Source organism: Bradyrhizobium sp. C9 (assembly GCF_002532045.1).
Lineage (GTDB): Bacteria > Pseudomonadota > Alphaproteobacteria > Rhizobiales > Xanthobacteraceae > Bradyrhizobium.
Genome location: NZ_NWTG01000003.1, coordinates 510,570 through 567,300, shown reverse-complemented (window position 1 = coordinate 567,300; position 56,731 = coordinate 510,570). Strand labels below are relative to the sequence as shown.

General features: G+C 65.2%; 53 protein-coding genes, 1 tRNA gene and 1 riboswitch (2 of these 55 only partly in view). Of the genes, 30 read left to right on the top strand and 24 right to left on the bottom strand.

The window, feature by feature from the left end:
• Positions 1 to 364 carry the 3' portion of an alpha/beta hydrolase gene (locus CO675_RS10340; protein ID WP_097671789.1) on the top strand. Its footprint begins 584 nt before the window's first position, so the window shows 364 of its 948 coding nt (coding positions 585-948); the start codon falls outside the window, past its left edge; it ends in the stop codon at positions 362 to 364.
• Between the two features lie 27 nt (positions 365 to 391).
• On the opposite strand, the gene CO675_RS10335 is transcribed toward CO675_RS10340, so the two are convergent.
• Both CO675_RS10335 and CO675_RS10330 read right to left on the bottom strand, forming a co-directional pair.
• Positions 392 to 1,051 (bottom strand): hypothetical protein, encoded by a 660-nt coding sequence (locus CO675_RS10335; RefSeq protein ID WP_097671788.1) that lies wholly within the window; start codon positions 1,049 to 1,051, stop codon positions 392 to 394.
• A 60-nt stretch (positions 1,052 to 1,111) separates the two neighbouring features.
• Positions 1,112 to 2,911, bottom strand: a complete 1,800-nt coding sequence (locus tag CO675_RS10330) for an adenylate/guanylate cyclase domain-containing protein (RefSeq protein ID WP_198964556.1) — start codon at positions 2,909 to 2,911, stop codon at positions 1,112 to 1,114.
• 240 nt (positions 2,912 to 3,151) lie between these two features.
• On the opposite strand from CO675_RS10330, the gene CO675_RS10325 reads away from it, so the two are divergent.
• Entirely contained in the window at positions 3,152 to 3,787 is a 636-nt protein-coding gene (locus CO675_RS10325; RefSeq protein ID WP_097671848.1) for a LysE family translocator, read from the top strand.
• A 70-nt stretch (positions 3,788 to 3,857) separates the two neighbouring features.
• Here the strand turns inward: CO675_RS10325 and CO675_RS10320 are convergent, their stop codons facing one another.
• Positions 3,858 to 4,610 (bottom strand): sulfite exporter TauE/SafE family protein, encoded by a 753-nt coding sequence (locus CO675_RS10320; RefSeq protein ID WP_097671786.1) that lies wholly within the window; start codon positions 4,608 to 4,610, stop codon positions 3,858 to 3,860.
• Positions 4,611 to 4,702: 92 nt separating this feature from the next.
• Between CO675_RS10320 and CO675_RS10315 the strand changes: the two genes are divergently transcribed.
• Both CO675_RS10315 and CO675_RS10310 read left to right on the top strand, forming a co-directional pair.
• Entirely contained in the window at positions 4,703 to 5,596 is an 894-nt protein-coding gene (locus CO675_RS10315) for a LysR family transcriptional regulator (RefSeq protein WP_097671785.1), read from the top strand.
• A 19-nt stretch (positions 5,597 to 5,615) separates the two neighbouring features.
• On the top strand, positions 5,616 to 6,224 hold the full coding sequence (locus tag CO675_RS10310; protein ID WP_245452701.1) for a glutathione S-transferase family protein: 609 nt from the start codon (positions 5,616 to 5,618) through the stop codon (positions 6,222 to 6,224).
• A gap of 40 nt (positions 6,225 to 6,264) precedes the next feature.
• On the opposite strand, the gene CO675_RS10305 is transcribed toward CO675_RS10310, so the two are convergent.
• The 3 genes from CO675_RS10305 to CO675_RS10295 all read right to left on the bottom strand — a co-directional run bounded on the left by CO675_RS10305 (position 6,265) and on the right by CO675_RS10295 (position 9,654).
• Positions 6,265 to 7,233, bottom strand: coding sequence for a tripartite tricarboxylate transporter substrate binding protein (locus tag CO675_RS10305; protein WP_097671784.1), 969 nt, complete (start codon positions 7,231 to 7,233; stop codon positions 6,265 to 6,267).
• A gap of 87 nt (positions 7,234 to 7,320) precedes the next feature.
• Entirely contained in the window at positions 7,321 to 8,100 is a 780-nt protein-coding gene (gene hisN / locus CO675_RS10300) for a histidinol-phosphatase (protein ID WP_097671783.1), read from the bottom strand.
• 666 nt (positions 8,101 to 8,766) lie between these two features.
• The gene (locus tag CO675_RS10295; RefSeq protein ID WP_097671847.1) at positions 8,767 to 9,654 is read right to left on the bottom strand and encodes an N-formylglutamate amidohydrolase; all 888 of its coding nucleotides are present in this window, start codon (positions 9,652 to 9,654) and stop codon (positions 8,767 to 8,769) included.
• A 305-nt stretch (positions 9,655 to 9,959) separates the two neighbouring features.
• On the opposite strand from CO675_RS10295, the gene cpdR reads away from it, so the two are divergent.
• Together cpdR and CO675_RS10285 are read left to right on the top strand one after the other, a co-directional pair.
• On the top strand, positions 9,960 to 10,319 hold the full coding sequence (gene cpdR, locus CO675_RS10290) for a cell cycle two-component system response regulator CpdR (protein ID WP_016843340.1): 360 nt from the start codon (positions 9,960 to 9,962) through the stop codon (positions 10,317 to 10,319).
• Positions 10,320 to 10,398: 79 nt separating this feature from the next.
• Positions 10,399 to 10,473: transfer RNA gene (locus CO675_RS10285), tRNA-Val, on the top strand.
• Between the two features lie 415 nt (positions 10,474 to 10,888).
• Here the strand turns inward: CO675_RS10285 and CO675_RS10280 are convergent.
• Together CO675_RS10280 and CO675_RS10275 are read right to left on the bottom strand one after the other, a co-directional pair.
• Positions 10,889 to 11,725, bottom strand: a complete 837-nt coding sequence (locus CO675_RS10280; protein WP_097671782.1) for a hypothetical protein — start codon at positions 11,723 to 11,725, stop codon at positions 10,889 to 10,891.
• Complete coding sequence (locus CO675_RS10275; protein WP_143278936.1) at positions 11,722 to 13,353, bottom strand: putative bifunctional diguanylate cyclase/phosphodiesterase; 1,632 nt, start codon at positions 13,351 to 13,353, stop codon at positions 11,722 to 11,724. Before CO675_RS10275 ends, CO675_RS10280 begins: the two co-directional genes overlap by 4 nt.
• Before the next feature lie 304 nt (positions 13,354 to 13,657).
• Between CO675_RS10275 and CO675_RS10270 the strand changes: the two genes are divergently transcribed.
• The 5 genes from CO675_RS10270 (at position 13,658) to CO675_RS10250 (ending at position 22,769) form a co-directional block, all read left to right on the top strand.
• The gene (locus tag CO675_RS10270; protein ID WP_097671780.1) at positions 13,658 to 14,110 is read left to right on the top strand and encodes a hypothetical protein; all 453 of its coding nucleotides are present in this window, start codon (positions 13,658 to 13,660) and stop codon (positions 14,108 to 14,110) included.
• A 917-nt stretch (positions 14,111 to 15,027) separates the two neighbouring features.
• Positions 15,028 to 15,915 carry a helix-turn-helix domain-containing protein gene (locus tag CO675_RS10265; protein WP_245452700.1) on the top strand — a complete coding sequence of 296 codons (888 nt, stop codon included), beginning with the start codon at positions 15,028 to 15,030 and terminating at the stop codon, positions 15,913 to 15,915.
• Between the two features lie 335 nt (positions 15,916 to 16,250).
• Positions 16,251 to 21,437, top strand: a complete 5,187-nt coding sequence (locus tag CO675_RS10260; protein ID WP_097671778.1) for a beta strand repeat-containing protein — start codon at positions 16,251 to 16,253, stop codon at positions 21,435 to 21,437.
• A gap of 35 nt (positions 21,438 to 21,472) precedes the next feature.
• A complete protein-coding gene (locus tag CO675_RS10255) occupies positions 21,473 to 22,012 on the top strand; it encodes an invasion associated locus B family protein (RefSeq protein ID WP_097671777.1) in 540 nt (179 codons plus the stop codon).
• 79 nt (positions 22,013 to 22,091) lie between these two features.
• Positions 22,092 to 22,769, top strand: coding sequence for a hypothetical protein (locus tag CO675_RS10250; protein WP_143278934.1), 678 nt, complete (start codon positions 22,092 to 22,094; stop codon positions 22,767 to 22,769).
• A 33-nt stretch (positions 22,770 to 22,802) separates the two neighbouring features.
• Here CO675_RS10250 and CO675_RS10245 read toward each other — a convergent pair whose 3' ends face one another.
• Positions 22,803 to 23,543, bottom strand: coding sequence for an SDR family oxidoreductase (locus CO675_RS10245; RefSeq protein WP_097671775.1), 741 nt, complete (start codon positions 23,541 to 23,543; stop codon positions 22,803 to 22,805).
• Between the two features lie 51 nt (positions 23,544 to 23,594).
• Positions 23,595 to 24,161: a TetR/AcrR family transcriptional regulator gene (locus tag CO675_RS10240; protein ID WP_097671774.1), complete on the bottom strand. Its 567-nt coding sequence runs from the start codon at positions 24,159 to 24,161 to the stop codon at positions 23,595 to 23,597.
• Positions 24,162 to 24,357: 196 nt separating this feature from the next.
• Here CO675_RS10240 and CO675_RS10235 point away from each other — a divergent pair, with 196 nt between their 5' ends.
• The 10 genes from CO675_RS10235 (at position 24,358) to uca (ending at position 36,286) form a co-directional block, all read left to right on the top strand.
• Positions 24,358 to 25,230 (top strand): helix-turn-helix domain-containing protein, encoded by an 873-nt coding sequence (locus CO675_RS10235; RefSeq protein WP_097671773.1) that lies wholly within the window; start codon positions 24,358 to 24,360, stop codon positions 25,228 to 25,230.
• A gap of 120 nt (positions 25,231 to 25,350) precedes the next feature.
• Complete coding sequence (locus CO675_RS10230; protein WP_097671772.1) at positions 25,351 to 26,547, top strand: CaiB/BaiF CoA transferase family protein; 1,197 nt, start codon at positions 25,351 to 25,353, stop codon at positions 26,545 to 26,547.
• Positions 26,548 to 26,612: 65 nt separating this feature from the next.
• Positions 26,613 to 27,356, top strand: a complete 744-nt coding sequence (locus CO675_RS10225; protein ID WP_097671771.1) for an SDR family NAD(P)-dependent oxidoreductase — start codon at positions 26,613 to 26,615, stop codon at positions 27,354 to 27,356.
• 4 nt (positions 27,357 to 27,360) lie between these two features.
• Positions 27,361 to 28,005 carry a glutathione S-transferase family protein gene (locus tag CO675_RS10220; protein ID WP_097671770.1) on the top strand — a complete coding sequence of 215 codons (645 nt, stop codon included), beginning with the start codon at positions 27,361 to 27,363 and terminating at the stop codon, positions 28,003 to 28,005.
• Between the two features lie 299 nt (positions 28,006 to 28,304).
• Positions 28,305 to 28,415: riboswitch (guanidine-I (ykkC/yxkD leader) on the top strand.
• Between the two features lie 78 nt (positions 28,416 to 28,493).
• Positions 28,494 to 29,567, top strand: coding sequence for a putative urea ABC transporter substrate-binding protein (locus CO675_RS10210; protein ID WP_097671768.1), 1,074 nt, complete (start codon positions 28,494 to 28,496; stop codon positions 29,565 to 29,567).
• A gap of 47 nt (positions 29,568 to 29,614) precedes the next feature.
• Positions 29,615 to 30,433, top strand: a complete 819-nt coding sequence (locus tag CO675_RS10205) for an ABC transporter permease (RefSeq protein WP_097671767.1) — start codon at positions 29,615 to 29,617, stop codon at positions 30,431 to 30,433.
• On the top strand, positions 30,430 to 31,263 hold the full coding sequence (locus CO675_RS10200; protein ID WP_097671766.1) for an ABC transporter ATP-binding protein: 834 nt from the start codon (positions 30,430 to 30,432) through the stop codon (positions 31,261 to 31,263). Before CO675_RS10205 ends, CO675_RS10200 begins: the two co-directional genes overlap by 4 nt.
• Complete coding sequence (locus CO675_RS10195; RefSeq protein WP_097671765.1) at positions 31,260 to 32,105, top strand: urea amidolyase associated protein UAAP1; 846 nt, start codon at positions 31,260 to 31,262, stop codon at positions 32,103 to 32,105. The genes CO675_RS10200 and CO675_RS10195 overlap by 4 nt, the downstream gene beginning before the upstream one ends.
• Positions 32,102 to 32,740, top strand: a complete 639-nt coding sequence (locus tag CO675_RS10190) for an urea amidolyase associated protein UAAP2 (protein WP_097671764.1) — start codon at positions 32,102 to 32,104, stop codon at positions 32,738 to 32,740. Before CO675_RS10195 ends, CO675_RS10190 begins: the two co-directional genes overlap by 4 nt.
• Positions 32,741 to 32,743: 3 nt before the next feature.
• Positions 32,744 to 36,286: an urea carboxylase gene (gene uca / locus CO675_RS10185; protein WP_097671763.1), complete on the top strand. Its 3,543-nt coding sequence runs from the start codon at positions 32,744 to 32,746 to the stop codon at positions 36,284 to 36,286.
• Positions 36,287 to 36,346: 60 nt separating this feature from the next.
• Here the strand turns inward: uca and CO675_RS10180 are convergent, their stop codons facing one another.
• The gene (locus CO675_RS10180; RefSeq protein WP_245452699.1) at positions 36,347 to 36,937 is read right to left on the bottom strand and encodes a GNAT family N-acetyltransferase; all 591 of its coding nucleotides are present in this window, start codon (positions 36,935 to 36,937) and stop codon (positions 36,347 to 36,349) included.
• A gap of 95 nt (positions 36,938 to 37,032) precedes the next feature.
• On the opposite strand from CO675_RS10180, the gene CO675_RS10175 reads away from it, so the two are divergent.
• A complete protein-coding gene (locus CO675_RS10175; RefSeq protein WP_097671761.1) occupies positions 37,033 to 37,947 on the top strand; it encodes a LysR family transcriptional regulator in 915 nt (304 codons plus the stop codon).
• 78 nt (positions 37,948 to 38,025) lie between these two features.
• On the opposite strand, the gene CO675_RS10170 is transcribed toward CO675_RS10175, so the two are convergent.
• The 7 genes from CO675_RS10170 to CO675_RS10140 form a co-directional block, all read right to left on the bottom strand.
• Positions 38,026 to 38,721: an ABC transporter ATP-binding protein gene (locus CO675_RS10170; protein ID WP_097671760.1), complete on the bottom strand. Its 696-nt coding sequence runs from the start codon at positions 38,719 to 38,721 to the stop codon at positions 38,026 to 38,028.
• Positions 38,721 to 39,470, bottom strand: a complete 750-nt coding sequence (locus CO675_RS10165) for an ABC transporter ATP-binding protein (RefSeq protein WP_097671759.1) — start codon at positions 39,468 to 39,470, stop codon at positions 38,721 to 38,723. The genes CO675_RS10170 and CO675_RS10165 overlap by 1 nt, the downstream gene beginning before the upstream one ends.
• Positions 39,467 to 40,759 carry a branched-chain amino acid ABC transporter permease gene (locus tag CO675_RS10160; RefSeq protein ID WP_097671758.1) on the bottom strand — a complete coding sequence of 431 codons (1,293 nt, stop codon included), beginning with the start codon at positions 40,757 to 40,759 and terminating at the stop codon, positions 39,467 to 39,469. Before CO675_RS10160 ends, CO675_RS10165 begins: the two co-directional genes overlap by 4 nt.
• Complete coding sequence (locus CO675_RS10155) at positions 40,756 to 41,703, bottom strand: branched-chain amino acid ABC transporter permease (protein WP_097671757.1); 948 nt, start codon at positions 41,701 to 41,703, stop codon at positions 40,756 to 40,758. The genes CO675_RS10160 and CO675_RS10155 overlap by 4 nt, the downstream gene beginning before the upstream one ends.
• A 160-nt stretch (positions 41,704 to 41,863) precedes the next feature.
• The gene (locus tag CO675_RS10150) at positions 41,864 to 43,102 is read right to left on the bottom strand and encodes a branched-chain amino acid ABC transporter substrate-binding protein (protein WP_097671756.1); all 1,239 of its coding nucleotides are present in this window, start codon (positions 43,100 to 43,102) and stop codon (positions 41,864 to 41,866) included.
• Between the two features lie 224 nt (positions 43,103 to 43,326).
• Positions 43,327 to 44,550 carry a TetR/AcrR family transcriptional regulator gene (locus CO675_RS10145; RefSeq protein WP_158231209.1) on the bottom strand — a complete coding sequence of 408 codons (1,224 nt, stop codon included), beginning with the start codon at positions 44,548 to 44,550 and terminating at the stop codon, positions 43,327 to 43,329.
• Positions 44,551 to 44,729: 179 nt separating this feature from the next.
• Positions 44,730 to 45,782, bottom strand: a complete 1,053-nt coding sequence (locus CO675_RS10140) for an alpha/beta hydrolase family protein (RefSeq protein ID WP_245452698.1) — start codon at positions 45,780 to 45,782, stop codon at positions 44,730 to 44,732.
• 94 nt (positions 45,783 to 45,876) lie between these two features.
• Here CO675_RS10140 and CO675_RS10135 point away from each other — a divergent pair, with 94 nt between their 5' ends.
• The 3 genes from CO675_RS10135 to CO675_RS10125 all read left to right on the top strand — a co-directional run bounded on the left by CO675_RS10135 (position 45,877) and on the right by CO675_RS10125 (position 48,212).
• Complete coding sequence (locus CO675_RS10135; protein WP_158231208.1) at positions 45,877 to 46,686, top strand: LytTR family DNA-binding domain-containing protein; 810 nt, start codon at positions 45,877 to 45,879, stop codon at positions 46,684 to 46,686.
• 124 nt (positions 46,687 to 46,810) lie between these two features.
• Complete coding sequence (locus CO675_RS10130; protein WP_097671752.1) at positions 46,811 to 47,875, top strand: ketopantoate reductase family protein; 1,065 nt, start codon at positions 46,811 to 46,813, stop codon at positions 47,873 to 47,875.
• Between the two features lie 142 nt (positions 47,876 to 48,017).
• On the top strand, positions 48,018 to 48,212 hold the full coding sequence (locus CO675_RS10125; protein ID WP_097671751.1) for a hypothetical protein: 195 nt from the start codon (positions 48,018 to 48,020) through the stop codon (positions 48,210 to 48,212).
• 5 nt (positions 48,213 to 48,217) lie between these two features.
• On the opposite strand, the gene rnk is transcribed toward CO675_RS10125, so the two are convergent.
• From rnk to CO675_RS10110, 3 genes are all read right to left on the bottom strand, one after another.
• Complete coding sequence (rnk, locus tag CO675_RS10120) at positions 48,218 to 48,637, bottom strand: nucleoside diphosphate kinase regulator (RefSeq protein WP_349644019.1); 420 nt, start codon at positions 48,635 to 48,637, stop codon at positions 48,218 to 48,220.
• 296 nt (positions 48,638 to 48,933) lie between these two features.
• Positions 48,934 to 49,464, bottom strand: coding sequence for a chromate transporter (locus CO675_RS10115; protein WP_097671750.1), 531 nt, complete (start codon positions 49,462 to 49,464; stop codon positions 48,934 to 48,936).
• Positions 49,461 to 50,027 (bottom strand): chromate transporter, encoded by a 567-nt coding sequence (locus tag CO675_RS10110; protein ID WP_097671749.1) that lies wholly within the window; start codon positions 50,025 to 50,027, stop codon positions 49,461 to 49,463. Before CO675_RS10110 ends, CO675_RS10115 begins: the two co-directional genes overlap by 4 nt.
• A 116-nt stretch (positions 50,028 to 50,143) precedes the next feature.
• On the opposite strand from CO675_RS10110, the gene CO675_RS10105 reads away from it, so the two are divergent.
• Complete coding sequence (locus CO675_RS10105; RefSeq protein ID WP_502693373.1) at positions 50,144 to 51,058, top strand: LysR family transcriptional regulator; 915 nt, start codon at positions 50,144 to 50,146, stop codon at positions 51,056 to 51,058.
• 31 nt (positions 51,059 to 51,089) lie between these two features.
• Here the strand turns inward: CO675_RS10105 and CO675_RS10100 are convergent, their stop codons facing one another.
• Positions 51,090 to 52,034 (bottom strand): hypothetical protein, encoded by a 945-nt coding sequence (locus CO675_RS10100; RefSeq protein ID WP_097671747.1) that lies wholly within the window; start codon positions 52,032 to 52,034, stop codon positions 51,090 to 51,092.
• A 251-nt stretch (positions 52,035 to 52,285) separates the two neighbouring features.
• Here CO675_RS10100 and CO675_RS10095 point away from each other — a divergent pair, with 251 nt between their 5' ends.
• Positions 52,286 to 52,834 carry a carboxymuconolactone decarboxylase family protein gene (locus CO675_RS10095; RefSeq protein WP_097671746.1) on the top strand — a complete coding sequence of 183 codons (549 nt, stop codon included), beginning with the start codon at positions 52,286 to 52,288 and terminating at the stop codon, positions 52,832 to 52,834.
• Between the two features lie 236 nt (positions 52,835 to 53,070).
• On the opposite strand, the gene CO675_RS10090 is transcribed toward CO675_RS10095, so the two are convergent.
• Positions 53,071 to 54,066 (bottom strand): GlxA family transcriptional regulator, encoded by a 996-nt coding sequence (locus CO675_RS10090; protein ID WP_097671745.1) that lies wholly within the window; start codon positions 54,064 to 54,066, stop codon positions 53,071 to 53,073.
• A 75-nt stretch (positions 54,067 to 54,141) separates the two neighbouring features.
• Here CO675_RS10090 and CO675_RS10085 point away from each other — a divergent pair, with 75 nt between their 5' ends.
• Entirely contained in the window at positions 54,142 to 54,852 is a 711-nt protein-coding gene (locus CO675_RS10085) for a DJ-1/PfpI family protein (protein ID WP_097671744.1), read from the top strand.
• A 7-nt stretch (positions 54,853 to 54,859) separates the two neighbouring features.
• Here CO675_RS10085 and CO675_RS10080 read toward each other — a convergent pair whose 3' ends face one another.
• Entirely contained in the window at positions 54,860 to 55,351 is a 492-nt protein-coding gene (locus tag CO675_RS10080; protein ID WP_245452697.1) for a hypothetical protein, read from the bottom strand.
• 264 nt (positions 55,352 to 55,615) lie between these two features.
• Between CO675_RS10080 and CO675_RS10075 the strand changes: the two genes are divergently transcribed.
• Positions 55,616 to 56,677, top strand: coding sequence for an amidohydrolase family protein (locus tag CO675_RS10075; protein ID WP_097671742.1), 1,062 nt, complete (start codon positions 55,616 to 55,618; stop codon positions 56,675 to 56,677).
• A gap of 12 nt (positions 56,678 to 56,689) precedes the next feature.
• Positions 56,690 to 56,731, top strand: the 5' end (the start) of a protein-coding gene (locus CO675_RS10070; RefSeq protein WP_097671741.1) for an amidohydrolase family protein. Its footprint extends 1,071 nt past the window's final position; only the first 42 of its 1,113 coding nucleotides appear in the window; the start codon lies at positions 56,690 to 56,692; its stop codon lies off the right edge, out of view.

The window sequence follows — 56,731 nt, the reverse complement described above, 5'->3', positions numbered from 1 at the left end:
CAATCCCGTCACCAGCGACCCGGTGCGCCACGCCCGCAATGCGGCGATCCTGGAAGAAGACCCGACGCTCGGCATCGCGGCGCCGACGGTCGCCTGGGCCGACACCGCGTTCACCGCGATGCGCACCTTCCGCGGCATGTCGTATCCGACCGAAATCCGGCAGCCGATCCTGATGCTGGCGGCGAGCAATGATGAGGTGGTGTCGACGGCGGCGATCGAGGAATTCGCCTACCATCTGCGCGCCGGCTCGCATCTGGTGATCGCCGGCTCCAAGCACGAGATCCTGCAGGAGCAGGATCGCTACCGCGGGCAATTCTGGGCGGCGTTCGACGCCTTCGTGCCGGGTACGCCGCTGTTCAAGTGAACGGTCTATCGGTGTGGGGCTCGCGGCTCAGCCGTTGAGCAGCGCGACGATCCGGTCGGGAAAGCGCTTTTCCACGAACAAGGTCCTGACCTCGGCGACGCTGAGATAGCGGTCCTGGCCTTCGCCCTTGCCCATGATGTCGAGCAGCACCGGCCACTCGCCGAGCATCAGCAGCGGATAGTAGCAGTGCAGGATCGCGTAGGACGGAGGATGCTCGTCCTTGGCGCGCTGGAAGTTTGCCGCCATGAAATTCTTGATCTCGGAAGCCGACAGCCCGCGTTCGACGCTGCCGTCGGGGGCCTTGTGGTCCGTGCCGAAGGTCGCGAGCCGCGCGATCTCGTCCTCATGCACCACGGCATGCTGATCGAGGATGCGCGAGCCGGCGCCGTGCTTGTCGAGCGGGCCGTTGCGCAATTCGTCGAGGATGGCGCCCTGCAACAGGCTGCGCACCTGGCTGAACGGGCCGATGCCGTTGGCCATCTGCGCAACCATGAAGATCTTGGCGCCGGCGCTGAGCGCCGGAAGGCCGGTCTTGCCGGTGGCGCGGTCGATGGTTTCGGTCAGCTTCGGCAGCGGCACGATATGGCCTCCGACATAGTCGCCGGCGACCAGTGCACGCAGGAACGGGCACGGATTGTCAGGGGAAACCTGCGGGGCGGGTGCCGCGCTTGCAGCCGTATCGGACATCAAACCCCATCCTGAAAAGCTTCAGCTTAAAAAGCATCCGTTACTCGTGGATGAATTCGCTCAGGAATCAGCGGCGAATTTCGAGTTGGATGCAACCAGAGCGAGTTTGCCGAAGGGGAGGCCGGCTTTCAAGAGGCCATCGCGATAGAGCGCGATATCGGCCGGGTTCTTCCAGTGGAAATTGCGCAGGTGACGCTCGACCGTGAGGTCGGGATGGTTGGCGAGCAGCGCTTCGGCGGCCTGCGCGGCTTCGTCGGCGCGGCCGAGCTGGGCGAGTGCCGCGGCGCGCACCGCAAGACCCTGCAGGTGGTTCGGGTTGAGGTAGAGCGTTTCGCGCGACCATGACAGCGATGCGTCGTATTGTCCGAGCAGGTAATGGCTGAACGCGTTCAGAGCTCCCCATTGGTAGCGCGGGTCGCTGTTGCCGCGCTGGACCGCGGTCGAGAACAGATCGACCGCCTTGCGATGATCGCCGATCACCATATGGCAGATGCCGAGCACGCCGCGGGCGCCCATGTCGTAGGGGTTGAGCTCGATCGCCCGCTTGATGGCGTCCATCGCGGCTTCGTAGTGGCCCTGCATCGCATGCAGATAGGCCAGCAGCGAAAATGCGAACGAGGAGCGCGGGTCGAGCCGGACGCTGCTCTCGGCCAGGCTGACCGACGAGGCCCACAATTCGCGCGTGCTCGGAATCCAGCCGAACTGCACGCTCTGGATCTGGATCAGCGCGAGATAGGCGCGCGCGATCGAGAGCGCGGGGTCGAGCTCGATCGCCTCCTTGAACAGCGCGATCGCGGTTTCGCAATCGTCCTTGGTCTGGTGATAGTAATGCGACAGGCCCTTCAGGAAGCGGTCCCACGCGGTCAGCTCGGCATTCGGCGAGCGCGCCGGTGCCGAGGCCTCGGCACGGTAGATCTCCTGGGCCACCGCGGCGGAGAGGTTGGCGGTGATCTCGTCCTGCATCGCGAACAGGTCGCCCATGTCGCGGTCGTAGCGGCCGGTCCACAGCTGTTCGCCCTTCTCGGGCGCGATCAGCTCGGCGGAGACGCGGATCTTGTTGCCGGCGCGGCGCACCGAGCCCTGGATCAGATAGGTCGCATCGATCTCGCGCGCGATCAGGCGGGTCGAGACGTTCTTGCCCTTGTAGGCGAAGGTCGAGTTGCGGCTCAGCACGCGGTAGAAGGATTGCAGCGACAGCGCGTGGATCAGATCCTCGGTCAGGCCGTCGGAGAAATATTCGTCGGCGCCGCCGCTCAGATTGTCGAACGGCAGCACACCGACGATTGCGGTCCGGTATTGCCCCGGCAGATGCGGGCCGTCGTCGGGAACCTGCTCCTGTTTGTCGGAGCCGGCCGGCGCCCAGGTCCAGACATGGACCGGCTCGGTGATGTTCTTGAAGCGGTGCGGGCCGGCATCGACCAGGCTGACGGCAAGCCGCCGCCCTGACTCGGTGCGGGCCTTGTCCGACACCGCGATGCCGCCCGGTACGGCGACGGTCTCGAGGCGGACCGCGATGTTGACGTCGTCGCCGAACACCTCGTCCTCGTCGGCCATGACGTCGCCCATGTGGACGCCCATCCGGAAGTGCATGGCGCGGTCGGCCGGCAGATGTTCGTTGCGCTCGGCCATCAGGGTCTGCATCGCGACGGCAGCCTCGATCGCGCCGATGATGCTCGGAAATTCCAGCAGGAAGCCGTCGCCGGTGTTTTTGACGATTCGGCCGCCATGGTTGAGGATGATCGGGTAGATCGCGCTGCGGTGCGCCTTGAACGAGGCATGCGTCCCCGCCTCGTCGACACCCATCATGCGGGAATAGCCGGCGATATCAGCGCAAAGAATGGCAGCGAGCCGTCTTTCCATGTCTCCTGTGCCCTGGAATTGGCCACTTAGCCGAGGTGACCGAATCCGGTACTTACAAGACAGGCCGGGTCCGGCGGAAGCTCAGTTTACGGGCACCTATAATGCATAGTAGCAGGAATTGGCATGCGACCAACGGATCGTACAGTCCATTTCTCTACTGAATTCGTGTGTCGCTGCGATGGCGCAGGTTGGCTGACCGTCCTTTCGGGGTCGTTACTTACATAGGTTAATGTGGCCGAGATGCTGGGAATTCACGAGCTTTGGCTATTTGTCCTGTCCGGGCTGCTGCTCAACGTCACGCCGGGGCCGGATACCGCTTATATCATAGGGCGCACGATTCAGCACGGATGGCGCGGCGGAGCCGCTGCGGCGATCGGTATCAGCTGCGGCTGCCTGGTCCACGTGCTGGGCGCGGCGATCGGGCTGTCGGCGCTGCTGATGGCGTCATCGACCGCGTTCCTGGCGGTGAAGCTGATCGGCGCGGCCTATCTGGTGCTGACCGGCCTGCAGATGCTGCTGTCGCGCGCCAAGCCGATCGCTGACATCGCCGGGCAGGGCGGCGAGACCTCGATCTCGCGTGTGTTCTGGCAGGGGGCGCTGACCAACATCCTCAACCCCAAGGTGGCGCTGTTCTTCCTGGCATTCCTGCCGCAATTCGTGGCGGCGGACTCGGCCCACAAGACGCTCGCCTTCCTGGTGCTCGGGCTGATCTTCATCACCGGCGGCACGCTGTGGTGCCTTGGCCTCGCCGCCTTTGCGGCACGGGCTGCCGGCCGCATCCGGCAATCGACCGGCGTGATCGCCTGGATCAACCGCTCGCTCGGCGCGCTCTTCATCTATCTCGGCGTCCGCGTCGCCATGCTGGAGGCGCGCTAGTCGTCACTAGAGCGTTTTCGAGCGAAGTGGCTACCGGTTCGCGTGAAGAAAACGCGTCAAACAAGAATCTCTAGCCGTGGATCTTGAGCAGCGCGCTGCCGGCCAGATAGATGCCGAGCAGGATCATCGAGATCAGGAACCAGCGGCGGAAGACGTCCGGCTGCATCCGCGTGCGGACCGCCTGGCCGACGAACATGCCGATGAACGACGCCACCATCGCGACCGCGCCCGGCAGCGCGGTGGCCGCGGTCAGCAGGCCCGAGGCGGTGAGATTGAAAGCGAGCGCCACGGTCGCGGTGGTGAAGAAGACGCCGAGCGCCTGCACCAGTTCGTCCCGCTCCATGCCGATCGCCTGCATGAACGGCATCGAGGGAATGACCTGAACGCCGGTTGCCGCCGAGATCAGCCCGGTGATGACGCCGACGATGCCGCCGATCCATTTCTCGTCGCGCCGCCTGACCTTAAAGCTGAATCTGCTCAGGCCGACGATCGCATAGATCACCAGCAGCGCGCCGAGCACGACGGTGCCGTAGGCTGCGTAAGGACCGGTCAATAGCCCGGCATTGATCCAGATTCCGACCACGGTGCCGAGCATCAGCGGCCACAGCCGCTTGAGAATGTCGCGCAGATAGGGGCCGACGAAGGTCTGCCAGATATTGGTGACGATCGCCGGTACGATCACGATCGCAATTGCCTGACCCGGTGCCATCGTGGTTGCCAGCAATCCCATCGCGACCGTCGGCAGACCGAGGCCGAGCGTCCCTTTGACGAAACCGGCGAGCAGGAAGGCGAAAGCGATGAAGATCAGGAGTTGGTCGACCATGGCTGCACATTGACCGATCGCGCCGATCGGCACAATCTGGAGGTTACGGAGTTAGCCTTCGGGCGACCCGAAGGGCGGGGACGGGAAATGTCATGCGGTTCGACCTGATCGACTTGCAATTGTTCATCGCGGTTTCGGATGCACGCAGCATCACCCAGGGCGCGGCGCGCGCAAACCTTGCGCTAGCCTCGGCCAGCGAGCGGATCAAGGGCCTTGAGGAGGCGCTCGGCGTCGCGCTGCTCAAGCGCGGCCGCCGCGGCGTCGATCTGACGGCGGCGGGCGAGAGCCTGCTCGGGCACGCGCGGATTGTGATGCATAATGTCGAGGCCTTGCAGAGCGATCTCGCCGCCTATGCCAGCGGCGTCCGCGCCAACGTGCTGCTGCTTGCCAACACCTCGGGCCTGTCGGAGCATCTGCCGCGGGCGCTGGCGGCGTTCCTGCACGAGCATCCCGATATCAGCGTCGACGTCGAGGAGCGCGAGAGCACCGACATCGCGACCGCGATCGCCAGCGGCGCCGCCGATCTCGGCTTCGCCGCCGAACACGCGCTGCCCGACAGCGTCGAACGCTTCCTGTTCAGCGAGGACCGCTTGATGCTGGTGGCGTCGCGGCGCAGCGATCTCGGCGGCCGCCGCCAGATCGACTTCCAGGAGGTGGTCGGCCGCGATTTCGTCGGCCTCACGGCAACGTCGGCGCTGCAGGTCCATATTTCGCGGCACGCGGCAAAGCTCGGGGCGCGGCTGCGCTTCCGCGCCCGCTTGCGCGGCTTCGACGCCATCTGCCAGATGGTCGCCGCCGATGTCGGCATCGCGGTGATCCCGGAAACCGCGGCGCGGCGCTGCGCGGCGGCGATGCCGATCACAACGATCAGGATCCGCGACGCCTGGGCCAATCGCCGGCTGACGATCTGCGCGCGCAGCTTCAAGGCGCTGCCGCGTGCGGCCAAGCAGCTCGTGGAATATCTGCGGGCCGAAGCGCAGCGCTGACGAAGCCGAGGAGAGTGCGATGCTCAAGGTCTGGGGACGGCGCAGTTCGTTCAACGTGCAGAAGGTGATGTGGCTGATCGGCGAACTCGATCTGGCGCACGAGCACATCGATGCCGGCGGCGCGTTCGGCGGGCTCGATGCGCCCGCGTTCCTCGCGATGAACCCGCATGGCCGCGTGCCTGTCGTCAGGGATGATGACGCGACCGTCTGGGAATCCCACGCCATCCTGCGCTACCTCGCCGCGCGCCACGGCGACGGCCGCTTCTGGTCCGACGATCCTGTCATCCGGGCGCGGGTCGATGGCTGGATGGACTGGTCGCAAACCGCGCTGCAGCCGGATTTTCTCGGCGGCGTGTTCTGGGGATTTTTCCGTACACCGGAGAGCCAGCGCGACCAGCCGGCGATTCACAGGGCGCTCGCCCGTTGCGAGCAGCACTTTGCGAAACTCGAGCAGCTCCTCGAAGCCACGCCGTTCCTGCTCGGCGAGACGCTGTCGCTCGCCGACATCACCGCAGGAACTTCGCTCTATCGCTATTTCGGGCTCGAGATCGCGCGCCAGCGCTGCCGGCGGTCGAGCGTTGGTATCAGCGGCTGCAGCAGCGCCTGCCGTTTCGTAAGCACGTCATGATTCCCTTCGAGGAACTGCGCGGCCGGCTCGACTACTAATCCTACTTCGCCGTCACCACGCCGGCGTCCTCGATCACCTTCGCCCACCGCTTGATGTCGGCGGCGATGAAGTCGCGGAAATGTTCCGGCGTATCACCCGCCAGTGTCAGGCCTTGCTCGGCGAGTTTTGCTTTGACCGTCGGATCAGCCATCGCGTCGGTGGTGATCTTGTTCAGTTTGGTGACGATTGCCGGCGGCGTTCCGGCGGGCGCGACCATGCCGTACCAGTTCTCGACGATCAGGTCGGGCATGCCGGCTTCCGCCGTGGTCGGTACGTCGGGTGCGGTCGGGGCGCGCTCGCGGCCGCCGAGCACGATTGGCCGCAGCGTGCCCGCCTTGATCTGCGGCAGGATCACTGGCAGGTCGAGGAAGGTCATCTGCACCTGCTGGCCCAGGAGATCGTTCACCGCCGGCGCTGCGCCGCGATAGGGCACATGCACGATGTCGATCTTCGCCGTCAGCTTGAACAATTCGCAGGCCAGATGCGGCAGGCTGCCGGGGCCGGAGGAGGCGAAGTTGAGCTTGCCCGGCTGCGCCTTGGCGAGCGCGACCAACTCGCTCATGTTCTTTGCTGGCACGTCGGTGGCGACAACCAGCATCTCCGGCACGGTCGCGACCAGCGTCACCAGCGCAAGATCCTTCAGCGTGTCGTAGGCGACCTTCTCCATGCTCGGGCTGATCGCCAGCGCGCCGGCGCTGGCGATCGCAACCGTGTAGCCGTCAGGTGCGGCCTTCGCGACCGCATCGGTGCCGAGCACGCCGCCTTGGCCGGCGCGGTTGTCGACGACGATCGGCTGCCTCACCAGTTCCGAGATCTTCTGCCCGATCACCCGCGCGATGATGTCGTTCGGCCCGCCGGGCGGGAACGGCACGATCAGCCGGATCGGCTTGGCCGGGAACTCCTGAGCGCTGGCGGCGACGGGCGCGAGAAGCAGGAGAATGGCTGCCAGCAGCCTGCCGCAAGTCGTCATGTGCGCCGATCTCTGACTTTTCTCGTTGCCGTCAGGATGGGCGCAGATCAGTCGCCCGGCAACTCAAGAAATCAGGCGGAGCAAAGTTCAGGCGTTGAGCAGCTTCATCGCGGCTTCGTGCACGCGCGGATCGCCGGCTGCGATGATGCGGCCGCCGCCTTGCGCCGGCTTGCCGTCCCAGGTGGTGACGACGCCGCCGGCGCCGGTGACGATCGGGATCAGCCCGGCAATGTCGTAGGGTTTCAGTTCGGTCTCGACCACGAGGTCGAGATGGCCGGCCGCGAGCATGCAGTAGGAGTAGCAGTCGCCGCCGTAGCGCGACAGCCGCGCCGCATGCTCGACGCGGCCGAAGCGGGCGCGGTCATCCGGATTCATCAGCAGCGGGCTCGTGGTGAAGACGGTCGCCTCCTTCAGCGAGGCGCAGCGCCGCACCGAGAGCCGCCGCTCGCCCGACGGCCCGGCGTAGTTCGCCGAGCCGTTGTCGCCGGAGAAGCGCTCGCCGATATAGGGCTGATGCATCATGCCGAATACCGGCGTACCTTTATGCAGCAGCGCGATCAGCGTGCCCCAGATCGGAAAGCCGGCGATGAAGGACTTCGTGCCGTCGATCGGGTCGAGCACCCAGACATAATCGGCGTCTTCCCGCTCGTTGCCGAACTCCTCGCCGACGATGCCATGCTGGGGGAAGTTCGCCTTGATCAGCCGCCGCATCACGGCTTCCGCGGCCCGGTCGGCTTCCGTGACCGGATCGAAGTCGCTTGAGCTCTTGTTGTCGACCGAGAGCGAGGTGCGGAAGAAGGGCAGGATGGTTTCGCCGGATGCGGTCGCGAGGCGGCCGATGAAGGCGGTAAAGTCGATGACCGTCACGGCATGTCCCTGAAATGCGCAAACGACGCGTTAGAAACTGGATGCGTTCTTGCCTAGAGCCTTTTCCGTTCCGATGAAATCGGAACGGGGCTCTAGATTCTTAGTTTGACGCGTTTTCCTCACGCGAACCGGTATCCACTTCGCTCGAAAACGCTCTAGCTCAATCCGATGCGGCGCGCACGATTAACGGAGTGTTATCCCAGCCTATGGCGCGGTTCCGGACTTTCGATTTGGCTTCGATTCGAAAGTCTCCCTGGCTTCGGGGCGGATCACGAAGTTGCGAGTTCTGGTATACAAGCTATGCGCTGAACGCCGTCCGATCTCGATTTATCGCGTAAGATATTGATATTCAATATCTTAATTTGGCGCACTGGCCATGTTGCAGTTTCGCCAGACTTACCAACATTACCCAAGAAATGTTTCGAAAGTTCTTGCGTTTTGTGCAGCGCGGTCGCATATTGTTGCGGTGCGGTAGCGCCTCGCGCTATCGCTGCCCTCCTTGGGCGTTTCCTCCCTAGACTTGGGCCGCTTGTTCATTCAAGCGGCCCTTTTTTCTTGGAGCCGTCTTTCCGCGAATGAACTGAGAATCCAATTCGGCGCTTGTCTCACCGCCAATCTGAATTCCTGGTTCATGGCTTCATCGGCGTCACGATGCCGACGAAGGATTTACTCCGCTGCCGCCTGGAACGGGCCGAGATCCCCGAACGGAATCTTCGCGAGCGCATCAGCAAGCGTCGCGAAGTCGGCCGCCACCTGGGCGAAGCGCGGTGCGCGCTCGCGTTGGCGCTCATCCATATAGACCGCGCGGTTGAGCTCGATCTGCACGGTGTGCAGGCCGCTTGCCGGATTGCCGTAATGCTCGGTGATGAAGCCGCCGGCATACGGCTTGTTGCGGCCGACCGAATAGCCGAGCAAGCTCATGATCTCCTCGACCAGGTCGGGCAGCAGCGGCGCGCAGCTCGTGCCGTAGCGGTCGCCGATCACGACGTCGGGCCGGCGCGGCTCGTCGCGCGATACCCCGACCGACGGCATCGAATGGCAATCGACCAAAATCACGGTACCGAACGCCTGGTGCGCCTTGTTGATCAGCCGGCGCAGCGCGCGGTGATAGGGCTTGTAGAGCACCTCGATTCGCCGCAGCGCCTCGTCGACGTCGAGCCGCTCGCGGTAGATTTCCTGCCCGTCGCCGACCACGCGCGGGATGGTGCCGAGGCCGCCGGCCACCCGCATCGAGCGCGTGTTGGCGAAGCTCGGCAGCCGCCCGGTGAACATCCGCGGGTCGAGCTCGTAGGGCTCGCGGTTCACGTCGACATAGGAACGCGGGAAGTTGACCCGGATGATCGGAAAGCCGCGATCGCTCACGCCTGCGATCAACTCGTCCATGAAGGAGTCTTCGGAGCGGCGCAGCGAGGCCACGTCGATTCGCGACGCCTCGAGGAATTCGGCCGGGTACACCGAGCCCGAATGCGGGGAATTGAAGATGATCGGCGCGCGCCAGGCTTGCGGCTCAACGATCTCGAACGGGGGCGACAACTCGCCAGCAAATTCGGTCATTCCCTTGGCGCCGTCCCTTGCGTCCGCCTCGCCCCGCAAGAACTGATTCTGCCGGAAAAGCGGAGATTTATGGGCGGGCATTGTCGGTAATCGCGATCATTCTGCCAAGTGAAAAGAGTGTGCCGCCGCCTGGAACGCGTCTTAAAGGCGGAAAAGCCCGTACAAGGTTGATTCGATGCGTGGTTCGGTCCACAAGTGACTGGCGCGCATTTGCCGCTGGCTTGACGCAAATTTCACCCGAAATTTACCGTCTGTCGGGCTTACTGTTCGGACTGCTCCTCAAGCCGGATTCGACGATCCCTGCCATGCCGAAAATTCTTCTCGCCGAAGACGACACCGATATGCGCCGCTTTCTGGTCAAGGCGCTGGAAAACGCCGGTTTCAAGGTCTCGCCGCACGACAACGGCATGTCGGCCTACCAGCGGCTGCGTGAGGAGCCGTTCGAAATGCTGCTCACCGACATCGTGATGCCTGAGATGGACGGCATCGAGCTGGCACGCCGTGCCTCGGAACTCGATCCCGATATCAAGATCATGTTCATCACCGGCTTTGCCGCGGTGGCCCTCAATTCCGATTCGGAGGCGCCGAAAAACGCCAAGGTGCTGGCCAAGCCCGTGCACCTCAGGGAATTGGTTAGCGAAGTGAATAAGTTGCTGGCGGCCTGATTCGCCAAAAAACCTTCGCTTTGTATCCTTGCCTGCCCCGCCGGTGTCCGTTATAGGGACCCGATCCAAACACGGCTTTGGGTGCGTAGCTCAGCGGGAGAGCACTACCTTGACATGGTAGGGGTCACAGGTTCGATCCCTGTCGCACCCACCATCCTTCGTTCGCGCAGCGAGAGAAGGATGCGGCGCCGAGGCCCAATGGGCGCAGGCGGGCCTGTGGCCGCGAGCTGCGGCTCGGCGAGCCACGCTTCGCCGTGACGGCGGGCTTCTGATTCAACCTGCTGACGCTTGTCCGACTCCACGTCGTCGTCCTGGCGAAAGCCAAGACCCATAACCACCGCATTTAGTGATGAACCGGATCGTGGCCCCGGCGTCGCGCAACAATTGAGATGTGGGGTAATGGGTCCTGGCTTTCGCCAGGACGACACCGAGTGTGTTGCACGATCTGTGAGTCACACATCCGCGTTCTCGCGACACTCCTTGTACGAGCTTTGCATCTCGTTCCGCCCTCCCCATCAGTTGAGGGCGCAGCGAAAGCCCGATGCCGATCGCATCCTCGCGGCGATGATTCAGTGCTGCAGGTTCCTGCCGCTCCAGGGTGAGGGCCGCGCCGGGGCGGCCGCGGCGCCGACCAACGGACGCCGATTCCAGTCCAGCACGGAGTCGCTGTGCAGCTGCTCGACAACCCAGAGGAAATAGACCGAGGCGGGAATGCCGATCAGGTCGAAGACGAGCATCGACCCGCTGCCGTGCGTCGTCGCGTCAATGAGATGGATCAGCGCGCAGGAGAAGAAGACGCCCGCCAATGCGGCCCCCGACAGCGACCAGACGCCGGTCGCTAGATAGCGGCGCACCTGATGGTCAGCCAGGTACCAGCCGACCAGGCCGTAGGTCACAGTGACGAACACATTGGCGTAGAACGTGGTCGAGGCAACATCGATCCAGTTGCCCGGAGTCGCCACGCGCGCGGCAAGTTCGGCCGACGTGCAAAGGAACGGGACGTTTGCGCCGGGCTGGGCCATCGCCCAGGCCGCCAGCCAGCCTGCCGTGATGGCGAAGCCGCCGACCAGTAACACCGCGCGATGCGGCGAGAGCGCGATCAATCGCTCGCCCTGGCCACCCAATATCGTCTCGAACCGCAGGTACACAAATGTCAAACCTGCCGGCAGCCCGAGCAGGGTGACGGCGAGCATCGACCAGGACACGCTTTCGCCCTGCAGCACCTGGAAGCCGTGCACCAGATGATGCGGGCCGCAGCTTGCAGCCATCATCGAAAACCCGATCCCGAAGCGGGACCAGCCGCGGTAACGATGCAGGCTGACCGTTTCCCAGGCCGACAATAGCCCGAGGCCCGCGTAAGCCAGCCCGATCGCCAGATTGCTGAGACCGATGACGAGATACATCATCGCGAGACCGTCGCCTTGGTGCCCATGGGAGCCCCGATGTGATCAAGAAATTCGTCGATGAAATAATGATGGCCGCGCCGCACCGGTCCTTCCACGGGCTGCGCGGCGTGCAGCGCGCGTCCCGAGCTCGGATGCCAGAGTGCCCTGGTCAGCATCGGCGCGATCTGTTCGGCGGCAACCGGCCGCGAAAAGAAATAGCCCTGGGCAACGTCGCAACCCATGCGGAGAAGCATTGCGGCCTGCTCACCTCGCTCCACGCCCTCGGCGATGGTGTGCTTGCCCATCGCGTAGGCGAGGCTCAGGATCGACGATACGATCGCCGTATCGCCGGGCTCGCTGCTGAGACCGTCGATGAAGCTGCGGTCGATCTTCAACACTTCGGCCGGCATGTCGCGCAGACGCGACAGCGATGAGTGGTCGGTGCCAAAATCGTCGATCGCGACGAACACGCCGAGCTGCCGGATCTGATCGAGCACCTGGACCACCTCTTCCGGGGCGCTCATCATGACGCTTTCGGTGATTTCGAGACACAGCGCGGTCGGATCGACATTGGTGCCGGCAAGAACCTGGCAGAGCTCCTGGATGAAGGTCGGCTCCGCGATCTCGCGCGGCGACACGTTCACGGTCATGGCGAGCGGGCAGCCCGGCATCAGCCTTGCCCACTCGGCAAGCTGGCGACAGGATTCCTGCAGCACTTGCCGTCCGATCCTGACGATGAGCCCGCATTCCTCGGCGACCGGGATGAAGTCGGCGGGCGAGATGATGCCGCGCTCGGGATGCCGCCAGCGCACCAGCGCCTCGACGCCGACGACGCGTCCATCCTTCAGGCGGACCTGCGGCTGATACTCGACGAACAGCTGCGATTCCCGCAGCGCCGCCCGCAAGTCGGATTCGATTTGAACGCGCTTCTCGGCGCGGGCATGCAGCTCGTCGTTGAACTCGGCCAATCGCGCACGGCCGCGGACCTTTGCCGCATAAAGGGCGGTGTCGGCCTCGCGCAGCAATTGTTCGGCGCCCTTCGTACCGGGCTTGCAGTGCGCGAGCCCCACGCTTGCCGATACCACGACTTCCTTGCCGGAGAGCAGGATCGGTTCCGCCAGCGCCGCAAGCATCCGCTTGCCGAGGTCCGCTCCGGAGCGGTCCGAGGCACGCGGATGGAGAACCACCATCTCGTCGCCGCCGAACCGGCTCGCCGTATCTTCCGGTCCGAGACAGCCAAGGATGCGCCGGGCCATTTCGGTCAACACCTCGTCGCCGCTGCTATGGCCGAGCGAATCGTTGACGAGCTTGAAGTTGTCGAGATCGACGAACAGAACCGCGATCCGCGCGCCGTCATCGGCCTCGCGCGCCAGTTCAAGCTCCAGCCGTTCGAGCAGCAGGCTGCGCGTCGGGAGACCGGTCAGCTGGTCATGCGCGGCCGTGTGCATCAGGCGTGCAATGACGCCGCGCAGGCGCTCAACCTCCGAGCTTGTTCCGACCGATGGAACGGCGGAATCACGCTCAACGCCCGAATGCTGTTCCCTGAATGCAGTCCCGAGCCGTATTGGGATATTCGGCCGCAGCCCAGCCATTCCCGTCCCCACTATCACTATAATATCCGGTGACGGTAGGCAGTCTGGAGTTTGCAAATGGTTGCGTGAAGGCTGCCCGCGACTTTTGCGCGATAACGATTTGCAAGATGGTTACAAATCTACGACAGGCGCGCGGCCCATTTGTTGCGACTTTCGTCGAGGGCCGGATTGCCGCCGTGCCGATCACTGGCTGTTCGGCGCCGGCCGAGGGTCCTGGAATCCGCCTCGGACGGTCGACCTGCGCCGTCGGGCAAATCGGTAATCCGCATCTCGACGATCACGGCGCCCAGGGGCAATAAAGGGCGAGGAGCACAGCTCGGGGCTCCTGGCGCGATCACGGAAGGTCGAAGGAGACATCGTAGTGCTCGATCATATCCTGAAGTTCATGACGCTCGGGACCATCATCGTCGGCATCACCGCGATCTACACGGCGCTGCATACCAACAACCGGCGTCTGGGAGCCGACATCTTCCTCAGATACTCCGAGCGCATATCCGATCTGCGGCGTCGCCTGCCCACGGCAACGTTCCATGACGAGAGCGCCGGCGGCGGCATCGAGATGACGCCGGACGAGCGCCGAATTGTGCATGAAGTCATCTTCTCGATCTTTGAGCTCTACGAGCTCAAGGTGCATGGCTTCGTTCCGCCGGGAATCTGGAAGATCAGGGAGCCCGACATCGAGCGGGTACTCTCGTTGCCGGTCTTCCAGCAGGAGTTGGCGGTCGTGCAAGGCAGGTTCGCAAAGCATCCGCGCTTTGCGGCATGGCTCGACCAGATCGGGCAACACGACCAGATCGGGCAACACAAGGCATAGCCGGGCGGCGCCCGATCGAGGACCGCATGCTGCGTCGCTGGTGTTGCCGGTGCCGGCGATCGGGCGCGCGACGCCGGCTCCGCGGGCATGTTCACCGACGAATATGACGAGCCGCTATTACTTTCGTCATCTCGACGTTCATATGAAAATGCCGCAGCGTGCAACGACATGTGCGCCTCGCGCGCGCGTGTTCCGTTCCCATCGATCTCATTGACGTCGCACGTGGTGGAATGCCGCATGATTAGGCAAGCGTCTTCAGGCGCGGTCGACGCGAACCCTGTGCGCGGGATTCGTGATGTGTCATGTACCGTGCTTAAGTTGCCCCCTCGCGACGTTCATATCGTCCCGGCACGAAGATCGAGAAAATTTTCTGAAGACTCTGCGATGATGCGTTGCCCGATCGCATCGCACGAATGCAATCTCGGATTTCTTCACGGCGCGCGTTGCCGCCGCTCTGGTTCTCGCTCAGATTGTTCTCTAGATCAGTCAGACCGACTCGGTGACGGTGCTTCCGGACTGGGTCCGGCAATGACGCGACAACGATGAATGCCATGTGTGAGCACGACTGCCGCAGGACCCGTCGGCCCTATCAGGAGCGGCCGGCGTAAGCGGGTGATGTCCGCATCCAAGATGATGCTGCTTCCTTGTCCGCCAGAAATTCGCCTGCCCGTCAGCGGCCGGCGACGCAACCTTGGGAATGCGCCCCCGTTGAGACGACGTTCGTCGTTTGCGACCACGGGGGACGGAATGACATGCCAGAAGACGACAATGCGCCGGCGAGTGCCGCCAAGCTCCTCGAACAGGTTCCCCTGCCGCGCGAGCCCCGTAACATCAGGGACATAGCCCCGGCGGCACCGCGGCTCTTCACGACACGGTCCTATCCGCCGTCGGAGCAGTTCGAGGTGTGGAAGACCCGCATGGCCTCGCTGGTCGATGTGGCGCCGTCGGAAGGCCACAGCCCGGCGCAGGGATTCGAGGTGGAGTACCTGACCTGCAACATGACCGATGTCGTCTTCACGTCAGGACGCGTTGCCACTCAAACGTTCGCGCGCGCCGTCGAGCCCTCGCAGGGCGCGCCGGTCGATATCTGGTGGCTGTTCCGGGTGCGGTCCGGCGAAGCCCGCTTCGAAACGGCAGAGCGGCGGGTTCACGCCGGGCCCGGCGCGATGTTCCTGATCTCGCTCGACGACGATTTCCGCGGCAGCATTACCGACTATGACGGCCTGGTGCTGGCTTTGCCGCGCCGGTCATTCGCAGACGTGGCCGATCAGCTTAACGATGCGTGCACCATTCTCCTCTCGGGCAATCTGATCGAACTGCTGTCGGACTATCTCGACAGACTCGAAACGCGCCTGATCCTGATGTCGCCGGACGAGTTGAGGCAGGCGGGGCGAGCGACCGCGCAGATGATCGCCGCATGCATTCAGCTGTCCTCGGACCGGCTGGAGCAGGCGCGCGGCGCAATCGAATCGGTGCTGTTCGAGCGTGCACGTCTTTATATTGAAACGCATCTCGGCGACTTCGACCTGACGCCGGATCGCATTGCGCAGCAATTGCGGATCTCGCGCTCTGCCCTCTACCGTGCATTCGAGAGTGTCGGCGGCGTCGCCGGATACATCCTGCGCAAGCGGCTGCGCGCTGCACATGCCGAACTCGTCGCGTCCACCGACAGGCAGGTGCAGGAGATTGCCTATCGTCACGGCTTCAAGCTGGCGTCGGATTTCACGCGCGCGTTTCGCCGCGAGTTCGGCGTCAGTCCGCGCGAGATGCGTGAACGTGTGCGCCGCAGATCAACTGCCGGTTGAAATTCTACGAAATACGCCACGGTGCATTGAGCAAATCATTCAACTTGTGAGACGATCTGCGCGCTATTTGGACGGGCTGCTGAGTGACGTTGTCAAATATGTGTCTATCATTTTTGACATGACGACTCGGGGCACATTGATGGGGCAGTCGAGCGAGCGCTGGGTGGCAAGATGCGCTCGTTGAGTTCGACACATCGTTGGTCAGGACCGGAAGGCCGGCGCAGGTCGCGCGGTTTTCATATTTCCACATGCGTTCCCAAAGGACACGCATGTCGGCACAGTCCGCGCCATGGCACCCCCGACGTCTGGACAAGATGTCACGAAGGGGGCGCACCATGGTTGTCGCACGCAACTCATCCGAATCGCTGAAGCGTCAAGGCCGCACCGGCTTCGTCCGGAGTTGGGTCGCATCGGGCGATGCGGGGAGCCGCTCGCTGCGACGTCGGCTGTTGGCGGTGCTGCGTCAGGCGCACCGGACACTGGGTGTGAGGCGCGACCGGCTCGGGCTTGGTTCGCTGAGCGCCGGCGGGGCGGTCGGCGCGCTGCTTGTCGCCATGGGGATCATGATCCCGCAGGCGGCGTTCGCGCAGGTTGCCATCGGCAATGGTGTTGTGAGCAACCCCGCTAACTGCACCAATCCCACCGCTGCAACCGCCGGCAGCACGGCTATGGGTTGCGGCGCCCACGCTGCCGGCGCCAATGCAACCGCCATTGGCGTCAATACCAATGCGAATGGCCAGAACTCCCTGGCGATAGGCGATTCGAACAGCGCGACCGGCGATGGTTCGATCATCGTCGGCTATTCCAACTCCGTGAACGGCCTGAATGCGATCGGCATGGGTGTGTTTGCGAACGCGACCGGCACCAACGCCCTCGCCATAGGCGGGAACGCGCATTCCACCGGGGACGGATCCTCATCCTTCGGCGTCAACACCACTGCAAATGGCGTGGGTGCGTTGGCGCTGGGCTCGACGGCCAGCGCCTCCGGTGGCGCCTCGATCGCCATTGGATTGTCGTCCGCTGCCTCATCTTCTAACGGCTCGGGCACCGCCATCGGCGTCAGCGCCAAAGCAAACGCCGGAGCCGGCGGCGGGTCTCCAATCGCCATCGGCACGAATGCCAATGCCAGCGGGACCGCGCCTGCCGGCTTCACGTTCGAGGCTGTTGCGCTCGGCACCGGTTCCACCGCGACGGGGGCGTGGTCGACGAGCGTGGGTCCGAGTTCATCCGCAACGGGGACGGGGGCCAGCGCCTTCGGCACGTCCGCCGCCGCGACGGGAAACCAGTCGACAGCAGTTGGCAATGGGGCGACCGCTTCCAATGTCGGGACAGCAGCCGTGGGATACCTTGCCAACGCCTCCGGCACCAACACGCTGGCGCTGGGCGTCAACACCGTCGCGTCGGCCGGAAGCTCCATGGCCCTTGGTAACTCCGCTCAGGCGACGGGCGCATTCGGGATCGCGCAAGGCTTCTTCGCGAAGGCGCAGGGACAAAGCGCGGTTGCCATTGGCTCGACCTCCGTGGCATCGGGCGATTTCGGCGTTGCCTTGGGCAACCAGGCGCAGGCGCTGAGCACCGGCGGCTCGGTCGCAATCGGATCGGGCGCAATCGTCAACAGTGCAGCGACGGGTGGCATTGCACTCGGCAACAATGCGGCATCCGCCGGCATCAGTTCGATCGCGACCGGTGTTGGAGCCAGCGCCGCCGGCACGAGTTCGCTGGCGATCGGCACTTCCTCAAATGCGAGTGCCGCCGCCAGCACTGCGGTCGGCAACACAGCCGTTGCCAGCGGCCAAAACGCCTCCGCATTCGGGTCTGGAGCGAGCGCGGCAGGAGACAACTCTCTCGCGGCCGGCGTCAGCGCCAGCGCCAGCGGAATCACGAGTACCGCCCTCGGCATCGGCGCCAAGGCGTCGGCTACAAGCGCCATCGCGATCGGTAACAATGCGGCGGCGAGTTCTGCCAACGCGGTGGCCTTGGGCACCAACTCGGTGGCAACCGGCGGTCAGGCCGTCTCGATCGGCGCGAACAACACCGCCTTCGGCAACGGCGCCGTGGCGATCGGCGATCCCAGCTATGCCAGCGGCACCGGCGCCTTCACCGGTGGCGCCAACAACATCGCCAACAGTGACGGCACGGCGAGCGCCACCGCCGCCAACCAGGCCAACGGCGCGGTCGCGATCGGCAACAACAACAAGGCGATCGGGCAGGGATCCGTGGCGCTCGGCAATGGCTCCACCGCGGGCGCCGCCGGTCTTGCCGGCAATATCGCACTGGGCAACGGCGCCACGGCGGCAGCAAAATCCGGCGATGTCGCGCTCGGCTCCGGCAGTGTCACCGTCGCCGCGGTCGGCACGCCAAACGCGGTGATCAACGGCATCACCTATTCGGGCTTCGCCGGCACCACGCCGGGCTCGACGGTCAGCGTCGGGGCGGTCGGCGCGGAACGCACCATCACCAACGTCGCGGCCGGGCGGATCAGCACGTCGAGCACGGACGCCATCAACGGCTCGCAGCTCTACAGTGTTGCCAATACGCTCTCGAGCCAGATCACCGCCGGCGCGATCCACGACTACAGCGTCAACAGCACGACGCCGGGAACCGATACCAACTACAACAACGCCGGTGCCACCGGCGCCAACGCGCTCGCGTCCGGCGTCAGTGCGAGTGCCGCCGGCGCGAGCAGTGTTGCGGTCGGCACGGGCGCCGCGGCACGGGCATCATCCGACACGGCGCTCGGTTCGGGCGCGCTTGCCGCGTCGCTCAGCAATTCGCCGCTAACCGGGGCCGTTGCCGTCGGTGCGGGGCAGGCCACGAATGATGGTGCCATCGCGATCGGCGACGGCTTTGGCGGCGGTCCGAAGGCATCCGGTCGCGATTCGATTGCGCTCGGCACGCAGACCACTGCGTCAGGCGCCGCATCCAGCGCCGTTGGCGCTGGTGCGACAGCGTCGGGCACCAGCTCCTTTGCCGGCGGTACCTCCGCGACGGCCAGCCAGGCCAATTCGCTGGCGCTCGGCGCCAACGCGAACGCCGCCAACGCCGGCGCCGTTGCGCTCGGCGCGGGCAGCGTCACCGCTGCCGCGGTCAACACGCCGAACACGGTGATCAACGGCACCACCTACAGCTTCGCCGGGACGACAGCGGTCTCGACCGTCAGCGTCGGCGCGCTTGGCGCCGAACGCACCATCACCAACGTGGCGGCGGGGCGGATCAGCAATAGCTCGACCGATGCGATCAACGGCTCGCAGCTCTGGGCCACCAACCAGGCGGTCGACGGCCTCGCCACCACCGTCAACAACATCAACACCGGCGGCGGCATCAAGTATTTCCACGCCAACTCGACGCTGGCGGATTCGTCCGCCGTGGGCACCAATTCGGTTGCGATCGGGCCGGTGTCGACCGCGACCGGCAGCGGCTCGGTGTCGATCGGCAACGGCGCGACCGCCGCGAATGCCAACGATATCGCGCTCGGCTCCGGCAGCCAGACCACCACAGCGGTCGGCACGTCAGGCATCACCATCGGCACCACCGCCTACAGCTTCGCCGGCACGACGCCGCTCTCGACCGTCAGTGTCGGCGCCGTTGGTGCCGAGCGCACCATCACCAACGTCGCCGCGGGACGGATCAGCAACGGCTCGACCGATGCGATCAACGGTTCGCAGCTGTTTGCCGCGACGCAGGCGATCGACAGCCTGTCGACCGTCGTCAGCAACGGCCTGACGCATTATTATAGTGTCAACGACGGTGGCACCCAGCTGGCGAACTACACCAACAACGGTGCGACCGGCGCGAATTCGATGGCCGCCGGCATCGCAGCATCGGCAACCGCGGCCAATTCCACTGCGCTCGGCTTCAACACCCAGGCCTCGGTCGCCGACGGCGTCGCGATCGGCTCGGGCTCGATCTCCAACCGCGCGCTCGCGCCGGCTTCCGGCACGATCGGCGGCACCATCATTCCCTACAACACCACCGATCTCGCGCTGCTCGGCGCGGTGTCGGTCGGCAACGCGACGAGCTATCGCCAGATCACCAATGTCGCCGACGGCACCCAATCGAGCGACGCCGTCACCGTGCGACAGCTGACCGGCGCGCTGACGTCGTTCGCGACCACGACGACGAAATACTTCCACGCCAATTCGACGCTCGCCGACTCGCTCGCAGTCGGCAACAATTCCGTCGCGGTCGGACCGCAGACCGTGGTCAATGGCGACAACGGCATCGGCATGGGCTTTGGCGCAACCGTGCAGCAGACCGCGCCCGGCGGCATCGCGATCGGCCAGAATTCGGTATCGAACTTCGCCGATTCGATCGCGTTCGGAACCAATGCGCAGGCCAGCGGCATCCAGTCGGTGTCGATCGGCGCAGGATCGCAGACCTCCAACCCGACCAGCGTTGCGCTCGGTCCGAATGCCAAGGCGACGGCACAGGCCGGCGACGTCGCGCTCGGCGCCAATTCGACAACCTCGACGGTGGTCCAGACCAAGAGCACATCGATCGGCGGCACCACCTACGCCTTCGCCGGCACGGCGCCGACTTCGACCGTCAGCGTCGGCAGCGTCGGAGCCGAGCGCACCGTCACCAACGTCGCCGCCGGCCAGATCAGCGCGACCTCGACGGATGCGATCAACGGCTCGCAGCTCTGGGCCACCAACACCTCGCTCGACGCTCTCTATACGACGGTCAACAACATCTCGACCGGCAGCGGCGGCATCAAGTACTTCCACGCCAACTCCACCGCGGCGGATTCGTCGGCAACCGGCGCTGAGAGCGTCGCGATCGGCCCCCAGTCGGTCGCAAGCGGCGCGAATGCAGTATCGATGGGCAATGGCTCGGCCGCATCGGGCGCCAACTCGGTCGCGATCGGCGCCGGCGCCAAGGCGACGTCGGCCAATTCGCTGGCGCTCGGCGCGAACTCGACCACCACGGCCAATCTGAGCGATGCGGCCTATACGCCCGTCGTCGGCAAGAGCGTCGCCGGGGTTGCGACCGGCGAAGTGTCGGTCGGCTCGTCCGGGGCCGAACGCCGCGTCACCAATGTTGCCGCCGGTTCGGCCGCGACCGACGCGGTCAATGTAAGCCAGCTCCAGGCGGTTTCCAGCGGCTCGATCCGCTACGACACCGATGCCTCAGGGAACACCACCAACAAGGTGACGCTGAACAGCGGCAGCACCGGGCCGGTGACCATCAGCAACGTGGCGGCGGGCGTCGCCGGCACCGACGCGGTCAACGTCAACCAGCTCAACAGCGCGTTCCAGCAGCTCAACGGCCAGATCGGCGAGGTGCGGCAGGACGCCTGGCGCGCCGCGGCGATCGGCATGGCCGCGGCATCGCTGCGCTATGACGACCGGCCCGGCAAGATCAGCGCATCGGCCGGCGGCGGCGTCTGGCGCAGCCAGGGCGCGCTTGCCTTCGGCATCGGTTACACCAGCGAGAACAGCCGGCTGCGCAGCAATTTGGCGGCGACCACCGCCGGCAGCGACTGGGGTGTCAGCGCCGGCGTGAGCCTGACGCTCAATTGACCCTGACGGCGACGAGGCGGCTGGCGTGTCTGGCTTTGGCGATTTGGCTCTGCGCGGCAGCGAGCGCGGCCGCGCAGGGCGCGCCGCCGCCTGCCTACAGCGTGAAGCCGTCCGACGTCATGGTGCCGGAAGGCGAGACGCTCGGCGAGTTCAGGCGGATGATCCAGCCGTTCAAGAACTGGACCTTGATCTGCGACGAGAGCCTGAAATCGAAGCGCCGGGTCTGCAACATCACGCAGTCGATCGTCAACGCGCAGGGCGCGGTCGCCTTCAACTGGTCGCTGATTGCGACCGCCGACGGCAAGCCGCTGATGGCGATGCGGATTCCCGCAGCCGCCGGCGTCGGCGCCCAGATCGAGCTCGCGATGGGCAATAGTCCGGACCGCATCGTCGCGCAGACCGATCGCTGCGACGCCAATTTCTGCTTTGCCACGATCGCCATCGGCAATGTGCTGAGGCGGCACATCCGCGCGGCGACGCCGTGCCTGGTGTCCTATCCGCTTCCGCAGGCAGGGCCGATCGTGCTGGAGGCGCCGCTCGACGGACTGTCCGGCGTACTGGCGAAGCTGAAATGAAGCGGGGCCGGACATGCGGATCTGGAATTCCGACGTCCGGCTCGAAACTGATGTGCGAAGTGAAAAGGACGGATTGTCGATGCGGCGCACCCTTGGATTGATCTTTGTTGCGGTCGTCGTGGCCGCGCTCGGTGCCGCCGGCGTCGTGGTCTACGCGCAGCAAACGCAACCTGTACCCTTGCAGCCGGCCGTACCCGCGCCGGCCAAGAAGCCTGCCGCCGCTGCAAAGCCGCAGCCGCACAAACCGCGTCCGCAAGAGGCGCAGACGCCACCGGCTGCCGCGGCATCCGTTCCGCCGCAGCAGGCCGGGCAGCAACCGACCGTGTTCGACGATCATGCTCGCCAGGGCAACATCGCGACCTGCGCCAATCTGTTCGGGTTGCTCGGCCGCGGTCTCGCGACCAACTCCAACTACACCGCGCAGTCGCAGTGGGATGCCAAGGCCGGCAATTCGCATTCGGTGCAGTCGCTGGTCGCGCTCGCACCAAATCAGGCGCCCCAGGGCAGCGCTGCCCAGCGCGCCGCCGGCATCGTGTTTGCCGCGCCGGTCGGGTCGTCCTGCGAAGGCAATCTGGTGCGGGTGACGCCGAGCCCGGAAAGCTGCCCGACAGTTGCAGCCGAGCTCGCCAAGCTCAGCGGGCAGAACGGTACGCTCGGTGACCTCGCGACGATCGCGCTGCCGAACGGCGCGCAGGTGGTGCTGATTCCGTTCGGCAACGCCTGCGTCGCGGTAACCGCGCTCCGGGTCGCGGGATAACGCGGCCCTTCTCGTATACGTGACGCCGCTCGATCAGAGAACGTAGCCGCCGTCGATGGTGATGCTGGTGCCCGTGATCAGGCTCGCGCCGGTGCCTGCCAGAAAGCAGACCGCCGATGCGACGTCGTCTGGACTGTTCAGGCGGCGCAACGGAATCCTCTCCTTCAGCCAATCGGCCATGCCGGCGGTCATGTCCGTTGCCGTCGGCCCCGGCTGCAGATTGTTGACCGTGATCTGCCGCGGGGCCAGGTCGAGCGCTGCGGTCTTCACGAGTGAGGCAACCGCCGCCTTCGTCATTGCATAGGCGCTGCCGCCGGCGGCGCCGGTCCTGATGGCCGTGTTGCTTCCGATCGTGATGATCCGCCCGCCGTCGCGCATGGCAGCCGCGGAGGCTTGCATCGCCAGGAACACGCCGCGAATATTCACATTGAGCAGCAGATCGAGATCGTCGAGATTGAATGACTCGATCGATCCGAGGCGAAGCACGCCCGCATTGATGACCACGATATCAAGCTGTCCGAGTTGATCGGTGGCCTTCGCGACGGCGCGGCGGATCGCGGCGGGATCGCCGCTGTCGGCGTGGATCGCGATTGCCTTGCCTCCGGCCCGGGCAATCCCATCGCACACCTCGCGTGCCTTGTCGGGCCTGCTCACATAGGTGAGGGCGACCGAGAACCTCTCCTCCGCAAGGCGCTTGGCAATCGCGGCGCCGATCCCTCGCGAGCCACCGAATATGAGGGCGGTACGTGGTCTCTCCGATGTCGTGTCGATCATTTCCGTATCTCCTTTTTATTGGAATGTTCACTCCAAAATTGGCCAAAAAAATCATGTCAGTGCGCGCAGCGCCAGCTGTCCGAGTGCTCGTAATCGCCGCTGGCCGGCGCCACCGCGGGCGGCGACCCGGATCCCCGCGAAGGATGCGTGGAGGAATTCGGTTGCGCTCGACGGGTCGATGTCGGCCGCCACATCGCCCTCTGCCTGAGCCTCGCGAATTCTCCCCACGATGGCCCTGGTGAGCGCGCGTCCCGCACTGTCACGAATAGCCGCAAGCTCAGGCTTGCCGGTGCCGAATTCGCAGATCGAATTGACGCCAAGACACGCCTCCGCTGCGTCATCCACCACGCGCTCGACCATGACGCGGAGGCCGTCGACCGCGCGCCGCTCGCTTGCCAAGGCTGACAAATGGGCCTCGGTCTCCCGCGCGGCGTAGCGCTGCACCGCGGCGAGATAGAGCTGCCACTTGTCGCCGAACGTGTCGTAGAGGCTCTGCCGGCCGATCCCGAGCGTCCGCACCAGCATTTCCGCCGACGTGCCCTCATAGCCGTGCTCGCGGAATACGCCGATCGCGGCATCGAGCGCCTCTTCCGCAATGAATTCCTTCGGTCTTGCCATTGCCTGAACATGGCGGATTTGGAACGATCAGTCAAGAATGACTGACGTCACGGTCGCGTGCGCATGCCCCCGATGACCTCCGTAACGGCCCGCTAACATCTTGGCGATCAGCCATCAAAGGGCTGGATTTCTGGCCGCGAATAGTCAATTCTGATTTGGAACTTACCATCCGTGCCATACGCGGAGGAGATGTCCCATGGAGGAAGCGCGTCCGGAGCGGTTTGTCCGCAAGGTCGGCGGTGAGCTGGTGTCGTCCGTCATCGCTCGATCGGAGCCGATCAGGGTCGAGCTGCTCAGCCGGACCTCGCGGCCCCGCATGAACTGGCACTTCCGCCAGCCCGAACTGACGTTGTTCTGGTTCCGCAACGGCTGCTCGCGATTGCAGGCCACGATCAACGGCCGTCCGGTCGAATATGAGTTCTCCAGGGCGGCCAATCTCGCGCTGTTCCCGGCCGGTACCGAGATCGAAGGCGAGTGGTCGGTCGGGCCGGCGTTCGACTATGTCGTCGTCTTCCTCGACCCGAAGTTCGTGCAGAATCGTCTCAACGGCTTGATCGAAACGTCGGCGATTGCGTTCGGCCACGACCAGCTCTGTCGCGGTCTCTCCGAGCTTTGCCAGGAAGCGACCACGCCGGACAATCTGTTCGATCTGTTCGCCGAAGGCTGGGCCAGCCAGGCACTGGCCCACATGGCGCGGCTGTCGCGCAGCGCGGAACCGGCGAAGGCGCCGAGCCGTGGCGGACTGCCGGCGCTCAAGCTGCGGCGGATCGAGGAGTTCATCCGGGCCAATCTTGGCGAGACGATCTCGTTGTCGGCACTGTCCGATGTTGCCGGCCTGAGCAAGCGGCATTTCCTGCGCGCGTTCCAGGAGAGCACGGGCACCAGCCCGCATCGCTATGTGCTCGGCCTGCGCATCGAAACCGCCAAGCGTCGCCTCAGCGACACCGACGAGAGCTTGACCAGCATCGCGCTGGCATCGGGGTTCAGCCACGCCCAGCATTTCTCGTCGACGTTCAGGCAAGTCACGGGTGTCAGCCCGTCGGTGTTCCGGCAGCAGGGCCGGGCGTGAGTTTCGGCGCTTTTTTGCAAGTCGAGGCGCTTTCCCGCAAGCACCAGTGGACGGTCCATCGTATGCCGAGGTTGCGCTCAGGGTTTGGTCGCATCCGCGCATTGGAGAAGGAAGCAAAGCATGCCAGGGCCATTGGCGGGAGTTCGCGTACTTGATCTGACCGGTGTCGTTTCGGGCCCGTTCGCGACGATGTTTCTGGCCGATCAGGGCGCCGATGTTCTGAAGGTTGAGCCGATCGGCGGCGACATCACCCGCCGCAGCCGGGCCAATGTCGACAAGACCGGCGAGTTCTCGGCGCTGTTCATCTCGTCGAACCGCGGCAAGCGTTCGCTCTCGATCGACATGAAGACCGACGCCGGCCGGGATGTCTTGGCCAAGCTGGTCATGCAGTCCGACGTGCTGGTGCAGAATTTCCGGCCCGGCACGATGGAGCGTCTCGGGCTCGGTCCGGACGAGGTGCGCAAGAAGAATCCGCGGCTGATCTATGTCTCGATCAGCGGCGTCGGCGAAGACGGGCCTTACGCCAAGAAGCGCGTCTACGATCCCATCGTGCAGGCCCTGTCGGGGTTCTGCGACATCCAGGCGCAGCCGGTGACCAACCGTCCACAGATGATCCGGACCATCGTGGCCGACAAGACGACGGCGGTCTATGCCGCGCAGGCGATCACGGCGGCACTCTACGCGCGGGAAAAATCCGGCAGCGGCCAGCATATCCAGGTGGCGATGCTCGACGCGATGATCGCCTATCTCTGGCCGGAAGGCATGATGCAATACACCGTGGTCGGCCGCGAGCAGGCGACGGCCGATCCGAACGACCGGCCCGATCTCGTGTTCCAGACCTCGGACGGATACCTCACCTGCGGCACCATCTCCGATTCCGAGTGGCAGGGCTTCTGCAAGGCGACCGGCGACCCGGAGCTGGCCAGAGATGAACGCTTCGCCACGCCGGCTTCGCGCTCGGTCAACGCAACGGCGCGCATCAACAAGATGCAGGACTATATCGGCAGGCACACCACGGCCGAATGGCTGGCGCGGCTAGATGCGGCTGACGTGCCCTGCGCGCCGATCCTGCGGCGCGGTGAAATCATCGCCAACGAACAGGTGGTCGCCCGCGGGCTGATCGCCGAGCTCGAGCAGCCCGGCGTCGGCACGGTGCGGCAGCCGAAACCTGCTGCGCGTTTCGAGGTCGACGCCGCCGCGATCGGCGGCCCAGCCCCGCGCATCGGCCAGCATACGAGACAGGTGCTGTCCGACCTCGGCTACGGCGAAGCCGCCATCGCAGAGATGATCGAGCAGAAGGCCGTGCGTGCGGTTTGAGCAACCGCGCGACGCAACGTCACCATTGCTGAACCAAAACAACTGCCGTCGGTGGGAGATGTCCTATGGCCGAGACGAACAAGACTGCCTTGCTGGTGGGCGCGGGCGATGCGATCGGCGCTGCAGTAGCGCGGCGCTTCGCTGCCGGCGGCTACACCGTCTGCATCGCGCGGCGCGATGCGGCGAAATCGGGCGCGCTGGTGGAGGAACTGACCGCCGCTGGAAGCCGGGTGCGTGCGCTCAGTGTCGATGCGCGGCGCGAGACCGAGGTGCAGGAGCTGTGCGAGCGGGTCGAACGCGAGATCGGGCCGATCGAGGTCTGCCTGTTCAATGCCGGCTCGAACGTCAAGAAGGAGCTGCATGAGACCAGCGAAAAACTGTTCTTCAAGGCCTGGGAGCTCGCCTGCTTCGCCGGCTTCCTGGTCGGACGCGAGGCGACCCGGCACATGCTGCGGCATGGCCGCGGCACCATGCTGTTCACCGGCGCGACCGCGAGCGTGCGGGGCAGCAGCGGCTTTGCCGCATTCGCGTCCGCCAAGTTCGGCCTGCGCGCGGTCGCCCAGGCGATGGCGCGCGAGCTCGGGCCCAAGAATATCCATGTCGCACATCTGTTGATCGATGCCGGTGTCGACAGCCCGGCCATCCACCAGCGGATGAAGGCCGCCACCGGCGTCGACGCATCAGAGATCCCGCCGGACACGCTGACACGCACGTCCTCGATCGCGGAGGCCTACTGGTTCGTGCACCAGCAGAGCCGCGACGGATGGAGCCATGAACTGGATCTGCGTCCCTCCGTCGAGAAATGGTGACGTCATGCCGGAGATGCTGACGCTATGGGGAGTGGGGACATCACGGACGATCCGGGCCCATTGGGCGTTGCACGAACTGGGGCTGGACTATCATTGCAAGCCGATCCTGCCGCGTTCGGGCGAGACCAAGACGCCGGAATACACCTTGCTCAATCCGCGGCAGAAGATTCCCCTGCTGCAGGACGGCGACTTCACGATCGGGGAGAGTGCGGCGATCGTCGCCTATCTCGCGCGCCATTACTCCAACCCGAACATTTCGCTCGTTCCCATCGAGGAGCGCGACTTTGCGCGATGGCTGGAATGGTGCTTCTTCATCGTGGCCGAGCTCGACTCGACCAGCCTCTATGTAATGCGCCGTCATGACGTCCAGGGCCTCGCCCACATCTACGGCCATGCTCCTGATGTGGTCGTGAAAGCGGCCGAGTATTTCCGCCAGCAGCTCCGCCATGTCGAAGTCGCTTTGTCGGACGGCCGCCAATATCTGATGGGCGATCAGTTCACCAGTGCGGATATCCTGCTGACGACCTGCCTGGTCTGGGCCATCGACTACGGTGTCGGTGTGTGCGAGGTCGCAACGCCCTATCTCGACCGCGTCACGGCACGGCCGGCCTACAAGGAAAGTGTCGCGATCAATACCGTGAAGAGCTGACCGGTCACGCGCGTCAGAGCCTGGTCCTCGCCGGACCGTCGACATCGCATCGCGGCGTCAGGCCGTAGCGGCCATGCAGCCCGCGCCAAAGGGCCCTCAAGAGCATCCGCATCGAACATCCCCTCGACATCAGCGATAGCAGGCATCCTGCTGACGCCGGTGACGGAATGACAGAGCCAATTCTGGGCAGGCCTGCGCAGTTTTTAAGCAGAGCGCTTTCGCGGCCGCGCCGCACGCGCCGAAAAATCTCATGAGATTCAAACGTCGGTGCTGTGGCACGCCTCGTGCATCAATGGCGCTGAGTTGGCCGCTAGGGTTCCGACCTTGCGAAGCAAGGTGCTGGTCCGAGAGCAGCCGCTTGCGGGGGAGACATCCCCGCAGGTGCACGGCGGGATAAAAGCCCGGGAGACCTCGTTAGCCAAGGGATTGGCGGAGCGATGGTCTTTTCGCCAGTCCCTTTTTGTGAAGTTTCGCAAGAGGGATCGGCAATGAACAAGTTCTCTATCTTCCTCCGCTCTGTTGTCACCGGCTGCGCGATCGTGCTCGCGGCCGCATCCGTCGCCGACGCCGCACCGAAGAAAAGCTTCAAGGTCGCCTGGTCGATCTATGTCGGGTGGATGCCGTGGGGCTATGCGGCCGACACCGGCATCGTCAAGAAGTGGGCCGACAAATACGGCATCACGATCGAGGTCAAGCAGTTCAACGACTACGTCGAATCGATCAACCAGTACACCGCCGGCGGCTATGATGCCGTCACCATCACCAACATGGACGCGCTGTCGATTCCGGCGGCAGGCGGTGTCGACACCACCGCGGTCGTGATGGGCGATTTCTCCAACGGCAACGATGCCGTGATCCTCAAGAACAAGTCGGATCTCGCCGCGATCAAGGGGCAGACGGTCAACCTGGTCGAGTTCTCAGTGTCGCACTATCTGCTGGCCCGCGCGCTGGAGACCAGCAAGCTGAGCGAGAAGGACGTCAAGGTCGTCAATACCTCCGATGCCGATATCGCGGCGGCTTACAAGACGCCCGACGTCAACGCGGTCGTGACCTGGAATCCGATCGTGACGGAAATCCTCGGCTCGCCCGATGCGAAGAAGGTGTTCGACTCCTCGCAGATCCCCGGCGAGATCATGGACCTGATGGTCGTGAACACCGCGGTCGCCAAGGACAATCCGGATTTCGCCAAGGCGCTGGTCGGTATCTGGTACGAGACGCTCTCCAGGATGACAGCGAACGATCCCGCCGCGAAGGCCGCCAAGGAGGCGATGGCCAAGGCCTCCGGCACCGATCTCGCCGGTTTCGACAGCCAGCTCTCGACCACCAAGCTGTTCGACAAGGCAACCGACGCCGAAGCCTTTACGCGCAGCAAGACCATCGGCGTGACCATGGACCGCGTCCGCAAGTTCCTGTTCGACAAGGACCTGCTGGGCAAGGGCGCAAAATCCGCCGACGCCGTCGGGATCGAGCTCGCCGACAAGTCGGTGCTGGGCGACAAGTCGAACGTCAAGCTGCGCTTCGACCCGACCTATATGGACGAAGCCGCCAAGGGCAAGCTCTGAAGGCAAGCTCTGACCCGCACAACGCCGTCCTCAGACAGGAGCCGACGATGCGACTTGTGAACATACGGCCGGGACGGCAGACGCGATTCTATCTGCTCGCGCTGCCGTTCCTGTTGGTCGCAATCGCCTACTTCGCCGGCTCCAGCGCGCGGCTCGCGCAGAACCCGAACGACAAGCTGCTGCCGGCGCTGCCCAGCATGGTGCAGGCGGTCAAGCAGATGGCGTTCGAGGTCGATCCGCGCACCGGCAGCTATCTGATGGCGTCCGACACCGTCGCCAGCCTCGGGCGGCTGGGGTCGGCGCTGGCGATCTCGACGGTGGCGGCGCTGGTGCTCGGCATCGTGATCGGACTGTTGCCGGGCGCCAATGCCCTGCTCGGGCCGTTCGTGTCGGTGACTTCGATGGTGCCGCCGCTGGCGCTGTTGCCGATCCTGTTCATCGTGATGGGCCTCGGGGAGAATTCGAAAATTGCGCTGATCGTGATCGGGACGCTTCCCTGTATGATCCGCGACCTCGCCATGAAGGTGCAGGAGCTGCCGCGTGAGCAGATCGTCAAGGCGCAGACGCTCGGCGCCTCGACCTGGCAGATCGCGCTGCGTGTCGCGATGCCGCAAACCCTGCCGCGGCTGATCGACGTGCTGCGGCTGCAACTGGGGCCCGCATGGCTGTTCCTGATCGCGGCCGAAGCGATCGCATCCGACTCCGGGCTCGGCTACCGGATCTTCCTGGTGCGCCGCTATCTCGCGATGGACGTCATCATCCCCTACGTCGCCTGGATCACGCTGCTGGCGTTCCTGATCGATGTCGGCCTGCGCGTCCTGCAACGCAAGGCGTTTCCCTGGTTTGCCTCGGTGAGGGCGGAATGAGCGCGATCCGGTTTGACGACGTCTGGAAGGAATATGGCGACCACATCGTGCTCGAGCGCATCACGATGGAGGTCGAGCCGCGCGCCTTCATCGCGCTGGTCGGTCCGTCCGGTTGCGGCAAGACCACGCTGCTGCGGATGCTGCTCGGAGAGGAGCAACCGAGCCGCGGGCAGATTTTGGTCGACGGCAAGCCGTTGCCCGGCGAGCCGGATGCCGATCGCAGCGTGGTGTTCCAGCGCTACTCGGTGTTTCCGCATCTGACCGTGCTGCAGAACGTCCTGCTCGGCCGTGAACTGCGTGACGCAAAATTCATGGCCCGGCTGTTCGGCGCCGCGCGCCGCGCCGCCACCGACGACGCCATGGCGCTGCTCGCGGAAGTCGGGCTCGCCGGTCAGGAGGGCAAGTATCCGTCCGCGCTGTCGGGCGGCATGCAGCAGCGCCTCGCGCTGGCGCAGGCGATCATGCGTGGGCCGAAGATCCTGCTGCTCGACGAGCCGTTCGGCGCGCTCGATCCGGGCATCCGCGCCGACATTCATCTGCTCATGAAGCGGCTCTGGAACGAGACCCATTTGACGGTCGTGATGGTCACGCACGACCTCAGCGAAGCGTTCGGGCTCGCGACGCGGGTGATCGCGCTGGAGCGGTCGCGCAACCGGCCCGAAGAGCGCGAGCGTTATGGCGCCACCGTGTCGCGCGACCTCGAGATCTTCCCACGCCGCAGCGCGGAGCCGCGGTCATCAGTTCAACCAGCTCCGATCGGGACGACCCGGTCAGACCAGGAGCATCAGCCGGGACGGCCCGGCGCTCTCGTCTTGAAGGAGCAACCATGATCCTCACAGAGGAACAGAAGGCCGAGATCGCGGCGCATACAAGGCGCTACAACGAGCTGAAATCGGCAGGGCAGGAGCACGCGCCGCGGGCGCTGCCGGCGCCGACCGCACGCGACGCGGCGCCGATCGCCGCCGATGCGATCATCCATCGCGAGGTGATTCCGGCCGGCTGGTACTGGACCACCCGGCTGAACCGCGGCGACACGCTGCGCATCGTCAATACGTCGGGGACATCGACCGTCAGCCTGCTCGCCTGGAACAGCGCCGACGCCACCGAGCGGCTCAACCACGCCGACACCATCAAGGTGCAGTGGGCGGCGCGGCTTCAGAAGGGCCGCGTGCTGCTATCGGATATGGGCCGCGCGCTGCTTGGCATCACCGAGGACAGCAGCGCTGCGCATGATGCCGTAGTGGGCGGCTCGACGGCTGCGACCAACCTCGCGAAATACGGCGAAGGGAATCACCGCAACACGCGCGACAATTTCATCCTCGCCGCGGCCAAGCTCGGGCTCGATCGCCGTGACGTCCATCCCTGCGTCTGCTTCTTTGCACCGGTCGCGATCGACGCGGACGGCAAGTTTGTCTGGTCCGGCGCGCGCCGGCAAAAGGGAGATTTCGTCGATCTGCGCGCGGAGATGGACCTGCTGATTGCGCTGTCGAACTGTCCGCATCCGCTCGATCCAGCGCAAGGCTATCCGCGAGCGAGCGTGGAAGTCGTGCGCTACCGCGCAACCAAGCCCGCGGCCGATGATCTGTGCCGCACCGCGACGGCCGAGGCGATCCGAGCCTATGAGAACAATGCGCTGTATCTCGGCGAGACGAGCGAAGGAGCCGTGCGATGACCGTGCAATCCGCCCAGACCCGCGGCCGGATCGTTCTGGACGCGGAAATTCCCGCACGCAAGCCGTGGTCGGCCGTTATCCGCAAGGGCCAGACGCTGCGGATTACGGACACCCATGGCCAGCAGGCGGTCGATACACTGTTCTATCGTGCGGACGACTATCAGGAGCGCTACAGCGGGCAGGATACGCTGCGCGCGCAGGGCTCGGCCTATGTCGGGCTCGGCACCCGGATCATGTCCAACGAGGGCCGGGTGATGTTGCGCGTCACCGCTGACAGTTGCGGCCTGCACGATACGTCGGCGGGCGCCTGTTCCTGCGAGAGCAACACCGTGCGGTTCGGGCACCAGACCCGCTACCAGCACGCCTGCCGCGAGAATTTCGTGATCGAGGCTGCGAAATACGGCATGTCGAAGCGCGACATCGTGCCGAATTTGAACTTCTTCATGAACGTGCCGATCGATCCCGCCGGCAATTTCACCGTGGTCGACGGCGTCTCCAAGCCCGGCGATGCAATCGAGCTGGTCGCCGAGATGGACGTGCTGTGCCTGATCTCGAACTGCCCACAGATCAACAATCCCTGCAACGGCTTCTTCCCGACGCCGGTACAGGTCACGATCTTCGAGCCGGAGGCGTGAGGCATGTTCAGCAAGGTCCTGATTGCCAACCGCGGCGAGATCGCCGGGCGGATCGGAAAGACATTGCACCGCATGGGTATCGGCTCGGTCGCGGTCTATTCCGACGCCGACCGCTTCACCCGGCCGGTGCTGGAGGCTGACGAGGCGGTACGCATTGGCCCGGCGCCGGCTGCCGAGAGCTATCTCAACGCCGATGCGATCATGGCGGCGTGCCTCGCGACGGGCGCCGAGGCGGTGCATCCGGGTTACGGCTTCCTGTCGGAGAACCGCCGCTTTGCCGAGCGGCTTGCCGAGCATGGCATCAAATTCATCGGGCCGCGGCCTGAGCATCTCGACGCCTTCGGCCTCAAGCACCGCGCGCGCGAGATCGCCGAGCGCAGCGGCGTGCCGCTGCTGCCCGGCTCCGGCCTGCTCGAGACCATCGACGAGGCGGTGCAACAGGCCGAAGCGATCGGCTTTCCCGTGATGCTGAAGAGCACGGCGGGCGGCGGCGGCATCGGCATGCAGCTCTGCCACGACATGGCAACGCTGCGCGAGCGGTTCGAATCGGTGCAGCGCACGGCGCGGGCGAGCTTCGGCGATGCCCGGGTCTATCTCGAGCGGTTCGTTGCCCAGGCCCGCCACATCGAGGTGCAGATCTTCGGCAACGGCAAGGGCGATGTGGTCGCGCTCGGCGAGCGCGATTGCTCGCTGCAGCGGCGCAACCAAAAGGTCTTTGAGGAGACGCCGGCGCCCGGACTCTCCGCCGAGATCAGGCGGCGGCTGCACGCGGCCGCGGTCTCGCTCGGCAAGGCAGTTGCTTATGAATCCGCCGGCACGGTGGAGTTCATCTATGACGTCGCGCGCGAGGACTTTTACTTTCTTGAGGTGAACACCCGGCTCCAGGTCGAGCATCCCGTCACCGAGCAGGTCACTGGCGTCGATCTGGTCGAATGGATGATCCGGCAGGCAGCCGGCGAGGACGTGCTCGGCCAGGCCGGCACGCTGGCGCCAAAGGGCGCGGCGATCGAGGTGCGGCTCTATGCCGAGAATCCGGGCGCGGGCTTTCGCCCGAGCGCGGGCCGGCTGACGCAGGTCAGTTTTTCGACGGACGCGCGGATCGACGGCTGGATCGAGACCGGCACGGAGGTGTCGCCGTTCTACGATCCGATGCTGGCCAAGATCATCGTCTCGGGCGAGACGCGCGAGGCCGCGATCGCGAAGCTCACGCAGGCGCTGGATGGCACTGTCGTAGCCGGCATCGAGACCAATCTGGATTATCTGCGTGCGATCGCCGCATCCGACGTGTTCCGCAGCGGTCAGGTCGCGACCAGCGTGCTCGGCGCGTTCGCCTATCGTCCACGCACCATCGACGTCGTCGCACCGGGTGCGCAGAGCGGGGTGCAGGAATTGCCCGGCCGCCTGCATCTCTGGCATGTCGGCGTGCCGCCGAGCGGGCCGATGGACGAGCGCTCGTTTCGTCTCGCCAACCGCGTGGTCGGCAATTCGGAGACCACGACCGCGCTGGAGCTGACGGTCAACGGACCCACCTTGCGCTTCAACACCGATGCAATCGTCGCGCTTGCGGGTGCGCAGATGAAGGCGTCGCTTGACGGCGTCGACGTCGCGTATGACGAGCCGGTTGCGGTGCGCGCCGGCCAGACGCTCGTCATCGGCAGCATCAGGGGCCCGGGCCAGCGCGCGTATCTCGCCGTGCGTGGCGGCATTGACGTGCCCGAGATTCTGGGCTCGCGCGCCGTGTTCGCGCTCGGCGCGTTCGGCGGCCATGCGACGGGCTCGCTCAAGGCCGGCGACGTGCTGCATGTCGGCGCCGAGCCGCCGAGCCTTGCCGCGCCGCGGCGCGCTGCGGAGGACGAGCGGCCGGAGCTGACTTCGGCGTGGCAGATCGGCGTGGTCTATGGCCCGCATGGCGCGCCGGATTTCTTCCTCGACGAGGACATCGAAACGCTGTTTGCGTCGAGCTATGAGGTGCACTTCAACAGTGCGCGGACCGGCGTGCGGCTGATCGGTCCGAAGCCGCGCTGGGCGCGCGCCGATGGCGGCGAGGCCGGGCTGCATCCGTCGAACATCCACGACAACGCCTATGCGGTCGGCTCGATCGACTTCACCGGCGACATGCCGATCATTCTGGGGCCGGACGGACCGAGTCTCGGTGGCTTCGTCTGTCCGGCGGTCGTCGCGCGCGACGAGCTCTGGAAGGTCGGCCAGCTCCGGCCCGGCGACACCGTCCGCTTCGTTCCGGCTCGACGCGACGATCCTGTTGTCGGCCCCACCGTGTTGCGCGCGCCCGAGCTCGGCTCGGCCATCGTCGGGCGCCATGATGACGGCCCGATCCCGGTGGTCTATCGGCGCGCCGGCGACGACAATCTGCTGGTCGAATACGGTCCGATGGAGCTCGACATCGCGCTGCGGCTGCGCGTCCATGTGCTGGCGCAGGCGCTCGAGGAAGCAAAACTCGGCGGCTTGATCGATCTGACGCCCGGCATTCGCTCGCTGCAGATCCATTATGACGGCACGGCGCTGTCGCGAACGAAGCTGCTCGACGTGCTCAGGCGGATCGAACGCGAATTGCCGCCGGTCGACGCCATGCGGGTGCCGAGCCGGACCGTGCATCTGCCGCTGTCGTGGCGGGATCCAGAGGCTGAGCTGGCGATGCGCAAGTATCAGGAGCTGGTCCGCGCCGATGCGCCGTGGTGTCCGTCGAATGTCGAGTTCATCCGGCGCATCAACGGGCTTGGCGGCGAGGACGATGTTCGCCGCATCGTGTTCGACGCCGATTATTTCGTGCTCGGCCTCGGCGACGTCTATCTCGGTGCGCCGGTGGCAACCCCACTCGATCCGCGGCATCGCCTCGTGACCACGAAATACAACCCGGCGCGGACCTGGACGCCGGAGAACGCGGTCGGCATAGGCGGCGCCTATATGTGCATCTACGGCATGGAAGGGCCGGGCGGCTACCAGCTGTTCGGCCGCACCATCCAGGTCTGGAACACATGGCGCACCACGAAAGTGTTCGAACCGGGTCATCCGTGGCTGCTGCGGTTCTTCGACAAGATCCGCTTCTTCCCGGTCGATGCCGATGAGCTCTTGGACGCGCGCGCCGCATTCCCGCACGGGCAGTACGACATCAGGATCGAGCAGGGCGAGTTCTCCTATGCCGACTATGCCAAGACGTTGGCCGACGTGCGGCCGTCGATCGCGGCATTCAAGGCGACGCAACAGGCCGCGTTCGATGCCGAGCGCCAGCGCTGGCGCGAGATGAAGCTCGACGAGGCGCCCGCAGAGTTGATCGACGCGAGTGCCGTCTCGACCGGCATTCCCGACGGCCAGGTCGGCGCGTTCTCGGAGGTGCCCGGCAACATCTGGAAGATCCTGGCCGAGGAGGGCGCCGTGGTCGCAGCCGGCGACGTGCTCGCCATCATCGAGTCCATGAAGATGGAGATATCAGTGCATTCGCCGCGCGCGGGCCGCATTGCGTCGGTGCCGGTCAAGCCCGGCCAGACCTTGCGCGCGGGCGATGTCGTGGCATTGATCCGGCCGGAGTAGATTCGGCCGCGTCACGAGCCTCTCGTGCCGATCTGCTGCGGTCCTGTCCCCGTGATGGCGCTATGGAGGACGATCGGACGGGAGCCGACAGTGCCACGCCTCGTTGGCAAGGAGCCGGCGCTGTCGGTCGGCGATGGCAGGCCATCCGGCGCGTACCACGCCGAGGACGGCAGCGTCGGCGGATGGACCTTGATCGCAGGCAAAATAGGCGCGAAGCCGTCCTTCGCAGCGGAAGCCGAGGCCGGTGTAGAGCTCGAGCGTACGCCGCTGCCGCCAATCCAGATGCACCTCGGCCCGCTCGACGGCGAGCACCTCGAAGGCATACCGCGTCATGAGATGCACGACGTGGCTGATGAGCAGGACCTCGTCCAACCGTCCGCTGCTCCAGATCGGCGCAAGCCTCGCCCGCTTTTCGTCCGGCTCGAGCGCCGCGAAAGCGGTAAGGCCGATGATGTCGCCTGACCCGGCGTCCTCGATCGCGAATGCGGCCGTGTCGTTCGCACAGCTCAGCGTGGCTGCCATGCGCGCGGTCGCCGCCTGGCCGGAGCCGCCGCGATCGAGCTGCCGAAGCATGCCGGCGTCCCCGAGCAGCTTGACCCGCGAGATCTCGGAACCGTGGATCCTGGCCAGCAGGATGCGGTCGGTGGCCAAGGCGGCATGACTGTCTACGAATTGCATGCCCTATTGACGCATCGAACCAACATGCCGTCAAATGACCGGAATGGCAGTTCATATGCAGATTGGTCATGTCCCTGAATCCGAGACACGTTGACCTGTTTCGCGAGGTCGTGCGTCACAACGGAATCACCAAGGCCGCCCTGAGCCTGCGGATCGGGCAGCCCTTCGTCAGTCGCGCCATCGCGCGACTGGAGCGCGAGATCGGCTTCGCGCTGTTCGAACGCGGACGCGGTGGCGTCACGTTGACGCCGGAAGGCGAGATCTTCCTGCATGAGGTGGAGCGCAACCAGGCCGGGCTCGAGTATCTGGCGCGTGCGGCGCGCGGCATTCGCGCGCGGGGCAGCGGGACGCTGAGGATCGCCTGCCTTCCGGCATTCACCTATTCGTTGATGCCGCGGATCGTCAGCAACTTCTCCAGGAAAAACCCCGGCATCATGCTGTCGGTCGCCGTGCATAGCCCTGAACGGGTCTGGAGTCTCGTTGCTGCGGGCCAGTGCGATGTCGGGCTGGCGCGACCCCAGTCGGGCTTTGCAGCGGTCGACGACGAGCTGCTGATGACGACCGACGCCATCTGTGTGCTGCCGCGCCAGCACCGGCTGCGCTCCAAGCGATTGATCATGCCAAGAGACCTGCACGGCGAGGCGATGATTGCGCCGGCCCCGGGCGCGCCGCACCGATCGCGCCTCGAACGCGCCTTCGAAGACGCCGGGGCCGAGGTCAGAACGGTGGCCGAGATTCAGTACAGCATGCAGCGCTGCGCGCTGGTTGCGCAGGGGCTGGGCTTCTCGATCGTCGATCCCGTCGTGGCGCGGGATTTTGCCAGCACCCGGATCGTGCTCAAGCCGTTCAAGCCGCGGCTGGAGCTCACCACCGTGCTGCTGTTTCCGTCGCAACGGCCGCGCAGCCGTCTTGCGCTCGAATTCTGCGACCTGGTTCGCGCCGAGACCGCGGAATACAGGAAGCCCGCCCGCGCTCCGGCCTGACCCGATCCGGGCCGCATTACCCGGATGTCGCGTTGTCCCGTGACCAGCCGCCGTTGGTTGCTAGCGGGGAACCCCGCCTCACACCTCCAGCCATTCCTCGCGAATGGCGGCGTTGGACTTGAGCTGGTCGGGGGTGCCTTCGAACACCACGCGGCCGTGGCCCATGATGTAGACGCGGTTCGAGATCTTCATCGCGATCGACAGCTTCTGCTCGACCAGCAGGATGGCGACGCCGGCCTTGGCGATCCGCGCGATCAGCTCGCCGACCTGCTGCACGATCAGCGGCGCGAGGCCCTCGGTCGGCTCGTCGATCATCATCAAGTCGGGGTCGCCGAGCAGCGTGCGGCAGGTGGTCAGCATCTGCTTCTCGCCGCCCGACAGCACGCCGGCCGGCGTGTCGGCGCGGCGAGCGAGGTTGGGGAACATGTCGAGCATCTCCTGCAGCCGCCATTTGCCGGGGCGACGCGGGTCCTTGATACCGAGGATCAGGTTCTGGCGCACCGTCAGGCTCGGGAAGATGTCGCGATGTTCGGGCACATAGCCGAGCCCGAGGCGGGCGATCTTGTGGCTCGGCAGGCCGGCGATGTCCTTGCCCTTGAAGCGGATGGTGCCCTGCGGCGGCACCTCGCCCATGATCGCCTTGACGGTGGTCGAGCGGCCGACGCCGTTGCGCCCGAGCAGGCTGACCACTTCGCCGGCGGCGATATCGAGATCGACACCCTGCAGGATGTGGCTCTTGCCGTAATAGGCGTGGAGATTCCTGACCTCGAGCATCAATCGACCTCCTCGCCGAGATAGGCTTCCTTGACCTTCGGATTGCCGCGGATCTCCTCCGGCGTTCCGGAAGCGATGATGTGGCCGTAGACCAAAACCGAGATGCGGTCGGCGAGGCCGAACACCACGCTCATGTCGTGCTCGACGATGACGAGCGTGCGTCCTTCGGTGAGACGGCGGATCAGCGCGACGGCGCGCTCGGTCTCAGCGTGGCTCATGCCCGCGGTCGGCTCGTCCAGCATGATGACGCTGGCGCCGCCGGCGATCGTGATGCCGATCTCGAGCTCGCGCTGCTCGGCATAGGTGAGCAAGCCCGCCGGCACGTCGCGGCGATGGCTGAGATGAATCTCGTCGAGGATCTGCGCGGTGCGCTGCTTCACCTCGGGCAGGGTGTCGACGTTCTTCCAGAACGCGTAGCGGTGGCCGGTCGCCCACAGCACGGCGCAGCGGACATTCTCCCACACCGTCATGCGGGCGAACACGTTGGTGACCTGGAACGAGCGCGACAGCCCGCGCCGGTTGATCTCGAACGGCCGCAGGCCCGAGGTGACTTCGCCGTTGAGCCGGATCTCGCCCGAGGTCGGCTTGATATGGCCGGAGATCAGGTTGAACGTCGTCGACTTGCCGGCGCCATTCGGGCCGATGATGGCGTGACGCTCGCCCTTGGCGACGCTCAGGTTGAGGTCGCGGATGATCTGGACATTGCCGAAGCTCTTCTCGACGGCGTTGACTTGGATGGCTGCGGTCATGCCAGATACCCCCGATCACGGGCCACCGTCGCGGCGCGATCCCAGGCTTCGGCGATGCGCCGCCAGGTGATGCGCGCGACCAGGAAGCCGCCGACGAGCAGAACCGCAGCAGTCACCCAGGTCGTCGGCGCCGTCGCGGCGAACGGAATCCCGAACAGATTGATGGCGTCGCCACCGGAGAAGCGCGCGACGGTCTCGATGGTCAGGATGATGCCGAGCGCCAGCGCCAGCGTCGGGATCGCCGCGACCAGATAGGACGGGATCACGAAACGAAGCGTGCCGGCGCGGATCAGCGGACGGTGCTTCATCAAAATGCCGGCGATGCCGCCCGGCGCGAACATCACGATGGCGATGAAGATGATGCCGAAATAGAGCTGCCACACCGAGGTGACGTTGGTCAGTCCGAGCTGCAGATAAGTCACCAGGATGGCGCCGAGGATCGGCCCGAAGAAATAGGCGGTGCCGCCGATGAAAGCGGAGAACAGCACGAGGCCCGACTGGGTCGCGCCGAGATAGGCGGAGTTAGCGATCTCGAAATTGATCGCGGTCAGCCCGCCGGCGATGCCGGCGAAGAAGCCGGCGAACATGTAGGCGAGGTAGCGCACCACATGCGGATCGTAGCCGATGAACTCGACCCGTTCCGGATTGTCGCGCACCGCGTTGCAGATGCGCCCGAGCGGGGTGCGGGTCAGCGCGTACATCGCGATGGCCGAGATCATCACCCAGAACGCGATCAGGTAATAGACCTGGATCTGCGGCCCGAAAGTCCAGCCGAACAGCGGCATCAGCGAGGTGCGGTCGGTGGTGATGCCGGATTCGCCGCCGAACACGCTGCGCAGGATCAGCGACGACGAGGCGACCAGTTCGCCGATGCCGAGCGAGATCATCGCAAACACGGTACCGGCACGCTTGGTCATGACCCAGCCGACCAGCAACGCGAAGGCCATGCCGCCGATGCCGCCGACCAGCGGGATCACCGGCAGCGGGATCGGCCAGTTGTGGCTCGCGACCGCGTTCATGGCGTGGACGGCAAGGAAGCCGCCGAGGCCGTACTGCACGGCGTGGCCGAACGACAAGAGGCCGGTCTGGCCGAGCAAAATGTTGTAGGACAGCGCGAAGATGATCGCGATGCCGATCAGGCTGAACGAGGTCAGCGAGCCGCCGGAGGAGAAGATCAGCGGCAGCACGACGAGTGCGGCGGCTGCGATCAGCCAGATGCCATAGAAGCTGAGGGCGCTGGCGGACTCTTCCTTGGCCGCGGCGGAGGTGGGGATAGCGGCGTTGCTCATGACTCGCGCGTCCCCAACAGGCCCATGGGGCGGAAGATCAGGACCAGCACCAGCAGCAGATAGGGCAGGATCGGCGCGATCTGCGCGATCGTGACGTTCCAGATGTCGGTGAGCGGCGAGGCGCCGAGGCTCGGATCGAGCGGCCCGAACACGCTGGCGAGCGAACCATTGAGTGCGACCGCAAAAGTCTGGATCAGCCCGATCAGGAGCGAAGCGATGAAGGCGCCTGGCAGCGAGCCGAGGCCGCCGAACACGATGACGACGAACAGGATCGGGCCGAGCAGCGCCGCCATGTCGGACTGCGTCACCAGCGAGGGACCGGCGATCACGCCGGCAAGGCCCGCCAGTGCGCTGCCGACGCCGAACACCAGCATGAAGACGCGGCCGACATTGTGGCCGAGATGGCCGACCATGCTAGGATGGGTCAGCGCGGCCTGCACGATGAGGCCGACCCGCGTCCGCTTCAAGGTGACCAGCAGCGCGATGAAGATCACGACCGAGACCACCAGCATGAAGATCTTGTAGGCGGGGTAGTTGGTCGAGAACACGGTGATGGCAGGAAAGTCGAGTGCCGCCGGAACCCGATAGTCGACCGGGCTCTTGCCCCAGATCATCGAGACGATTTCCTCGATGGCGAAGGCGAGTCCGAAGGTCAGCAGCAGCTCGGCGACATGGCCGTGCTTGTGGGTGTTGCGCAGGCCGTAGCGCTCGACGCCCATGCCGACCACGCCGACCAGGAGCGGTGCGATCACCAGCGCCGGCCAGAAGCCGATCCAGCGGGTGAGCTGAAAGCCGAAGAACGCGCCCAGCATGTAGAAGCTCGCATGCGCGAAGTTGAGCACGCCCATCATGCTGAAGATGACGGTGAGCCCGCTGGACAGCAGAAACAACAGCATGCCGAACAGCACGCCGTTGAGTGTCGAGATGACGATGAGCTCAGCCACGGCGCACCCGCTTGAGACTGGAACGGTTCACGTGATCAATAACCTGTCGATGAAATGAACTTACCGTCATTCCGGGGCGCTCGCATCAGCGAGCGAACCCGGAATCTCGAGATTCCGGGTCTGGTGCTTGCGCACCATCCCGGAATGACCGAAGAGCCGATCAGGGCCGCTTCATGTTGCAGGTGGTCGGAAGCACGGTCTGATCGGTGTCGATCTTGGAGACGATGTGCCAGCCCCAGCCGGTGTTCTCTTCGTCGAACGGCTCCTTGGCCTTGTCGGTGAGCGAGCCGAACGAGGAGATGATGATCGGCTGGAAGAACTGGTGGTCGTCCTTGCGCATGAAGCCTTCACCGCCGTCGAACACTTCGAACTTCATGCCCTCGAGCGCGGCCGCGACTTTCACCGGATCGATCGAATTGGCTTTCTCGGCGGCGGCCTTGAACATCCGCATCTCGTTGACGGCGCGCGGATACCACACGGAAATGCCGGTCTTGGCGCGGAAGTCCTTCTCGAATTCCATCGCCGCCTTGTTGCCGGAGTTCGGGACGCCTTCGCTGATCTGGAACACCTGGTTCTCGAGACCGGTCTGCTTGATCGCGGTCGGTCCACCGGCGCCGCCGGCATAATAGGTGTACCAGTTGACCTTGAGGCCGGCATCGGCCGCGGCCTTGAGCAGCAGCGCGAAGTCCTGTCCCCAATTGCCGGTCACGACGGTGTCGGCGCCGGACGCCTTGATCTTGGCGATGTAGGGCGAGAAGTCGGTGACCTTGAGCATCGGGTGCAGCTCGTCGCCGACGATCTGGATATCCGGACGCTTTTCGCCCAGCATCTTGCGCGCTTCTGAGCGCACCGACTGGCCGAACGAGTAGTCCATGTTGATCAGATAGACCTTCTTGATCGACGGCTGGCCCTTCATGTAGTTGGTCAGCGCGGCCATCTTGATGTCCGAGTTCGCATCCCAGCGGAAATGCCAGTAGCTGCACTTCTCGTTGGTCATGCTCGGATCGACCGCGGCGTAGTTGAAGTACAACACTTCCTTGCCGGGGTTGCGCGAGTTGTTCTTGGTGACGAAATCTTCCAGCGCCGCACCGACCGACGAGCCGTTGCCCTGGGTGATGTAGTGGATGCCGGCGTCGACCGCCTTCTGCGCCTGCACCAGGCTTTCCTGCGGATTGGTCTTGTTGTCGAGCGGAACGATTTCGACCTTGTGGCCGAGGATGCCGCCCTTGGCGTTCAGCTCGTCGGCGAGATACTGAAACGTCTTCAGGCCGCCCTCGCCAACGCTGGCGCCGCCGCCGGAGAGCGGATCGATATAGCCGATCTTGAGGGTTTCCTGCGCGGACGCCGCGCCTCCCAACACCGTCAGCGCTGCCGCAGCGGCAACGATCAGTCTATGCATCGCGCGTTCTCCCTTGCTCGTGTTTCTTGATCTTCAGCGATCGAGGCCGTCTCATAACCTCAATTGCCGCGCCTTCGCAACTTTCGCTTTGAATATGGCGTCAAGTTTTACCGGGAGGTAGTATGATGTTATAGGCTATATGTCTTCGGAATTGGCCGCTGTTTTGAATTAGCAGTAAACTTTCGGATGAGACCTGCGCCCGCCCCGGATTTTGGAACCGATGCTCAGGCCGGATGCCGGCGCGGCTTGAGACCTGCGAGAAACAACCGCGCGAAATGATCGGCGATCTCGGCGGGAGACCAGTCGCGCCTGGTCTTGAACCAGACCGGATACCAGTGGCCCATTCCGGTCAGGATGCGCTCCGCGAAATAGGTATCGATGCGGCGGAAGCGGCCCTCGTCGATCCAGCGCTGATAGCTGTCCTGGTCCTGCCGGATCGTCGCCAGCACATCTCCGACATAGGCCTTCCGGTCGGCGTCGTTGAGATAGTTGATGTTGTGGTAGGTCGCCTTCGGACCGCAGGGCGTGTCGTGCAGCATCAGCAGCAAGCGGATGCGCTGCACGATGTGATCGAATGCGCCAAGGCTGTGCTCCTGCAGGTGCTCGCGGATGCTGACCTCGCCGGCGAGGCCGCGTCGCAGGCACGCCAGCAACAGGCTCTCCTTTTCGCTGAAGTGATAGTAGATGCCGGCGCGGGTCATGCCCGCATCCACGGCGATGCTCTCGAGCGACGTGCCCGACGCGCCCCTGCGGTTGAAGCTGTCGGAGGCAATCGACAGCATCCTGTCGAACTTTGCGGCGCGCTTGTTCAATGCCGCGCGCGACTCCAGGAATGGCGCAAGGCTGAGCGGTTCGGGCATCTCGGGCACCGCGATCTCGCGCCGGTAGACGCCGTGCGTGATGATGTCATCGATGGCATCGATCGCCTGCTGGCGCGTGTAGTAGTCGCGTTCGGACAGCCAGAACGGCACCCAGTCCAGGATAGAGATCAGCGCCACCGCGGTGAGCAGCGGTTGGTCGCAGGCGATCGAGCCGTCCGCCACGCCCCGATCCAGAATGTCCGCAAGCCAGGCGGCATTCTGCCAGCGCTTGGCATGGACTTCGCTGCTGTAGGGCCGAGCCAGCGCATCGATATCGGTGAACAGGATCATACGCTGGGCTTCAGACCGCAGCCTGCCGCGCACAAAACGCCTGACGATCTCGAGCCCGTCGATGCCGGGCTCGGCGGCCGCCTCCATCTCGCGCCTGTAGATCGCGAGGCCGCGCAAATAGCAATGGAAGATCAGGTCTTCCTTGTCGCGGAAGTGATGATACAGCGCGCCCGGCACGGCCTGCACCGCCGCCGCAACCTGTTCCATCGTGACATTGGCATAGGAGTGGCGGGCAAACAGCCGGGATGCAGCGACCAGAATCTCTTCAGCTCGATCTGTCAGCGCAGCGACTTGCAAGCTCCGATGCCTTTCCGGTTGCCGGATGCCAATCCAGACGGGAGATAATCCTCCCCGCATGGGACTTTCAATCGCCGATTTGGTTCGACGAACGTCCTATCGCGCAATCCGGAGCATGAGATCACGACGCGGGCGCATCATGATCCCGTCTCGTTGCGTGAGGACAGTCCCTTCGCCGTCTACTCCTGCGCAAAGGCCTTGTCGAAGAAGGCGGGCAGATCGTTGCGCAACTGCGCGAGCAGCGCCTCGCGGTCGAAGCCGGGTGGATCTGCCGCGGCGTCGCCATCCAGCGTCAGGATCGGTGTGCTGGGGCGGTCCATGAAGGCGAAGTGCCACGCGTTGGGGATCATGTGAAATTCGGCGTGCGGCACATTCTGTGCGACCCATTCGGCATGGAAGCGCGGCACCAGCCAGCGGTCGCGTTCGGCTGCATAGACCGCGGTCGGTATCTTGATCGCGGCGAGCGATGCGGCGGTGAAGACCACGCCGGCCGGCGCCATCGCCACCACTGCGCGAACCCGCGGATCGGTCGCCGTCGGCAGCAATGTCACGGCGGGCGGTGACTTGGAACCGCCTCCCATGCTGCAGAACAAGGGATCGTCCTTGCTATCGGTCTTGCAGTGCTCGCCGATGCGCGACAGGTCGACCTGGCCACCGGCCAGCGCGATCACGGTGTAGCCACCGGCCGAGTGTCCGGCCGCCCCGATGCGCGGACCCTGGGCATCGGCTGCGATCTTGTCCTTCCATTCGGGGTCGGCCAGCAGCGCATCGATCACCCGTGATGCCTGGCGCGGCCGTTCGGTGAAGAATGTCCCAGGCGGTTGCTGCCAGATCGAATGATCCTCCCAATTGTCGCCGGGATGCCGCAAGGCCGCGACCAGATAGCCGTGCCGCGCCAGCGCCTCCGCGAGGCTGGTATGCCCGATCTCGGAGCCGCCCGTGCCGTGGCTGAGGATGATCAACCCCTTGAATTTCGGATCCGGCGGCGCCCCGGTCGCGACCCGGACCGTGAACGCACCCATCGGGATGGCGCGGGCCGGCGTTTGCGTCGGGTAATAAAGTGCCACGGGGATGGCCGCCGGATTGGTGGCGGAGACCGGGACCGTGATCTGGCGCCAGCCCGCCTCGGTGGCCTCGGCCGCAGAGAGCGGCATCAGGACCGGGAGGGCCAGCAAGCCAAGACAGGGCCAGAGCAGCCGGAGCCGAGCCGCCGGAACCAACGAAAATTTCATGAGCGCGTCCTCGAATGATCGACCGTCCGGCTGCTATAGGAAGGGGCGGTCCCGGGTCCACGTCCACTTCGCGAACGGCAATCCTTATTCGCCAATGACCATCACCGAACTTTTACGCCAGGATTCGATGGCCTTGCCGCGGCGCCACGCCGCGCTGGTGCTGCCTGTTGTGACCGGTGTCGGGCTCGCGATCGTGGGCGCGTTCGGCACCTATGTCGGGATGGGATTGCTGACGCGGCTGGTCCATTTCGTTGCGGGCGCGTTGTTGATCACCACCCTGATCATTGGCGTGACGGCATTGGTGCGGCGCTATCTGTTCTCCGGCGCCGAGCCGTTCTGGGCCGCGATCGGCGTCGCGTTAGCGGTTGCGCCGGCCGGCGGCTGGATCGTGCACCTGTTGTTATGGCTGCTGGCGCCCCAGGTGCTGCCCTACGTGTCTTATCGCGACCTCACCCTGCAGGTGCTGACGATCAACCTGTTCCTCGGCCCGCTGGTCTGGGCGGTTCGGCGGGTACCCGCCGGAGCCGCAGATACTGCCATCGCCCCGGCACATCCGACGTCCCCGCCGGCCACAGCTTGCTCGTTCCGATCGAAATTGCCGTTTGCGGTCCGCCACGCTGCCATCCTGTCCCTGAGCGCGGAGGACCATTATGTCCGCGTGCGCACCGATCGTGGCGAGGCCCTGATCCTGATCAAGCTGGCCGATGCCATCGCCGCCCTGGGACCGGAGACCGGGGTGCGGATCCATCGGTCGCACTGGGTCGCCCACGCCGCCGTCCGCGGACTGACGCGTCAGTCCGGCCGGCTCGGCGTCAGGCTCGACGACAATCTGGTGCTGCCGGTGAGCCGCGCTGGACAGAAACTGTTGCGTAATCAACAAGATAAGATGCAGATCGGCGCCTGAGCCGACCAAGTCGCATCATCGTGCCAAGGTGCTTGGCCGGATCGCCGGAACATCGTAAAGACTAGTATCTGGTATACCACGGGCCGCCGGTAAGAGGCCCGGGATTGTCTTTGAGAGAGGAAACATGGCGCGCAACATTCTGATCCTTGGGGCTTCCTACGGCTCCCTGCTGGGGACCAAGCTTCTGATGGCGGGGCACAACGTGTCCCTGGTGTGCCGGAAGAACACCGCTGACCTGATCAACCGCGACGGCACCGAGGTACGCATCAAGCTGCGGGACGAGAAGCAGCATCGCTCGATCTTCTCGCGCGACCTGCCGGGCAAGCTCGACGCCGTCACGCCCGCCGATGTCGACGTGTCGCGCTACGACATGGTTGGCCTTGCGATGCAGGAGCCGCAATACACCAACCACACGGTTCGCGTGCTGATGATCAAGATCGCGGCGGCCAAGCTACCCTGCCTGTCGATCATGAACATGCCGCCGCTGCCGTATCTGAAGCGGATCCCCGCGCTCGCCGGCATGGACCTCGAGGAGGCCTACACCAACGCCCAAGTCTGGGAGCGCTTCGAGCCAGGGCTCGTCACGCTGTGCTCGCCGGATCCGCAGGCGTTCCGTCCGCCAGAGGAGAAGGCCAACGTGCTGCATGTCGGCCTGCCGACCAACTTCAAGGCTTCCGTCTTCGCCGACGACAAGCACAACAAGGTGCTGCGCGAGCTCGAAGCCGACATCGACGCGGTGACGCTCGACGGCCAGGACGTTCCGGTGAAGCTGAAAGTATTCGACTCGCTGTTCGTGCCGCTGGCGAAATGGTCGATGCTGCTGACCGGCAATTATCGCTGCATCACGCCGACTGAGCCGCAATCGATTCGCGATGCCGTGCACGGCGATCTGACGCGCTCGCAGGCGATCTATGACCATGTCGACGGCATTGCGCGCAAGCTCGGCGCCGATCCCGCCGATCAGGTGCCGTTCGCGAAATACGCCAAGGCGGCGGAAAGCCTGCTCAAGCCGTCGTCTGCGGCACGCGCGGTCGCCGCCGGCGCGCCGTTCATCGAGCGCGTCGACCTCTTGGTGAAGCTGATCTCGCACCAGCTCGGCACGCCGAGCGCCGAGATCGACCGCACCGTGGAGACCGTCGACCAGAAGCTGAACGAGAAGATCGTGCAGGGCGGCTCCGGCGCCGAGTAACCCAACGACGTGTTGGCGGGGGCGGCAAGCGCCCTCGCCATGCATCGGCGATCAGCAAAGTATGCAATCGCGGCTGCCGAACGCATGGCTCGACCGCTCCAGCTGGGCTAGGCTCGCACAGTTGCGGTTGGGAGCCACGCACATGTCGATCAAAACGCTTCCTCTTCTTGCAATCTACGGCGACCTTGATCGCGCGCGCGACATCATGCGCGCCTGGCAGCCGCTCGACCATCTGTCGCCCGATGATGCCGAGATCGTCGTGAAGGCGATTGCCGAAGGCATCGCGCGCGGCCGCTGCCACGGCCTCGAGATGGGGCAGTGCCATTTGGCGGCGTAGGCCGGCTAGCTCTGTTGCTTCACCGCCAAAATCGTCACCGCGCGCGTCCGATGGCTCGGCGTCTGGAAATCGATCGTCTGCCCGACTGAAAGCCCGATCAGCGCGGCGCCGACCGGCGTTAGCACCGAGATCCGTCGCAGCGCGATGTCGGCTTCGTGCGGGTACACCAACACGACTTCCCTGACGTCGCCGGTCTCGTCGTCGCGGTAGCGCACGCGCGAGCCCATGCGGACCACGTCGGGCAGCTCGGAATCGTCGGCGACAACCCGGGCGCGGTCGGTCTCGCGCGCGAGGAACTGGGCCACGCGGGGAAACACCGCCATGCTGGAATCGGCCAGTGCGCTGAGGCGATGCGCCTCGCTCGCGGTGATGACGATCGGCGGCAATGCGGGAGCGTTGAAGTCGTTCTGAATGGTTCGGGTCATGGCGGATGATCTTTGCGGTTGATCGCAGGTGCGGCGCCGCCGGCGCGCAGATGTCTCGCGCGACGCGACAGGCCGAATGATTTGATGGTGTTATGAATTGACGACGACGAGAATCCGGACGGCGCGCGATCGCCGGCCGGCTAAGTGCCTGCGTGCAGACGTCCGGCGCGCAAACCAAGGCGCGCAATGCGGGTGTCGATGCTCAACATGTCGATCATGGCTCCATCAACATAGCCGCTCATGACGTTGCATCCATTGCGGCGAAAGCGCGCACGCGCCGCGGGCCGTAACAGCCGTCAGGGCTGGCCGATGCCGGTGAGGCCGAGCACCGCGCCGGCGGCAAGCGCGAGCAGCGGATGGATCCGGGTCGTGGTGGTCGCGATCGCGACCATGGCCGCGATCAGGATGGTGCCCCAGCTCGAGGTCGACGAATGAGTGATGACGATGGCGCTGGCGGTGACGAGGCCGGCGGTCACCGGAACCAGCCCGGCCTGCACCGTGCGGCGCCACGGCCGGTCCTTGAAGCGCTCCCAGAGCCGCAGCGCGAAGCCGGTGACGAGCGATGACGGCCCGAACTTGGCGAGCGAGGTCACCACTACGCCGGAGAAGCCGGCGACATGCCAGCCGACCAGCGGGACTACCATCATGTTCGGTCCCGGTGCGGCTTGCGCCAGCGCGAACAGCGCGCCGAATTCCTGCGCCGTCATCCAGTGATGGATGTCGACCACCTGGCGCTGCATCTCCGGCAGGATGGTGTTGCCGCCGCCGAAGGCGAGCAGCGACAGCTCGGCGAAGATCAGGGCGAGCGTAACGAGGGTTGCGGTCATGACGCCTGCCTCGACCGGAGGAATATGCTGAGCGGCGCGAGCGTCAACAAGGTCGGCAGCAGCGGCAATCTGAACACCGCGATCGCGAGTACGCAAAGCGCGCCGATGACGAGGCCGAGCACATCGCGCCGCAACGGCCAGGCGATCTTGATCGCGGTCGAGATCAGCAGCCCGGCTGCCGCGGCGGCGAGGCCGCCGAACAGATGACGCACCACCGGGTCGTCGGCGAAGCGGCCATAGATCACGCCGAGGCCGATCACGACCGCGGTCGGCACCGCGATCAGGCCGAGGATCGAAGCGAATGCGCCGGGAATGCCGCGAAACTTCAAGCCCACCGCCACCGACATGTTGATGATGTTGCCGCCGGGCAGGAACTGGCAGAGCCCGAGCAGGTCGGTGAACTCGGCGCCGGTCAGCCAGCGGCGCTTCTCCACCATCATGTGGCGCGCCAGCGGCAGCACACCACCGAAACCGGTCAGTCCGAGAATGAAGAAGCCCGTGAACAACTCGCCGACATCAGGTGCGTCATGCTTGGCGGTCTGTGCGGCGGGTACGGCGTCCATCGGCGGGGCGGCTCCGGTTCGTTCGTTGTCGAGCTGAGTCTAGTTGGCCGCGTGCCAAATATCCAATATATGGATACGGGAATTTGCATACCTATTGCATATGGATCGCCCTGATGATCGAGCTGCGCCATCTCCGCTACGCCGTTGCGGTCGCCGAGGAGGGCCATATCACCCGCGCCGCCGCGCGGCTCGGCATCCAGCAGCCGCCGCTGAGCCAGCAGATCCGCGCACTGGAAACCGCGATCGGCGCGCCGCTGTTCCGCCGGCAGCCGCGCGGGGTCGAGCTGACCGCCGCCGGGCGTGCCTTCGTCAGCAAGGCGCGCGCGATCCTGCGCGATACCGAGCTCGCCGTGGAAGCCGCGCGCCGCGCGAGCCGCGGCCAGGAGGGGCAGCTCGCGATCGGCTTCACCTCGTCGGCCGCGTTCCATCCCTTCGTCACCGGTGTGATGCGCGAAATGCGCGAGCGCGCGCCGGCGATCACGCTCTCGCTCGAGGAGGCCTCGACCGGCGAGCTGATCGAAGCCGTCGAGGCCGACCGGCTCGATGCCGCTTTCGTGCGCTCGCCGAGCGAGCGGCTGGAGAATCTCACGATCACGCATCTGCTCGACGAGGAGATGCTTGTGGCGCTGCCCGACCATCATCCGCGCGCCCGCAAGGACCCGCGGCGACGGATCTCGCTGGCCTCGCTCGCCGACGAGCCGCTGATCCTCTACCGCCGTCCGACCGGGCCCGGCCTCTACGACAGCATCATCGCCGCCTGCCGCGCGGCGGGCTTCAGCCCGAAAGTGGCGCAGGAGGCGACACGGATGGTGTCAACGCTGAGCCTCGTCGCGGCCGGGCTCGGGATTTCGATCGTGCCGGAATCGATGGCGCGGCTGGAGACCGCAGGCGTGTCCTATCTCCGCCTCGACCGCGCCACGGGCCTCGTCGCGCCGCTCGCATTGGCCCGCAAGAAGGGTCCCGCCGGCGGCACGCTCGGCCGCCTGATCGGGATCGTGACGCGGCGGGTGAAGGACCGTGCTGGGGCGTAGCGTAGAACGCGAAAGCGACGGCAGCAGGAGCTCACGGTCTCAGAAGGCAGGTTGCGAGCGGCGCCAGCAACGCAAGCGGCAAGGGTGCGATCAGTGCCACGGCGATGCCACCGGCGCGATGAAGCGCGAGGACATGGTCTCGCGGCGCGACCGTATCCGCCAGACCTCGCGTCATCAGCACCACGAAATTCGCAGTAATTGCGCCCCAGATCGCGCCGGCGCTGAAATGGCTCGCCAGCATCTGAAGGCGACGGGACCACGGTTGACCATTGAGGGCCCATCGATCCAGGCATAAAGGGTCGATCGTCATGTGATAGAGCTGCGCCACGATTGCCGAGACGACGCTGCCGGCGACCGACGCGCTGAGAAATGTCAACGTTGAGCCTCGCCGTCCGGATGCCCTGCCGAGCACGCAGGCAGGAATCAACGACGTCAGCGCACCGATCACGATCGTCCAGACCAGGAACGGTCCCCACGGCAAATCGAGAATACCTGACGCGGTCAGCGTGCCGTGGACGCGCTCGGCCAGTGCAGCCTTTTGCAGCCGGAACTCGGACTCGAAGCTGATCGCGAGCGGCCCTCGGCCAGTGACGTGCAGCGCCGTGACAAGCCACAACGCAGACGACAGCAGCGCGCCCAGGAACCAGACCGCGATGCTCAGCCGTGGCAGGATGCGCTTGAGCACGATCCCTTGCGTCAGCGGTGGGGCCAGCGTGGCGAGCACGACAGCGACGAGCAGGCCATACATGATGAGCCCGCGGTGTTCGGCGGTTCGCGCGACTTGTTTGCCGATGGCCGTTGCCGATAGCACGGTGAGCACGGGGATCAGGGCTGAGACGAACACCCAGGCGAGCCAGGTGGACCAGGTCAAGGGCTGCAGGCGCGAGAGGCGGGGTTCTTTTGTGAGGTTCATGTCGTCAGTCGGAATTGATGAGGTGAGCGCGCAGAACGTCGGCGACAAGCCGATCTGCGGCAACGGTCAATCCCTGCAAGCTTAGGCACACCACCGATGGGGCTGTGTCGACTTGTCCGCGTTTGTGCGCATCCGTGCGGCTCGTGGAGCGAGCCGGCCGAAAGGGATGGCGTGGAATGTGGGGAATTTGGCGAACGCGCGCGTCAGCGCGCGGCTAGATAGCCCCATCGAACTCTGATGCCGACGCGTCGATCGCAACAGTTCCGTTGCATCCGGCGGCCTCGGGTTCAATCACCACAGTGAAAGGCAGTTCAATGGCACGTTTTCCTGTCCATACGCTCGACTCCGCGCCGGAAGCCTCGAAGCCCGCCTTGCGTGACGTCGAGGCGCGGTTTGGCATGGTCCCGAACCTCGCGGCGACGATGGCGACGTCACCGGTGCTGATCCAGAGCTTCATCGGCATCTTCGATAAGGTTCACGGCGGCAGCTTCACCGAGCAGCAAATCCAGACCGTGCTGCTCACCGATGCGGTGACCAACGGCTGCACCTGGGCGGTCGCATTGCATTCCGCGCTCGGCCTCCAGGCCGGCCTCGATCCTGAAGACGTCGACGCGATGCGGGCCGGCCGCTTGCCTGCCGACAAGACCCTCGGCGCACTCTCGACGCTGGCGAGGTCGCTGATCGAAAAGCGCGGGCGGCTCGACGAAGAGGAGATCGAACGCTTCCTGGCAGCCGGGTTCTACAAGGACCTCGTGCTTGAAGTAATCACCATCGTGGCGGCATCGACCATCACGAACTACACGGGCAGCGTGACCAATCCACCGCTCGAGGCGGGATTGCAGCCGCATGCCTGGAAGGGCTGACCCGGTCTCAGCCGGCCGGTTGATCACGAACGAGGCGCTCCACTTCACCTCGCCCCGCGTGCGGGGAGAGGTCGGATTGCATCGTCAGATGCAATCCGGGTGAGGGGGAGCCTCCGCAAACGCAGCTATTGCGGTATATGCGGAGACAGCCCCTCACCCCAACCCTCTCCCCGTAAGAACGGGGCGAGGGAGTGCAGCAACCGTCGCAGTCGCCTTCGACCCGATCTCATCACACTTTAACGCGCAAACCTGGCGCGGTAATCCTGCGGTGTGGTCGACAGCACGCGCAGGAAGCTGCGGCGCATGGTCTCCTCGGATCCGAAGCCGCAGCGCTGCGAGATTCGCTTGACCGGCAGGCGCGTCTCCGAGAGCAGGTGCCGGGCGCCCTCGACCCGCAATCGCTCGATCGCGCGCGCCGGCGTCAGCCCGGTGGCATCGGCGTAATGCCGGCTGAAGCTGCGCTCGCTCATGCCGGCCTGTTTCGCCAGCGTCGAAAGCGAGAGGTCGTCGGCGAGATGGCCGCTGATCCAGTCATGCAGCGCGCCGAACCTGTCGTCCGTCGTTTGCAGCGACAGGATTTCGCTGAACTGCGCCTGTCCGCCCGGCCGTTTGAAGAACACCACGAGATAGCGGGCGACGGCAAGCGCCGCCGCGCGGCCGAGGTCTTCTTCCAACAATGCCAGCGCGAGATCGATGCCGGAGGTGACGCCGGCCGACGTCCAGAACGATCCGTCGCGCACGAAGATCGGATCGGACTCGACACGAACATCGGGAAAGCGCTCGGCGAGTTCCGAACAGAATTGCCAATGCGTCGCGGCACGACGACCGTCGAGAACGCCAGATGCGGCGAGCAGGAACGCGCCGGTGCAGACCGATGCGGTGCGGCGCGCTTGCCCGGCGCGTCCGCGTACCCAATCCACCAAAGCGCGATCGGCTGCCGCTGCGTTGACGCCGTCGCCGCCCGGAATCACCAGCGTGTCGACCGCGGTGCTGATGGCCGGCAGCGGGTGCACGGCGAGACCGACGCCGGCCGATGCTTCGATCGTCGGGCCGTCCTTGGCGACGACGCGGACTTCGTATGGCTCGGCATTGCCTGCCCTGGCCGCCAGCGCGTTGGCGGATGCGAACACCTGCAATGGCCCGGTGACATCGAGCAACTGCACCGCCGGATAAGCCAGCACTTCGATCAGGCGGCGGCCGTTTGGCGAGAAACGTGGGCTGGTTGGCGTCATCGCTGAAGCGTGCCGCGCTAGATTCGCTTTGTCCATAGTGCAAGGAAAGTTCACGCGAAGTTTGAGGGAAGTTCGATGATTGCTCACGATGTCCACTTGCGGATCGGATCACTGCTGTTCGAAGGCGTCGATCAAATCGATTTGACCGGGCCGTTCGAGGTGCTGTCGCGGATTCCGAATTCGACCTATCGCATCTACGGCAAGACCGCCGAGCCGGTCCGCGACATCAAGGGATTGCGGCTGACGCCGGATGCGACGCTGACTGAGGCGCCGCCGCTCGATGTGCTGCATGTGCCGGGCGGCTTCGGTCAGCAAGCCTTGATGGATGACGCGGAAGTGCTCGGCTGGATCAGCCGGCAGGCGGCGGGGGCATGCCGCATCTTCTCGGTTTGCACCGGCGCGCTGATCTGCGGAGCGGCCGGCCTTCTGAAGGGGCGCAGGGCGACGACGCATTGGGCGTCGTTTCATCTGCTGCCGTTTTTCGGTGCGACGCCGGTGAACGAGCGCGTCGTGGTGGACGGAAGCTTCGTCTTTACCGCTGGAGTCACGGCAGGCATCGATGGCGCATTGCGGCTCGCGGCCGAATTGCGCGGCGACGATGCCGCGCGCGCGATCCAGCTCTATATGGTGTATGCGCCGGAGCCGCCGTTCGACAGCGGCACCCCGGAGACCGCGCCACCCGAGATCCTGCAGCAGTCGCGCGAGGCCGTACGCGCGATCACGGCACAGCGGGAGGAAACCGCACGTCGCGTGGCGGCCAAGCTGGGCGTCGTGGTGGGGGCTTGAGCCCTGACTAATTCCCCGGCTCGAAACTGCAGTCGGCGCCGCCGCCGGCCTTGTCCTTGATCACGGCGGGATCGAGCGTGCAGGACAATTTCGACAGCGCTTCGTAGATCGTCCCGGCGGCTCCGTCGCCGGGAACGCCGGCCAGTGCCACGGTCGCGTAGATCGCGTTGGCTTCGCGGCCCTTCACGGTGTGGGTCCTGCTGCCGAAGGTCAGCGCGCAGGAGCGCGAGGTGATGTCGACATTGCTGGCACGGCAGACGACCTTGTCGGCGGTGACGGTGATCTTCCTGGTGATGCGGACATTGCTGTCGCCGCCAAAGAACGCGGCGACCGCCTTCTTCTCCCTGGCCGGCAGCGACGAATAGGGCGCCACCACGCCCGCGAGCGCCAGCGCGACCGAGCCGGACGTGGTCGCGGGCGCGGCCCACGCGGTGGACGAGGCCAGCGACAATGAACATGCGAGGATCGCCAATCGGCCAAGCCTCGTTCCAAGTCTCATTCCAAGCCTCATTTCCGTCTCCTGTCTCTGCGCTTTTCCGCGGCGCGGAATCGCTAGCATGTCTGACGGTGCCCAAGGGTGATGCCGTTCACATGCCATTCTGCAACTTCACGTGAGGGCGCTGCGCGCACAGGGCAGGGCGGCCCCGCGTGGACCCGCTTGCACGATCGCGCCGTCGGCGTCACAGTCCGCTCCGCGGCAGCGATGCCGCCAATAACCACGACAAGAAGTCTAGTCCGAGGAACGGAACATCTAGGGAGCATCATGGCGGCCACGCGCATCGATTGCGACATCCATCCCGCGGTGGGGGGAACGCGCACCACGCTGCTGCCTTATCTCAGCGATCACTGGAAGGAACAGGTGGTCAGCCGCGCCATCGACGGGCTCGACCTCAATTCCTATCCGCCGTCGATGCCGCTGTCCGGCCGCGCCGACTGGCGGCCGGCCGACGGCCGCAAGCCCGGCAGCGATCTCGCCATGGTGCAGCGCGGCGCGTTCGACCAGCTCGGCGCCAGCCACGCCATCTGCAATGTTGTCTACGGCGCGCAGGCGGTGTTCGATCCCTACATGGCGGCGGACTTCTGCAAGGCGATCAACGACTGGATCGCGGCCGAGTGGCTTGCCAGGGACACGCGGCTGCGCGCCTCGATCGTGGTGCCGATCCAGGCGCCGGATCTTGCGGTCGAGGAGATCGAGCGCCGCGCCGGCGATAACCGCTTCGTCTCGGTGCTGGTGCCCTCGCAGGGCGAGATGCTGCTCGGGCGGCGGCACTACTGGCCGATCTATCAGGCCGCGGAGAAACACAGACTGCCGATCGCGATCCACGCCGGCAGCGCCTACCGCGGCGCGCCGAGCTCGATCGGCTGGCCGTCCTATCGCTACGAATATTATCTCGCCGAAGCGCAGGCGTTCCAGGCGCAGACGTTGAGCCTGATCTATGAGGGCGTGTTCGGGAAGTATCCGGGCTTGACGGTCGTGCTGATGGAGTCGGGCGTCAGCTGGCTGCCGGCCTTCATGTGGCGCGCCAACAAGACCTGGCGCGGCGTGCGCGTCGAGGTGCCGTGGGTGGAGCGCGAGCCGGCCGCGATCATCCGCGATCATTTCCGCGTCACCATGCAGCCGTTCGATGCGCCGATGGATGCAACCGGCGTCGCAGACATCATCGACCAGATCGGCTCTGACAAGATGTTCCTGTTCGCGTCCGACTATCCGCACTGGCAGTTCGACGGCGACGATCCGGTCCCGCCGCATCTGCCTGATAGCCTCGTCAAGCGGATGTGCGAGGATAATCCGTTGGAAACCTTTCCGCGTCTCAAGCTGAATTAGGAGGAGGATCGCATGAGTGACGTCATCGACCGCCCGATGCTCGACCAGGAAACC

Coding starts and splice junctions, on each gene's coding strand:
- CO675_RS10335 (WP_097671788.1), bottom strand. CDS start 1,051: ATGTCCGATACGGCTGCAAGCGCGGCACCCGCCCCGCAGGTTTCCCCT.
- CO675_RS10330 (WP_198964556.1), bottom strand. CDS start 2,911: ATGGAAAGACGGCTCGCTGCCATTCTTTGCGCTGATATCGCCGGCTAT.
- CO675_RS10325 (WP_097671848.1), top strand. CDS start 3,152: ATGCTGGGAATTCACGAGCTTTGGCTATTTGTCCTGTCCGGGCTGCTG.
- CO675_RS10320 (WP_097671786.1), bottom strand. CDS start 4,610: ATGGTCGACCAACTCCTGATCTTCATCGCTTTCGCCTTCCTGCTCGCC.
- CO675_RS10315 (WP_097671785.1), top strand. CDS start 4,703: ATGCGGTTCGACCTGATCGACTTGCAATTGTTCATCGCGGTTTCGGAT.
- CO675_RS10310 (WP_245452701.1), top strand. CDS start 5,616: ATGCTCAAGGTCTGGGGACGGCGCAGTTCGTTCAACGTGCAGAAGGTG.
- CO675_RS10305 (WP_097671784.1), bottom strand. CDS start 7,233: ATGACGACTTGCGGCAGGCTGCTGGCAGCCATTCTCCTGCTTCTCGCG.
- CO675_RS10295 (WP_097671847.1), bottom strand. CDS start 9,654: ATGACCGAATTTGCTGGCGAGTTGTCGCCCCCGTTCGAGATCGTTGAG.
- cpdR (WP_016843340.1), top strand. CDS start 9,960: ATGCCGAAAATTCTTCTCGCCGAAGACGACACCGATATGCGCCGCTTT.
- CO675_RS10280 (WP_097671782.1), bottom strand. CDS start 11,725: ATGATGTATCTCGTCATCGGTCTCAGCAATCTGGCGATCGGGCTGGCT.
- CO675_RS10265 (WP_245452700.1), top strand. CDS start 15,028: ATGGCCTCGCTGGTCGATGTGGCGCCGTCGGAAGGCCACAGCCCGGCG.
- CO675_RS10260 (WP_097671778.1), top strand. CDS start 16,251: ATGGTTGTCGCACGCAACTCATCCGAATCGCTGAAGCGTCAAGGCCGC.
- CO675_RS10250 (WP_143278934.1), top strand. CDS start 22,092: ATGCGGCGCACCCTTGGATTGATCTTTGTTGCGGTCGTCGTGGCCGCG.
- CO675_RS10245 (WP_097671775.1), bottom strand. CDS start 23,543: ATGATCGACACGACATCGGAGAGACCACGTACCGCCCTCATATTCGGT.
- CO675_RS10240 (WP_097671774.1), bottom strand. CDS start 24,161: ATGGCAAGACCGAAGGAATTCATTGCGGAAGAGGCGCTCGATGCCGCG.
- CO675_RS10235 (WP_097671773.1), top strand. CDS start 24,358: ATGGAGGAAGCGCGTCCGGAGCGGTTTGTCCGCAAGGTCGGCGGTGAG.
- CO675_RS10230 (WP_097671772.1), top strand. CDS start 25,351: ATGCCAGGGCCATTGGCGGGAGTTCGCGTACTTGATCTGACCGGTGTC.
- CO675_RS10225 (WP_097671771.1), top strand. CDS start 26,613: ATGGCCGAGACGAACAAGACTGCCTTGCTGGTGGGCGCGGGCGATGCG.
- CO675_RS10220 (WP_097671770.1), top strand. CDS start 27,361: ATGCCGGAGATGCTGACGCTATGGGGAGTGGGGACATCACGGACGATC.
- CO675_RS10210 (WP_097671768.1), top strand. CDS start 28,494: ATGAACAAGTTCTCTATCTTCCTCCGCTCTGTTGTCACCGGCTGCGCG.
- CO675_RS10205 (WP_097671767.1), top strand. CDS start 29,615: ATGCGACTTGTGAACATACGGCCGGGACGGCAGACGCGATTCTATCTG.
- CO675_RS10200 (WP_097671766.1), top strand. CDS start 30,430: ATGAGCGCGATCCGGTTTGACGACGTCTGGAAGGAATATGGCGACCAC.
- CO675_RS10195 (WP_097671765.1), top strand. CDS start 31,260: ATGATCCTCACAGAGGAACAGAAGGCCGAGATCGCGGCGCATACAAGG.
- CO675_RS10190 (WP_097671764.1), top strand. CDS start 32,102: ATGACCGTGCAATCCGCCCAGACCCGCGGCCGGATCGTTCTGGACGCG.
- uca (WP_097671763.1), top strand. CDS start 32,744: ATGTTCAGCAAGGTCCTGATTGCCAACCGCGGCGAGATCGCCGGGCGG.
- CO675_RS10175 (WP_097671761.1), top strand. CDS start 37,033: ATGTCCCTGAATCCGAGACACGTTGACCTGTTTCGCGAGGTCGTGCGT.
- CO675_RS10170 (WP_097671760.1), bottom strand. CDS start 38,721: ATGCTCGAGGTCAGGAATCTCCACGCCTATTACGGCAAGAGCCACATC.
- CO675_RS10165 (WP_097671759.1), bottom strand. CDS start 39,470: ATGACCGCAGCCATCCAAGTCAACGCCGTCGAGAAGAGCTTCGGCAAT.
- CO675_RS10160 (WP_097671758.1), bottom strand. CDS start 40,759: ATGAGCAACGCCGCTATCCCCACCTCCGCCGCGGCCAAGGAAGAGTCC.
- CO675_RS10150 (WP_097671756.1), bottom strand. CDS start 43,102: ATGCATAGACTGATCGTTGCCGCTGCGGCAGCGCTGACGGTGTTGGGA.
- CO675_RS10140 (WP_245452698.1), bottom strand. CDS start 45,782: ATGAAATTTTCGTTGGTTCCGGCGGCTCGGCTCCGGCTGCTCTGGCCC.
- CO675_RS10135 (WP_158231208.1), top strand. CDS start 45,877: ATGACCATCACCGAACTTTTACGCCAGGATTCGATGGCCTTGCCGCGG.
- CO675_RS10130 (WP_097671752.1), top strand. CDS start 46,811: ATGGCGCGCAACATTCTGATCCTTGGGGCTTCCTACGGCTCCCTGCTG.
- CO675_RS10125 (WP_097671751.1), top strand. CDS start 48,018: ATGTCGATCAAAACGCTTCCTCTTCTTGCAATCTACGGCGACCTTGAT.
- rnk (WP_349644019.1), bottom strand. CDS start 48,637: ATGACCCGAACCATTCAGAACGACTTCAACGCTCCCGCATTGCCGCCG.
- CO675_RS10115 (WP_097671750.1), bottom strand. CDS start 49,464: ATGACCGCAACCCTCGTTACGCTCGCCCTGATCTTCGCCGAGCTGTCG.
- CO675_RS10110 (WP_097671749.1), bottom strand. CDS start 50,027: ATGGACGCCGTACCCGCCGCACAGACCGCCAAGCATGACGCACCTGAT.
- CO675_RS10095 (WP_097671746.1), top strand. CDS start 52,286: ATGGCACGTTTTCCTGTCCATACGCTCGACTCCGCGCCGGAAGCCTCG.
- CO675_RS10090 (WP_097671745.1), bottom strand. CDS start 54,066: ATGACGCCAACCAGCCCACGTTTCTCGCCAAACGGCCGCCGCCTGATC.
- CO675_RS10085 (WP_097671744.1), top strand. CDS start 54,142: ATGATTGCTCACGATGTCCACTTGCGGATCGGATCACTGCTGTTCGAA.
- CO675_RS10080 (WP_245452697.1), bottom strand. CDS start 55,351: ATGAGACTTGGAACGAGGCTTGGCCGATTGGCGATCCTCGCATGTTCA.
- CO675_RS10075 (WP_097671742.1), top strand. CDS start 55,616: ATGGCGGCCACGCGCATCGATTGCGACATCCATCCCGCGGTGGGGGGA.